The following is a 57,671-nucleotide window of genomic DNA, read 5'->3' as shown; positions in this document are numbered from 1 at the left end:
GAAGGTCGGGTCCTCCTCCGCCAGCTTCTGGATCGCCGTGCCGAGCTTCTCCTGGTCACCCTTGGTCTTCGGCTCGATGGCCACCGAGATCACGGGGTCCGGGAAGGTCATCGACTCGAGCACGATCGGGTTGGCAGCGTCGCACAGCGTCTCGCCGGTCGTCGTGTCCTTGAGACCGATGACCGCGTAGATGTGTCCGGCCGACGCCCGGTCGACGGGGTTCTCCTTGTTGGAGTGCATCTGGAAGATCTTGCCGATGCGCTCCTTCTTGCCCTTGGTCGAGTTGACGACCGCGGCCCCGGAGGACACCTCGCCCGAGTAGACCCGGATGTAGGTGAGCTTGCCGAAGAACGGGTGCGACGCGATCTTGAACGCCAGCGCCGAGAACGGCTCCGTCGTGGACGGCGCTCGGGTGATCTCGGTCTCCTCGTCGCCCGGCTTGTGGCCGATCATCGGGGGGACGTCGAGCGGGGACGGCAGGTAGGCGATCACGGCGTCGAGCATCGGCTGGACACCCTTGTTCTTGAACGCGGTCCCGCAGAACACCGGGTTGACCTCGCCGGCGATCGTGATGGCGCGCACGCCGGCCTGGAGCTCGGCAACGGTGAGCTCCTCGCCCTCGAGGTACTTCTCCATGAGGTGGTCGTCGCTCTCGGCGACCCGCTCGACGAGCTCGTGGCGGTACTGCTCCGCCTTCGCCTGCAGGTCGGCCGGGATGTCCTCGATGGTGTAGTCCTCACCGAGCTTGGTCTCCCCGCGCCAGACGAAGGCCTTCATCGTCAGCAGGTCGACGACACCGATGAACTCGCTCTCGGAGCCGATCGGCAGCTGCATGACCAGCGGCGACGCGCCGAGGCGGTCGACGATCGTCTGCACGGTGAAGTAGAAGTCCGCGCCGAGCTTGTCCATCTTGTTGACGAAGCAGATGCGCGGGACGACGTACTTGTCGGCCTGACGCCACACCGTCTCGGACTGGGGCTCCACGCCCTCCTTGCCGTCGAAGACGGCGACCGCGCCGTCGAGGACGCGCAGGTTGCGCTCCACCTCGACGGTGAAGTCGACGTGACCCGGGGTGTCGATGAGGTTGATCTGGTGGTTCTTCCAGAAGGTCGTCGTCGCGGCGGACGTGATGGTGATGCCGCGCTCCTGCTCCTGCTCCATCCAGTCCATCGTGGCCGCGCCGTCGTGGACCTCGCCGATCTTGTAGTTGATCCCGGTGTAGAAGAGGATCCGCTCGGTCGTCGTGGTCTTGCCGGCGTCGATGTGCGCCATGATGCCGATGTTGCGGACCATGGTGAGGTCCGTGAGGACGTCGAGTGCCACTCGTTGCTCATTCCCAAAGGTTGTAGGCGTGCACGTCTCCGCGGTTGGTTACCGCCGGGTAGGTCAACGCTGGGAGGCCGGCCGGTATGCCTGGTCGCACGGGGTGCGGACCGGCATACCCGCCGGTGGGGTCACCAGCGGTAGTGCGCGAAGGCCTTGTTGGACTCGGCCATCTTGTGCGTGTCCTCGCGACGCTTCACCGCGGCGCCGAGACCGTTGCTGGCGTCGAGGATCTCGTTCATGAGGCGCTCGGTCATGGTCTTCTCACGGCGCTGCCGCGAGTAGCCGACGAGCCAGCGCAGCGCGAGAGTCGTGGACCGGTTGGGCTTGACCTCGATCGGCACCTGGTAGGTCGCACCGCCGACGCGGCGGGACTTGACCTCGATGGAGGGCTTGATGTTGTCCAGAGCGCGCTTCAGGGTGGCGACCGGGTCGGTACCGGTCTTCTGGCGGGCACCCTCGAGGGCGCCGTAGACGATGGTCTCCGCGATCGACTTCTTGCCGTCGAGGAGGATCTTGTTGACCAGCTGGGTGACCAGGGGGCTGTTGTGCACCGGGTCGACGACCAGCGGGCGCTTCGGAGCGGGTCCCTTGCGAGGCATCAGCTCTTCTCCTTCTTCGCGCCGTAACGGGAACGGGCCTGCTTGCGGTTGCGGACGCCCTGGGCGTCCAGCGAGCCGCGGACGATCTTGTAACGGACCCCCGGGAGGTCCTTCACCCGGCCGCCACGCACGAGCACGATCGAGTGCTCCTGCAGGTTGTGGCCGACACCGGGGATGTACGCCGTGACCTCGATGCCCGAGGTCAGCTTCACGCGCGCGACCTTGCGCAGCGCCGAGTTCGGCTTCTTGGGGGTGGTCGTGTAGACGCGCGTGCACACGCCGCGTCGCTGGGGCGAGCCCTTCAGAGCCGGGGTCTTGGTCTTGCTGACCTTGTCCTGGCGACCCTTGCGGACCAGCTGGTTGATCGTGGGCAACCTGTTCTCCGTACGTCGTTAGTCGGTCTGTCCCGCCGGCCGCAGCCGGTCCGGGACTCCTTGGTGGTGTCCACCACCGTCGGCCGTCGACCCCCGCGTTCGGGTGTGTCGGTGGCTCTCGGTCGTGGCGCTCTCCCCTGCACTTCCCACCCGTGATCGGCGCGGACTTGCGTCCGTCCCGAGCCTCGGGTGGACTGCCCGGCGAGAGAAGGTGAGCCGGTGCCGGTTCGCCTCGCGATCCCGTTCCGGATCCTCGAGGCGGCCCACGCCTGCTCGGGTGCCTGGACGAGTCCAGACACAGCGTCCGAGTTTACCGCCTGTCGGGAGGGCGGCCAAATTGCTGAGCGAGGGCGCGGCTCAGCCGGATCCGCTGGCTGACCTCCGCGGGCTCTTCCGGGCCTCGCTCGTGTCCTCGCTCGTCTCCTCAGGGCCCGTCGGTCAGCCGAGGCGCCAGTCCCCCGTGTAGACGTGCAGGACCGGAACCCCGAGCCGTTCGCGCGCCTCGCTGGCCCAGTCGGTGTGGAAGGTGTCCTGCACCGCGTGCGGTTCGGTGACGATGATGACCTCGCCGGCCCGGATCCGCGCGACCTCGGCCTCGAGGGTCGGCAGCGGGTCGTCGTCGGTGATCGCGCCGGTCGCCCGGACACCGGCCGCATCCAGCACCCGAAGGCTCTCGGCCAGGGTCTCCTCGGCGTCGGTGTGCGCCGAGTTGCGGTTGATCGGCTTCAGCGACTCCATCGCCTCGCGCATCTCGAACAGGCTCAGGTGGTTGAGGACGGACACGAGCACGTTGCGCTTCGTGTCGGCCGGGACGAGCACCCGGTATGCGGGTTCGTCGCCCTCGTGCAACGCGGTGATCCGCGTGACGTCCAGGTCCTTGAGGGGCACCTCGGTGAGAACGATGGTGGGCCCGGGGACGTCGGACGTCTCGGTGGGCTCGGGCGCGGGGTCGGGCTCGGTCACGTCAGTCAGCCTAGGGCTCGCGCCGCACCGACCGGGCCCGCACGCGGCTGCGCACGACGTGACCGACCATCTGTGACCCCAGGACGAGGGTCTGCCGACGGTCACCGGTCACCGAGGACACCCCCACCCGCGGGCGGTAGTTCACCGGGACCTGGACCATCCGGAACCTGAGGATGGCCGCGAGCAGCATCATCTCCAGCCCGTAGGCGGACCCGCTCACCGTGGAGCGCGGGAGCACCTGCTGAGCCACCTCGCGGGTCATCACCCGGAACGTGCAGCCCACGTCGCTGAGCGAGGTGGTGTTGTGCAGGACCTCCACCGACTTGGCGACCCCCCAGTTGCCCCACCGGAGGAACCAGCCCATGTTGGCGCCGTCCCAGATGAACGTCGCCACCGTCCGGGACCCGACGACGAAGTCGCACTCGGGCATGAAGGCCAGCAGCTTGCGCAGGTCCTCGGGGTCGAACGTCCCATCCGGCTCGCACAGGCAGACGAGGTCGGCGTCGGACTCCATCAACCCGCGCTGGATCGCGGCGCCGTAGCCCTGGCGGGTCTCCAGCACCTCGCGGGCGCCCGTGGTGGCGACCTCCTCGGAGGTTCCCGGCGCGGCGTTGTTGTTGACCACCAACACCTCGTCCACCTCGGGCAGCGCCTCGAACCGGCGGATGCAGTCGGCGATGGAGTCCCGCTCGTTGTAGGTCGGCAGCACCACGCACAGGGTCTGGCCGCGCCAGGTCATCGACTGGCGACCACGAGCATCTGGCCGGCCAGCGGCTTGACCGGGGACCGGAGGTACCACGGGACCAGGAAGGTCAGCCCGGCACCGCGCGACTTCAGCGTGAGCGGCAGGAACCGCGGGAAGACCGCCTCGAGCGCCCACCCCCGGGAGCGCAGGAAGTCGCCCAGCGACTGGTCGGTCCAGATCGACACGTGGGTGTAGTCGTCGAAGTAGCGGCCCGGAGCCAACCGGAAGTTGGGCTGGAGCAAAATCAGCCGGCCGCCCGGAGCGAGCACGCGGTGGCTCTCGTCGACCAGCCGGTCGACGGCGTCGCGCTCGAGGTGCTCGACGAGGTTCGAGGCGAAGACGACGTCGAACCGGCCGTCCGGGAACTGCGACAGGTCGGTGCAGTCGCCGACCACTGCGGTGACCCCGGGACCTGCGGCGCGCTCGACGGTTGTGTCCGCGTCCAGCGCCACCACCTCGCCGGCCCGAACCTGGTTGGCGAAGTCGCACCAGCCGGCGCCCAGCTCGAGGACCCGCGCGTCGGGCGCGATCCACCGGGCCAGGTATGCGGTCAGGTGCTCCCACACCTTGACCCGGTTGGGGTCGTGGGCCAGGCGGGTCCCGAAGTACCCCGGAGTCGGCGCGCCCGCGCCGGGATCGTCGGGCTCCACGGGCACTCCTCGCAACGGTCCTCGGGCATCCTCGGGCACTGACGGCGGGGAGCCTAACAGCCGCGAGCAGCCCGCCGACCAGGGGCGTTCCGAATCGGATGGGCGGCCGGACACGTGGTCGGATGGGATGCTGGCGCGGGTGACCGGACCCGCGCGCGAGCCCGAACAGCCGGTCCTCACGACCGGTGGTCCGACGTCGGCCGGCACGACCCGGCGCGTGGTCGCGCTGTTCGTCCTGCCCTACCTGCTCCTCGGAATCTGGTGGGCGCTCGCCAACCCGGCGATGGCCGCCCCGGACGAGGACGCCCACCTCGTCAAGGCCCTGGGCATGGCGCGGTTCGACGCCGGCGTGCCCGGTCCTGCCGCGGCCGATCCCGCCGACCTTAGTGCGGTCCGCAACGCCTCGATCACCCGCGTCGTGGAGATTCCGGGCCGCCTCGACCCGGCCGGGTACGCCTGCTTCACCTTCCACGCGGAGGCCACCGCCGCGTGCCAGCCGACGACGCCCCACGCCACGGAGGGCGACGTCGCGGCGGCGACGACGCTCGGCGCATACCCCCCGTTCCTCTACCCCGTCGCGGGCTGGGCCGCGAGCCTCGGCAGCGACCCCGTGAGCGCCACCCGGCTGGGCCGCCTGGTGGTCCTGGCCGCCTCGGCCGTGCTGCTGTGGCTCGCGTGCGCTCACCTGGTGCGGTGGCTCGGCCGGCGCAGCCTTGTCGGGGTCGCCGCCCTGCTGACCCCGATGGCGGTGTTCTGCCTGGGCATGCTCAACACCAGTGCGGTCGAGATCCTGGGGGCCACCGGGATGGCGGCGGTCGTGGCGGTCTACGGACGGCGTCCCGAGTCGCTAGCCCGGTCGGGCACCCAGGCGATGGTGCTGGTCAGCGGGACGGCGCTGGTGCTCAGCCGGCAGCTGGGCATCGTGACGATGGCGGTCCTCACCGTGCTGCTCCTGGTCCTCGGCGGCTGGCGAGAGGTGTGGGCCGGGCTGCGCGGACGCCGGGCGGTCACCTGGGCGGCGGTCCTCGTGCCGGCGGTCTCGACCGTCGCGGTAGCGGTGTGGGAGCTGCGCTACGACCATCCCGTGCTGCTCGGCCCGTGGGTCTCAGCCGACAGCTTCCGAGGCTTCGGTGAGCAGTGGATGCAGCTCATCCAGGAGAGCGTCGGCTGGTTCGGCTGGCTCGACGTGCGGCCGCCCTACGCGGTCAACCTCGTCTGGTTGGCCGCGGCGGTGGCGCTGGTCGTCACGGCGCTCGTTCTCGGCGACCGGCGCGACCGAATGGTCCTCTTCGGTGTGCTCCTGGTCGCGCTGGTGGTGAGCTACGTGACGTACTCACGAGTCTTCTTCGGCATCAACGCAGGGCTGCAGGGCCGGCACGTCCTGCCGATCTTCGCGCTGGTCCCGATCTGGTCCGGCGTGGTCGCCGCCGAGCGCCTCCGCCCCCGACTCTTCGCCGTCGGAGTCCGGGTGGCCGCGGTCGCGCTGCCCCTCGTCGTCGTCATCGGGCTCTACCTCAACGCCAAGCGGTATGCGGTTGGCCTCGGCCCCGACTCGGGCCCTCGCTGGTTCGTCCCGGCCGCCGAGTGGTCGCCGCCGCTGGGGTGGTACCCGTGGCTGGTTCTCGGGGTCCTCGGAACGGTGGCCCTCGGGGTCGCGTGGGTCCGGACCATGGGGGAAGTCGGGGTCCGGTCAGGGGCGACCCGGTGACGTCACCGATGTGCACCGCTCGGCCGCGCTGCGAACCTCGGAGACGTGTCCACGACCGTCTCCACCACCGCTGAGACCGCCCCCGTCCGCACCGGCCGCCGCTGGCCGTGGTCGGTGCTGCGGGTCGTCACCGTCCTCACCACGCTGAGCGCCTTCACCCAAGCCGTCCTGGCCGGAGGTGTCGTCGCCGGCCGGATCGAGGCGCTGCCGCTGCACTCGACCAACGGGCTGCTGCTCGGGGTCGGCACTCTCGCGCTGCTGCTCGCCCTCGTGCTGGCCTGGCGACCCGGCGGTGGCCCGGTGTGGACCCCGCTCGCCGGTCTGCTGCTGACCGTCGCCACCGTGGTCCAGCTCGGACTGGGTTTCTCCCGGTCCCTCGCGGTGCACGTCCCGCTCGGCACCACGGTCATCATCGCCCAGGTGATGCTGCTGGTCTGGGTCTGGCACCGACCCCTCCCCGCACAGCGGTCATGACGTCAACGGTCACCCGCCGGCAGCTCGGTGGCATCGTCGGCCTGGCCGGGATCGCCGGCACCGGCCTCTGGCTGGGCGGCTTCCCCGGCGTGCTCTCCAGGACCGGCAACGGCGCGCTGCTGCGCAGCTCGGCCCGGCTGCCCGAGGCGTACACGCTGCCGTTCCGCACTCCTCCGGTAGCGACGGGCACGGTCGGAACGGACGGCGTGCTGCGGTTCCAGCTCGAGCAGCGCACCGCCGACCTCGAGATCCTGCCGGGGCTGCGGACGCGAGCCGTGACCTTCGCCGGCTCGCTCCCGGGGCCGACTCTCGTCTCGCGGTCCGGGCGGCCCACCGAGGTCACCGTGAGGAACGATCTGACCATCCCGACCGTCACCCACCTCCACGGCGGCCACACTCCGGCGGAGAGCGACGGCTACCCGACCGACCTGCTGCTGCCCGTGGGAGTCACGGCCGCACCGGTGCTGCCTGGGATGCCGGCCGACCCGGCGGCTCGGGTGGCCTCGGGGAGTCGGGTCCACGCCTACCCGATGCAGCAGCGGGCCGCGACGCTCTGGTACCACGACCACACGATGGCGGCGACCGCCCAGAACGTCTGGCGGGGCCTGTTCGGGATGCACCTCGTCCACGACGACGAGGAGGACGCGCTCGGCCTGCCGAGCGGCGACCGGGACCTGCCGGTGGCCATCAGCGACCGGTCGTTCGCCGCGGACGGTTCCCTGCTCTACCCGCCGGTGACGCTCGAGCACGGCATGGCCATGGTCCCGCCGGAGTTCCAGGACGGGGTTCTCGGCGACGTGACCCTCGTCAATGGCGTGCCGTGGCCGGTCCTCGAGGCGCCCGCGGTGCGGCATCGTCTGCGGCTGCTCAACGCCTCCAACGCACGCGCCTACCGGCTGTCCCTCTGGCCGCCGCCAGCGGGCGGCGGCGGCCTGGTCCAGGTGGGCTCGGACGGTGGCCTGCTCGAGGCACCGGTGGTGCACGACGCCGTCGACATCTCGCCGGGCGAGCGCTACGACCTCGTCGTCGACCTCGGTCGCTACCAGCCCGGCACCGTCGTCGACCTCGTCAACGAGCTCGAGCCCGGTATGCGGGCGGTCATGCGATTCCGGGTCGGCCAGCGGCTGCCCGACGACTCCCACGTCCCCGATCGGCTGTCGACGGTGGGCCGTCTCGACCCGGGAGCGGCCGTGATCCGGCGCAGCTTCGACTTCCGCACCCGTGGCCAGCGCGGGCCGTGGACCATCAACGCCGGCACCTTCGACCCGGGTCGCGTCGACGCCGCTCCGACCCTCGGGGCCGTCGAAGTGTGGAGCTTCACCAGCGACGTCGCCCATCCGGTGCACGTGCACCTCGACCCGTTCCAGGTCGTGGCGCGTGGTGGTCCGGGCCGGCTCTCAGCGCAGGACGTCGGCTGGAAGGACACCGTGGCGGTGCGCCCCTCGGAGACCGTCGAGGTGGCGGTCCGGTTCACCGACTACGCGGGCCGGTACGTCGTCCACTGCCACAACCTCGAGCACGAGGACATGGCGATGATGGCCAACGTCGTCACCCGCTGACTCCAGGCCCCCAACGCGCTGCCGCCCGGCTTGACGCTGAGTCGACCGACTTGACGCACCGTGCATGGGGCGTCAGGCCGGTCGACGCTGCGTCGAGCCGAGGGGAGAACGGCAGCGGCCCCGGCGTTTGTCGGGAGAACGCGACGGGCGGGTATGCGCCGGGTCTCCCCGGGCATACCCGCCTGTCGTGTCGAGCGCTTCTGACGTCAGCTGTCGGTGAACCCGAGGCTGACGTCGTCCAGCCGGACCGGCTCGCCCGACGCGGCACCGAAGGTGCTGTAGTCGTACGCGTCGTAGTTCGGCAGCGCGTACATGGCGGCCTTGGCCTCCTCGGTCGGCTCCACCGTGATGTTCCGGTAGCGGGGCAGGCCCGTCCCGGCCGGGATGAGCTTGCCGAGGATGACGTTCTCCTTGAGGCCGAGCAGCGGGTCGGACTTGGCCTCCATGGCGGCCTGGGTGAGCACCCGGGTCGTCTCCTGGAAGGACGCCGCCGACAGCCACGACTCGGTCGCGAGCGAGGCCTTGGTGATGCCCATGAGCTCCGGTCGACCCGACGCGGTCTTGCCACCCTCGCGGGACACCCGGTCGTTCTCCGCCGCGAAGCGCGTGCGCTCCGCGAGGTCGCCCGGGATGAGGTTGGCGTCGCCGGCCTCGATGACCGTCACCCGCCGCAGCATCTGCCGGACGATGACCTCGATGTGCTTGTCGTGGATCGACACACCCTGCTGGCGGTAGACGTGCTGCACCTCGTCGACGAGGTGCGTCTGGACCGCACGGGGGCCGAGGATCCGCAGCACCTGCTTCGGGTCGATGGCGCCCTGGATCAGCTGGTGACCGACCTCGACGTGCTCACCGTCCGTGACGAGCAGGCGGGACCGCTTGCTCACCGGGTAGGCGTGCTCGTCGCTGCCGTCGTCCGGCACCAGGACGATCCGACGGGTCTTGTCGGTGTCCTCGACCTTGACGCGACCGGTCGTCTCGGCGATCGGGGCGACCCCCTTGGGGGTACGCGCCTCGAACAGCTCGACGACTCGGGGCAGACCCTGCGTGATGTCGTCACCAGCCACACCACCGGTGTGGAAGGTCCGCATCGTCAGCTGGGTGCCGGGCTCACCGATCGACTGCGCCGCGATGATGCCGACGGCCTCGCCGATGTCGACGAGCTTGCCCGTCGCCAGCGACCGGCTGTAGCACATCGCGCACGTGCCGACCTTGCTCTCGCAGGTGAGGACCGAGCGGACCTTCACCTGGTCGATGCCCGCCGCGAACAGCGCGTCGATGACGACGTCACCGAGGTCGATGCCGGCGTTGGCGAGCACCGTGCCGTCGGCGTCGGCCACGTCCTGCGCGAGGGTCCGCGCGTAGACGCTGGTCTCGACGTCCTCGTGCGGGACGCGCTTGCCACTGTGCGAGTCGGCGATCGGCATGGTCAGGCCACGCTCGGTGCCACAGTCCTGCTCACGGATGATGACGTCCTGCGACACGTCCACGAGACGACGGGTGAGGTAGCCCGAGTCCGCGGTCCGCAGAGCGGTGTCCGCGAGACCCTTACGGGAACCGTGGGTCGAGATGAAGAACTCGAGCACCGACAGACCCTCGCGGAAGTTCGCGCGGATCGGACGGGGGATGATCTCGCCCTTCGGGTTCGACACCAGGCCACGCATACCGGCGATCTGGCGCAGCTGCATCCAGTTGCCACGGGCCCCGGAGTTCACCATCTTGTAGATGGTGTTGGTGACCGGGATGTTGGCCCGCATCTCGTCCGCGACCTTGTTGGTGGCCTCGTTCCAGATCTCGATGAGGTCCTCGCGACGCTCGTTGTCCGTCATCGCTCCACGGTCGTAGAGCTTCTGGACCTTGGTCGCGCGGGCTTCGTACTCCTCGAGGATCTCCTTCTTGCGCGGCGGCGTGACCACGTCGGAGATGGCGACGGTCGCACCGGACCGGGTGGCCCAGTAGAAGCCGGCGTCCTTGAGAGCGTCCAGCGACGCCGCGACCTGCACCTTGGTGTAGCGCTCCGCCAGGTCGTTGACGATCGACGAGAGCCGCTTCTTGTCGACGACCTCCTCGACGAACGCGTAGTTCACCGGGAGGGCCTCGTTGAAGAGCACGCGGCCCAGCGTCGTCTCGAGGATGAGCTGCGGGACGATGCCGTGCTCGCCCGCCTCGACACCCTCGGGCAGCTCGTAGCCGACCGGGGGCACGACGTCCGTGAGACGGACCCGAACGCGGGAGCCGAGCAGGATCTCGTGCTTGTCGAACGCCATCCGCGCCTCGGCCGGCGTCCCGAAGACGCGACCGGCACCCGGGCCGTCCTCCACCTCGGAGGTGAGGTGGAACAGGCCGATGATCATGTCCTGGGTGGGCATGGTCACGGGGCGGCCGTCGGCCGGCTTGAGGATGTTGTTGCTCGACAGCATGAGGATGCGGGCCTCGGCCTGCGCCTCGGCGGACAGCGGCACGTGGACGGCCATCTGGTCACCGTCGAAGTCGGCGTTGAACGCCGTGCAGACGAGCGGGTGGATCTGGATGGCCTTGCCCTCGACCAGCTGCGGCTCGAAGGCCTGGATGCCCAGGCGGTGCAACGTGGGCGCCCGGTTCAACAGGACCGGGTGCTCCGTGATGACCTCCTCGAGCACGTCCCAGACGACCGGACGCGCGCGCTCGACCATCCGCTTGGCGGACTTGATGTTCTGCGCGTGGTCGAGGTCGACGAGCCGCTTCATGACGAACGGCTTGAACAGCTCGAGCGCCATCTGCTTGGGCAGGCCGCACTGGTGCAGCTTCAGCTGCGGGCCGACGACGATGACCGAACGGCCGGAGTAGTCGACGCGCTTGCCGAGCAGGTTCTGGCGGAACCGGCCCTGCTTGCCCTTGAGCATGTCGGACAGCGACTTGAGCGGCCGGTTGCCCGGGCCGGTCACCGGACGGCCACGACGACCGTTGTCGAACAGCGAGTCGACGGCCTCCTGGAGCATCCGCTTCTCGTTGTTGACGATGATCTCCGGCGCGCCGAGGTCCAGGAGCCGCTTCAGGCGGTTGTTCCGGTTGATGACGCGGCGGTAGAGGTCGTTGAGGTCGGACGTGGCGAACCGGCCACCGTCGAGCTGCACCATCGGGCGCAGGTCCGGCGGGATGACCGGGACGCAGTCGAGGACCATGCCCGTCGGGCTGTTGGTCGTCGTCGTGAACGCGGTGACGACCTTGAGCCGCTTGAGGGCCCGGGTCTTCTTCTGGCCGCGGCCGGTCGCGATGATCTCGCGCAGCTCGGCGATCTCCGACTCGAGGTCGAAGGTCTCCAGCCGCTTCTGGATCGCCGCCGCGCCCATGCCGCCCTCGAAGTAGAGGCCGAACCGGTCACGCATCTCGCGGTAGAGCACCTCATCGCCCTCGAGGTCCTGGACCTTGAGGTTCTTGAAGCGGTCCCAGACCTGCTCGAGCCGCTCGACCTGCTGGTCGGCGCGCTTGCGGATGTTGTTCATCTCGCGCTCGGCCGACTCGCGGACCTTGCGCTTGGCGTCGGACTTGGCGCCCTCGGCCTCGAGCTCGGCGAGGTCCTTCTCGAGGATCTTCGCGCGCGCCTCGATGTCGGCGTCGCGACGGTTCTCGATCTCCTTCTTCTCCACCTGGATCTGCGCCTCCAGCGAGGGCAGGTCCTGGTGGCGCTGGTCCACGTCGACGGACGTGATCATGTAGGCCGCGAAGTAGATGACCTTCTCGAGGTCCTTCGGGGCCAGGTCGAGGAGGTACCCGAGCCGGCTCGGGACGCCCTTGAAGTACCAGATGTGGGTGACGGGGGCGGCGAGCTCGATGTGGCCCATCCGCTCACGCCGCACCTTGGCCCGGGTCACCTCGACGCCGCAGCGCTCGCAGATGATGCCCTTGAAGCGGACCCGCTTGTACTTGCCGCAGTTGCACTCCCAGTCCCGGGTGGGCCCGAAGATGCGCTCGCAGAACAGACCCTCCTTCTCGGGCTTGAGGGTGCGGTAGTTGATGGTCTCCGGCTTCTTCACCTCGCCGTGGCTCCACTGGCGGATGTCGTCAGCGGTGGCCAGGCCGATACGCAGCTCGTCAAAGAAGTTGACGTCGAGCACGTGGTTCCTTCTCTCGTTAACTCTGGTGAGTCGTCTTCAAGCAGTGGTGGTGCGGGTATGCGTGCCGGCTGCGGCACGCACACCCCACCGGTGTCAGACCTCTTCGACCGAGCTCGGCTCGCGCCGGGACAGGTCGATGCCGAGCTCCTCCGCCGCGCGGAACACGTCCTCGTCGGCTTCCTTCATCTCAATGGTCTGGCCATCGGTCGACAGGACCTCGACGTTGAGACACAGCGACTGCATCTCCTTGAGGAGGACCTTGAAGGACTCGGGGATGCCGGAGTCGGGGATGTTCTCGCCCTTGACGATCGCCTCGTAGACCTTCACGCGGCCCGGGACGTCGTCGGACTTGATGGTGAGCAGCTCCTGCAGCGTGTAGGCCGCGCCGTAGGCCTCGAGGGCCCAGACCTCCATCTCACCGAAGCGCTGGCCACCGAACTGGGCCTTACCGCCGAGCGGCTGCTGGGTGATCATCGAGTAGGGGCCGGTCGACCGTGCGTGGATCTTGTCGTCGACGAGGTGGTGGAGCTTGAGGATGTACATGTAGCCCACCGACACCGCCTCCGGGAACGGCTCGCCGGAGCGGCCGTCGAAGAGCAGCGCCTTGCCGGACCCGTCGATGAGCCGCACACCGTCGCGCGTCTCGTTGGTCGAGTCGAGCAGCCCGGTGATGACGTTCTCGCCGGCGCCGTCGAAGACGGGGCTGGCGACCCGGGTGCCCGGGGACGCCTCATACGCGTCCTGCGGGATCGGCTTGGCCCAGTCGGGCTGCCCGACGACCTTCCAGCCGCGCGAGGCGGCCCAGCCGAGGTGCAGCTCGAGGATCTGGCCGACGTTCATCCGGCCGGGCACGCCGAGGGGGTTGAGCACGACGTCCACGGGCGTCCCGTCCTCGAGGAACGGCATGTCCTCGACGGGCAGGATCTTGGAGATGACGCCCTTGTTGCCGTGGCGGCCGGCCAGCTTGTCGCCGTCGGTGATCTTCCGCTTGTTCGCGACGTAGACGCGGACCAGCTGGTTCACGCCCGGGGGCAGGTCGTCGCCCTCGTCCTTGTCGAAGACCTTGACGCCGATGACCGTGCCGGTCTCGCCGTGGGGGACCTTCAGGGACGTGTCGCGGACCTCGCGCGCCTTCTCACCGAAGATCGCGCGGAGCAGCCGCTCCTCGGGGGTGAGCTCGGTCTCGCCCTTGGGCGTGACCTTGCCGACCAGCAGGTCGCCGTCGCGGACCTCGGCACCGATCCGGATGATCCCGCGCTCGTCGAGGTCCGCCAGGACCTCCTCGGAGACGTTGGGGATGTCCCGGGTGATCTCCTCCGGGCCCAGCTTGGTGTCGCGGGCGTCGACCTCGTGCTCCTCGATGTGGATCGAGGAGAGGACGTCGTCCTGCACCAGACGCTGGCTGAGGATGATGGCGTCCTCGTAGTTGTGGCCCTCCCACGGCATGAACGCCACGAGGAGGTTCCGGCCGAGTGCCATCTCGCCGTTCTCCGTCGCCGGGCCGTCCGCGATGACCGTCCCGACCTCGACCCGCTGACCGTCGTCCACGCGGACGATCTGGTTGTAGCAGTTGCCCTGGTTGGACCGGTCGAACTTGGCGATCCGGTAGGTGAGGTTGGTGCCGTCGTCGTTGGCCACGGTGACCAGGTCGGCGCTCACCTCGGTGACGACACCGGCCTTGGACGCGATGACGACGTCACCGGAGTCGACCGCCGCGCGGAACTCCATGCCGGTGCCCACGAGCGGGGCCTCGGACCGGACCAGCGGGACCGCCTGACGCTGCATGTTCGAGCCCATCAGGGCACGGTTGGCGTCGTCGTGCTCGAGGAACGGGATGAGCGCGGTGGCCGCCGAGACCATCTGCCGCGGCGAGACGTCCATGTAGTCGACGTCGGCGCCCGGGATGTACTCGACCTCGCCGCCCTTGGTACGGACGAGGACGCGCTCCTCGGCGAAGTGGCTGTCCGCGGTGAGCGGCTCGTTCGCCTGCGCGATGACGTGCTCGTCCTCCTCGTCGGCCGTGAGGTAGTCGACCTCGTCGCTGACCTTGCCCTTGGTCACCTTGCGGTAGGGGGTCTCGACGAAGCCGAACGCGTTGATCCGCCCGTAGGACGCGAGCGAGCCGATGAGGCCGATGTTCGGGCCCTCAGGGGTCTCGATCGGGCACATCCGGCCGTAGTGCGACGAGTGGACGTCGCGGACCTCCATACCGGCACGGTCACGGGACAGACCACCCGGGCCGAGCGCGGAGAGACGCCGCTTGTGCGTCAGACCCGACAGCGGGTTGTTCTGGTCCATGAACTGGCTGAGCTGCGACGTCCCGAAGAACTCGCGGATGCTCGCCACGACCGGGCGGATGTTGATCAGGGTCTGCGGCGTGATCGCCTCGACGTCCTGGGTCGTCATCCGCTCGCGGACGACGCGCTCCATCCGGGACAGGCCCGTGCGGACCTGGTTCTGGATGAGCTCGCCGACGCTACGGAGGCGACGGTTGCCGAAGTGGTCGATGTCGTCGACCTCGACGCGCAGGTCGATGTCGTGGCCGTCGCGACGGCCCTTCATCGACGACTCGCCGGCGTGCAGCACGACGAGGTACTTGATCGTCGCGACGATGTCCTCGATGGACAGCGTCGACGAAGACAGCGGTGCCTCGAGCCCCAGCTTCTTGTTCAGCTTGTAGCGGCCGACCTTCGCGAGGTCGTAGCGCTTGCCGTTGAAGTAGAGGTTGTCGAGCAGCGTCTGCGCGGCCTCCTTGGTCGGCGGCTCGCCCGGACGCAGCTTGCGGTAGATGTCGAGGAGCGCGTCGTCCTGACCCTGGGTGTGGTCCTTCTCCAGGGTGAGCCGCATCGACTCGTAGTCGCCGAACTCCTCGAGGATCTGCGCCTCGGTCCAGCCCAGCGCCTTGAGCAGCACCGTCACGGACTGCTTGCGCTTGCGGTCGACGCGGACGCCGACCATGTCGCGCTTGTCGATCTCGAACTCCAGCCAGGCACCCCGGCTGGGGATGACCTTGGTGGTGTAGATGTCCTTGTCCGAGGTCTTGTCGGCGGTCCGCTCGAAGTAGACGCCCGGGCTGCGGACGAGCTGCGAGACGACGACCCGCTCGGTGCCGTTGATGATGAAGGTGCCGCGCTCGGTCATGAGCGGGAAGTCGCCCATGAACACGGTCTGGCTCTTGATCTCGCCGGTGTTCGTGTTCATGAACTCGGCGGTCACGAAGAGGGGCGCGTCGTAGGTCTGGTCACGCTCCTTGCAGGACTCGATCGTCTTGCGAGTCTCCTCGAAGCGGTGGTCGCGGAACGAGAGCGACATGGAGCCGGAGAAGTCCTCGATCGGGGAGATTTCCTCGAAGATCTCCTCGAGGCCGGAGCGGTCGGGCACGTCGGTGCGGCCCGCCTCCTTGGCGAGGGCCACTCGGGCCTGCCAGCGCTCGTTGCCGAGCAACCAGTCGAAGCTCTCCGTCTGGAGAGCCAGGAGGTCTGGAACCTCCAGGGGTTCGCGAATCTGGGCGAACGACAGACGGCCTGAGGCCGTCCGTGCGGTGGACACATTCTGGGACGCGGTGCGCGAGGCAGCCAAGGAGGGTCCTTCCACGGGCCTTACTGAACTTGAGTTGTCAGCGCGACCTGCTCCCGTGGCCTTGCGCACCGGGCTCGAAACGGCATCGTGGTGGATTCACGGATCTCACCGTGAGGGCTCGCCCCGGACAGCCGGTAGGGGACCGGATCGGGACACCACGAAGCGCTTGAGTGGACGAAGGTTGCGGGCAGAGGCAGCGCAAAGCGACAGCATACTCACACAGGGCATGCTTGTCCAGTCGAGTCAAGTCCCCGTCCGCGGACGCCCGCCCGGTCACCGTGAAGATCGGGGCTGCGCTCCAGGCAGGACGGACCTGTCGAGAACGGCACGACTATGGACCCTTGCCGCTCGCGCGTCAAGCAGGGCGGCGCAGTTCGGTGTGTCTTCGCAGGTCACAGCGCCGCGAAGCGGTCGGTCGCGGCCACCATCAGGGCGTTCATCCGGTCAGAGCCCAGGTGCCCGACACCGTCGACGATGTGCAGCTCCGCGCCCGGCCAGCGACCCGCAAGGTCCCACGCCACGTCCGCCGGGCCGGCCAGGTCGAGCCGCCCGTGGCACAGCACGGCGGGGACGCTGGCGAGGAGGTACAGCCGGCTGAGGATGGCGTCGTCGGGCTGGAAGGCGGCGTTCCCGAAGTAGTGGGTCACGGTCCGGGCGAAGCCGTACCGGAAGTTGGGGTCCGCATACCTCGGGCTGCTCCAGACCCCGGGCACGGCGGCCGACTCGAGGCTCGCGATGGCCTCCTCCCACTCGCACCAGGCGACCGCGGCGTCGAACCGCACCTGCGGGTCCGGCGACGCCAGCAGCCGCGCGTATGCGGCGGCGAGGTTGTCGTCGCGGTCCGGCTCGGGCAGGGCGGCAAGGAAGCGCTGGTGGGCCTCCGGGAAGTACCGGCCCACGCCTCGCGTCAGCCACTCCACGTCGACCGTGCGGGTGAGTGTGACCGCCCCGAGGACCACCGCCCGGACCCGCTCGGGGTGGGTCACCGCATACGTCAGGCCGAGGGTCGCCCCCCAGGAGCCACCGAGGAGGAGCCACCGGTCGACCCCGAGGTGGTCACGCAGCCGCTCCAGGTCGGCCACGAGATGGGTCGTCGTGTTCACCGACAGGTCGGTGGCGGGCTCCTGCGTCGACGGAGTGCTCCGGCCGGCGCCGCGCTGGTCGAGCAGGACGACGCGGTAGCGCTCCGGGTCGAAGAACCCCGCCCACCAGGCGCTGGCGCCCGAGCCCGGGCCGCCGTGGAGGACGACGGCGGGCACGCCGTCGGGGTTTCCGCGCACCTCGACGTGGAGCCGCTGCCCGTCGCCGACGTCGAGGAGGCCCTCGTCGTGGGGCGGGGTCGGCTCGTACATCCGGCCGACTCTAGACACACACCCGCCGCGCTCGACTGGCAGCCAAGGCCCTGGGCTGCCCCTGGAGCACCAGTCGAGGACCTCGACTGGCAGTCGAGCCGGATCCACGACAACAGGACGGGCCCGACCGCGTGTGCGGTCGAGCCCGTCCGGAGTGTGCGCTTACGCGCGCGGGGTCACTTGAGGGTGACGGTCGCGCCCGCAGCCTCGAGCTGGTCCTTGGCCTTCTCGGCGGCGGCCTTGTCGACCTTCTCGAGGACCGGCTTGGGAGCGCCGTCGACGAGGTCCTTGGCCTCCTTGAGGCCGAGGCTGGTGAGCGCGCGGACCTCCTTGATGACCTGGATCTTCTTGTCGCCGGCCGCCTCGAGGACGACGTCGAACTCGTCCTGCTCCTCGACGGCAGCGGCCTCGCCGCCGCCTGCGGCCGCGCCCGGGGCGGCAACGGCGACCGGAGCCGCCGCGGTGACCCCGAAGGTGTCCTCGAACTGCTTCACGAACTCGGAGAGCTCGATGAGGGTCATCTCCTTGAAGGCGTCAAGGAGCTCGTCGGTGCTGAGCTTCGCCATGGTGGCGTTCCTTCCTGTTCTTGCCTGAGTGGCGTGGTGGATGAGCTGAGCCGTGACGGCTCAGGCGGTGTCGCCACTCGTGGCGACGTCCTGGGGGGTGGATTCGTCGGCTGGAGCCGCCGCGTCCTGGGGGGTGCTGTCGTCGACAGCGTCCTGCGGGGTGACGACGTCCTGCGGCGTCGCGTCCTGTGGAGTTGCGGCGTCCTGCGGCGTCGCGTCCTGCGGGCCGCCCTCGGCCTCGACCTTGGCCCGGAGCGCCTCGATGAGTCGGGCGCTCTGGGTCAGCGGTGCGGCGAAGAGGTAGACCGCCTTGGTCAGCGACGCGTTCATGGCGCCGGCGAGCTTGGCGAGCAGGACCTCACGGGACTCGAGGTCCGCGAGCTTGGTGATCTCGGCGGCCGACATGGCCTTGCCGTCGAGGACGCCGCCCTTGATGACGAGCAGCGGGTGGGCCTTGGCGAAGTCGCGCAGGCCCTTCGCCGCCTCGACGGGGTCGCCGGTGACGAAGGCGATGGCCGTCGGCCCGACGAGCTGGCCGTCGAACGCGGTGACCCCGGCCTCCTGGGCCGCGAGCTGGGTGAGGGTGTTCTTCACCACGGCGTAGGTGGCGTGGCCGCGCAGCGTGCCGCGCAGCTCGGACAGCTGCTTGACGGTCAGGCCGCGGTACTCGGTGAGCACCGCCGCGTTCGAACCGCGGAAGCTGTCCGCGAGCTCGGCGATCGCCGCCTGCTTCTCGGCGGTGGCCATGGGGCCTCCTTCTGCGTTGCGGGGGGTGACCGCGCGGCGGGTTCGAAGGCCCTCACGAGAAGGCCCCGGCGCGAGGCGCACGGGGCGGAGCCGCATCCGGATCGAGTCCGGGTATGCGAGTCGGTTCGTGGCCTGCGCAGGTCGCCCGCACTCGGTGCGGACCTTCGGTCTGTCTCCCTGGGGACCAGGGCGGCAGACGACCGGCGGTCAGTGGTCGTCGTCCAGAGTACGGGCCGGACGGCGCCGGGGTCAAAACGGCGCGTCAGCCCGTCGGCAGCGAGAGCGCTCCGACCTCGTCGGCGCTCGGGACGGTCACCTTGACCGGGGCTCCCCAGTCGCGGTAGACGACGGTGACCGTCTGCCCGGCGAGGGTCACGGTCATCCGGGTCGGCCGGTCCTGGTCGTCGACCGACAGGTCCAGTGGGACGGGTCCGGCGGCCTGCCCGCTCGCGGCCGTGACCGCATACCGCGTGGTTCCGCCCTGCCGCTCGACGACGGCCGCCTGGCCACCCGGGAACGCTGAGAGGGCAGCCCTCGGGTCGCTGGCCGCACCGCCGATCTCGCGAACGGCGCGGCTGACGACATCGGTCTCGTTCGGCTCGACGCGCGCCCAGGTCTTCCCGGTCGCGAGTGCGGGCGGGAGTCCCTTGACGAAGGTCCCGTTGTCGGCGTAGACGGCGTCGATCTGGGAGCCGACCATGGCGAACGTCGCCTGCGACACCTGGTTCTGGCCGTTCGGGTAGGCGAACTTCAGGGACGCCGTCACCGGTTGGCTGCCGGTCATCGTCACCGTCCCCGTACCGCTGCCGGCCTTGACCATGGCGGCGTGGACCCGGCCACCGAGGACGGCCGGGTCGACCGGACCGGTGCTCGTGGCCGAGGGCGAGGCCGGTGCGGAGGTCGGTGCCGAGGCGGTCGTCGCGGTCGTGCACGCACCGGCCGCGAGGAGGGTGAGCGCCAGGGCGACGCCGATCAGCGCGCGGTCGGGCACCGGGGAACGGTACCGCGACCCTGCTCTCGCGACACCGTCACCCCGGCTGGCGGGTCACGGCGAGGGTCGCACCACCATCGCCGAGCCTCCGCCACGCCGCGTCGTCTCCGCGGCTGCCTCGAACCGGTTGCCACCGAGCGGGTGGATCGCGGTGACCGCCCCGATCTCGTTGGGCGTACCGGCGGACACGAGGTTGTGACCGAGGGCCCGGAGTGCGTCGCCGTCAGGACCGGTCAGGATCGGTGGTTCCGCACCCTCGGCCCCGTTCCGGGAGGAGAGTCGCGCGGCGGCGATGGCGTCCACGAGGGACAGGTTGCGGTCGAGGTAGCCGAGGATGGTCTGGCTGACCGAGGTGATGATCGTCGCGCCACCCGGGGAGCCGACGGTGAGGTACGGCTTGCCGTCCTTGAGCAGGATGGTCGGGCTCATCGAGGAACGCGGGCGCTTGCCCGAGCCCGGCAGGTTGGGGTCCGGCACCCCAGGAGTGAGCGGCGTGAAGTTGAAGTCGGTCAGCTCGTTGTTGAGCAGGAAGCCGTAGCCCGGCACGGTGATGGCGGAGCCGCCGGTCTGCTCGATGGTCAGGGTGTAGGAGGCCACGTTGCCCCACTTGTCGGCGGTGACGAGGTGGGTCGTCGACTCGCCCTCGTAGGGCTCGCCCTGCCGACTGCCGGACGTGGGGCACGAGGTGTACGAGCCGTCCGGGCTGCCGAACGGTATCGGCCGCGGTTGCGCGGTCGCGGTACTGAAGAGGCAGGCCCGCTCGGCGGCGAACGCGTCGCTCGTCAGCTCCTTGACCGGGACGACGGTCTGGTCGCCGACGTAGCGGTTCCGGTCGGCGAAGGCCGTCGCGGAGGCCTCCGAGAACCAGTGCAGATAGTTGGCGTTGTCCAGGCTGGAGAGCCTGGTGCCGGTCCTGGCCTCGTACGCCTCGATGAGGTTGAGAATCTCGGCGACGGCGATGCCGCCGGAGCTCGGCACCGGCATACCGTAGACGTCGAATCCCTTGTACTGCGAAGTGATCGGGGCCTTGGTGAGCGCCTCATAGGCCCGCAGATCCGCCTTGGTCAGCTGCCCCTTGAGGACGCTGACCCCCGGTGCGGTCGTCGGGTTCTGCGCCTGCGCGACGATCGCGTCACCCATCCGGCCCCGGTAGAGCCAGTCGGTGCCGAAGGCGGCGAGCTCGAGGTAGGACCGGGCCAGTTCCGGGTTGCGGAAGGTCGAACCGACGGCCGGCGGGTTGCCGCCGGGCAGGAAGACCTGCTTGGTCGCGGGGAACTTGGCGAAGCGGGTGGCGTTGGCCGCCGTCTGGTCGTAGAAGGTCTGGTCGACCGTGAACCCCTTGTAGGCCAGCGCCGCAGCGGGTAGGAGCAGCTGCGAGAGGCGCATGGTGCCGAGATTGCGGGCGGCCTTGTCCCACAGGGCCGGCGTGCCGGGAGTTCCGACGGACAAACCTGAGGTGACCACCGTGTTGAAGTCGAGGGCCTTGCCGGCCGAGTCCTGGAACACCGCCGGGGTGAACGACTTGGGGGCGGTCTCTCGGCCGTCCAGCGTGGTGACCTTCTTGGTCTTCGCGTCGTAGTAGACGAGGAAGCCGCCGCCGCCGATGCCGGCGCTGTAGGGCTCGGTGACCCCGAGAGCCGCCGCTGTGGCCACGGCCGCGTCGGCGGCGTTGCCGCCCCTGGCCAGCACGTCGATGCCGACCTGGCTGGCGTCGCGGTCGACCGAGGAGACCGCCCCGCCCGAGCCCACCATGAGCGGCGCCTTGGGCAGGTCGCTCGGTGGTCTACCGTGCCAGCCCTTGTCGGCGAGGGCCGGCGTGGCGGTGGCGACGGTGAGGACGGTGACGGCGCTGAGGCCCAGGACGACGCGACGGCGGAGGCGGCTCATCGCTCGACCGTAGCCCTGGGTAACGGCTGTGCGCGCGTTGAGAGTGTCGGGTTTTGACCAGTTCTCGGTATGCGGCTGACCACGTCACCCTGGGACGGCGAAGGGCCCGGAGCCGGTCGGCTCCGGGCCCTTCGTCGGGCACCGTCAGGCGTTCACGGACTCCGCGTTGTCCTCGGCGAGGAGGTTGCGGGTACGCCGGAAGTCCAGCGGGATACCCGGGCCCATCGTCGTGGTCAGGGTCGCCTTCTCGATGTAGTGGCCCTTGGAGGACGACGGCTTGAGCCGGAGGATCTCCTCCAGCGCCGCCGCGTAGTTCTCCACGAGCGACGTCACGTCGAACGACGCCTTGCCGATGATGAAGTGGAGGTTCGCGTGCTTGTCGACGCGGAACTCGATCTTGCCGCCCTTGATGTCGGTCACGGCCTTGGCGACGTCCATGGTCACGGTGCCGGTCTTCGGGTTCGGCATCAGGCCACGAGGGCCGAGGACCTTGCCCAGCCGGCCGACCTTGCCCATCATGTCCGGCGTCGCGACGACGGCGTCGAAGTCGAGCCAGCCACCCTGCACCTTCTCGAGCATGTCGTCGGAACCGACGAAGTCGGCTCCGGCCTCACGCGCCGCCTCGGCCTTGTCGCCGTTGGCGAAGACCAGCACGCGGGCGGTCTTGCCGGTGCCGTGCGGGAGGTTGACGGTGCCACGCACCATCTGGTCCGCCTTGCGCGGGTCGACGCCGAGACGCATCGCGACCTCGACCGTCGAGTCGTACCTGGTGGTGCTGGTGTCCTTCGCGAGGCGGATGGCCTCGAGCGGGCTGTAGACCTTGCCGTCCTCGATCTTGTCGGTCGCGGCGCGGTATGCCTTGCTGCGCTTCATGTTCTGCTCCTTCGTTGCTTCAGGGAGTCGTGGTTCGCGGACCAGCGCTGGTCCTGCCACTACGCCGGGAGTTTCCCGGCGGGTCTTCGGGGGTGCTCGGGGGCCGTGCCCCCGAGGGCGTCAGTAGCCGGGGGTGTTGATGCCCATCGACCGGGCGGTGCCGGCGATGATCTTGGCGGCGGCCTCGACGTCGTTGGCGTTGAGGTCCTCCATCTTCTGCTCCGCGATGGCGCGGACCTGGTCGGGCGACAGGGTCGCGACCTTGGTCTTGTGCGGCTCGCCGGAGCCCTTGGGGACGCCTGCGGCCTTCTTGATCAGCTCGGCGGCCGGCGGCGTCTTCGTGACGAACGTGAACGACCGGTCCTCGTAGACGGTGATCTCGACCGGGATGACGTTGCCGCGCTGGGACTCCGTCGCAGCGTTGTACGCCTTGACGAACTCCATGATGTTGACGCCGTGCTGGCCGAGGGCCGGACCGACCGGCGGCGCGGGCGTGGCCGCACCGGCGTTGATCTGCAGCTTGATGAAGCCGGAGATCCGCTTCTTCTTGGGAGGCATGCTGTGGTGTCGCTTTCGTTAGTGGGCCTACGCCGTGGGCGATGACCCGGTTGCAGTTCCCGCCCGGAGTGCCGTGCGGGGGACGTCCCTCGGTCAGATCTTGGCGACCTGCGAGAAGGACAGCTCGACCGGGGTCTCCCGGCCGAAGATCGAGACCAGAACCTTGAGCTTCTGGGTGTCGGGGTTGATCTCCGAGATCGTCGCGGGGAGGGTCTCGAACGGGCCCTCCATGACGGTGACGGACTCGCCGACCTGGAAGTCGACGACCTGGGTCTCCTTGGCCTTGCCGCCGCCGCCCGAGGTCCCGGAGCCACCGGCGGAGGCCGGGGTCTCCAGGTCGGGGGCGAGCATGGTGAAGACCTCGTCGAGGCTCAGCGGAACCGGCTGGTGCGCGTTGCCGACGAAGCCGGTCACACCCGGGGTGTGCCGCACGGCGCCCCAGCTCTCGTCGGTGAGGTCCATCCGGACCAGGACGTAGCCGGGCATGCGGACGCGGGAGACGAGCTTCTTCTGCCCGTTCTTGATCTCGGTGACCTCTTCCATCGGCACCTCGATCTCGAAGATGAAGTCCTCCATGTTGAGGGACTGGATCCGCGTCTCGAGGTTGGTCTTGACCCGCTTCTCGTAGCCCGCGTACGAGTGCACGACGTACCAGTCGCCGTCCTTGAGCCGCAGCTGCCGCTTGTACTCCTCCACGGGATCGGCTGGCGCCTCATCCGTGGGGCTCCCCTCCGCCAAGGAATCGCCCGGGTCCAGGTCCGAGGGCTCGACGTCTGCGAACTCGTCATTCTCTGCGTTGTAGTCCGCGATGTCCTGGGCGGCGTCGCTGTCGACGGTGTGCACCGTCTCGGCCGCGTCGAGCGCGCCGAAGTCCTGGTAGGGCTCGGACTGGGTGGGGGTGTCGAGCTGGGTGTCGTTGTCGGACACGCTGCTGCCTGCTTCCTGTCTGAAGAATCGGTGGTTCGGGCCGTCTCGCTGCGCGGCTCAGCCCGCGAGGAGGAGCAGCATCAGCCGGTGGAAGACGAAGTCGAGGCCCGCGACGATCGCCATGATGACCAGGACGAAGACGATGACGACGATCGTGTAGTTGAGCAGCTCCGAACCGGTCGGCCGCACCACCTTGCGCAGCTCGTCGATGATCTGGCTGATGAAGAGGCCGAGGGACTGGAACAGCCGGCTGACCGGGTTGCCCTGACGGGGTCGCCGCTGGGCGGCGCGGCCGGACCCACGGTTGCCCGCGCGTGCTTCGGTCATTCGCTCCTCCTCTCCCTCTGGTGGTGATCTGTGCCTGCATCGCAGGGCAGGAGGGACTCGAACCCCCAACCGCCGGTTTTGGAGACCGGTGCTCTACCAATTGAGCCACTGCCCTACGTGGACCCAGGCTGGGCGGGTCCACGGGCGGCCGACCTGACCCACCCCGACGCATACCGTTTCACGGGCATGCCGGAGCAGGGCGGCAGGCCACCACCGAACGGACAGCATACGGGACCGCGCCACGTGCTCGCGAACCCGTGAGAGGCCTCGACCTCGGCCCGGAGCGGGGGCTGAGCGGTGGAAGGATGATCACCGTGAGCATCCCGCCCGCCATCACCCGGACCCCGCTGGCCGACCTGAGCGAGACCGACCTCACCGCGTTCCTGGACGAGAGACGGGCGGAGTATGCCGCGCTCAAGGCCCGGGGCCTCGCGCTCGACCTGACGCGCGGCAAGCCGTCCAGCGCCCAGCTCGACCTCGCCGACCGCCTGCTCGAGCTCCCGACGACGACCCGGGACCGGGCCGGGGCGGACGTGCGCAACTACGGCGGGCTCGACGGGCTGGCCGAACTGCGGGAGATCTTCGCCGAGCTGCTCGGGGTGGAGCCCCAGCAGGTGGTCTGCGGCGGGAACTCCAGCCTCACGCTGATGTGGGACGTCCTCGCCTACCTGCTCCTCTTCGGGGCTCCCGAGTCCACCCAGGGGTGGTCGCAGGACGAGAAGGTCACCTTCGTCTGCCCCGTCCCGGGGTACGACCGGCACTTCTCGATGCTCGCCGACTTCGGCATCGAGATGGTGACCGTGCCGATGCACGCCGACGGCCCGGACGTCCCCGCGGTCGAGGCGCTGGTTCGCGACGACCCGAGCGTCAAGGGCATGTGGGTCGTCCCGACCTACGCGAACCCGTCGGGCGCCGTCTGCTCGCAGGAGGTCGCCGCCGCGCTCGCATCGATGCCCACGGCAGCGCCGGACTTCCGGATCTTTTGGGACAACGCCTACGCCTTCCACCACCTCACCGAGGAGGAGGCCAAGAGCGCGGACATCCTCACCCTGTCCGCCGCCTCGGGGAACCCGAACCGGCCGCTGATGTTCGCGTCCACCTCGAAGATCACGTATGCGGGCGCCGGGGTCTCGGTGTTCGCGGCGTCCACGGAGAACAGGACGTGGTACCTCAAGCACCTCGCCATGGCGGCGATCGGCCCGGACAAGGTGAACCACCTGCGGCACGTCGAGTTCTTCGGCTCGGCGGACGGCGTGCGCGACCACATGCGCCGGCACCGCGAGATCATCGCGCCCAAGTTCGCCGCGGTGGACGTCGCCCTGACCTCGGCGCTGGAGGGTCTCGGGGTGGCCGAGTGGACCCGACCCACCGGCGGGTACTTCGTCAACCTGGACGTCCTCGACGGCACCGCCTCGCGGGTGGTCCAGCTGGCCAAGGAGGCCGGCATCGCCCTCACCCCGGCCGGGGCGTCGTTCCCCTACGGCCAGGACCCGCGCGACCGGAACATCCGGCTGGCGCCGACGTTCCCGTCGCTGGAGCAGGTGGAGACGGCGATGGCCGGCGTCGGCACCTGCGTGGCGCTGGCCGCTGCGGAGAAGCTGGCCGTCGGCGTCTGACCCTTCCGCGTCGCCGCGGACAACTGGACGGGAACGAACCGCCGTTTCGGCTGAAACCACCGGACAAACCGGACTCGTTCCAGTCCCGCAGGACCAGGCCACCGCCTCCTCGCGACCCCATTCGGCACGGGTGGCAGAGTGGCCGGTATGAGCGACGACCAGCTCCAGCCGGACGACACCCTGGACGACAAGTACGACGAGCCGGGACACGAGGACACGCTCGACGGCGGCTACGACCCGCCGGACCGGCCGCGGGGGTCGATGGCCTGGGGCGTCACCGCCTGGGAGGAGTCCCAGGAGGAGACCATCGAGCAGCGGATCAAGCAGGAGATCCCCGACCCGGACTCGGCCTACGGCGCGCCCGACAACGAAAGCGGCCTGGACGACGACACCGACATGCTCGGCGGTGACGACCCCGACGCCATCCCGGCGGACGACGACTTCGTCGGGGACGGCGGCCGTCAGGTCGGCCGGCTCGTCGCGCCCGACGAAGGGTTCGGGGAGGACCGGGAGAAGGACGAAGTGGCCGAGGACGTGGGCTTCGACGGCGGGGTCGCCTCCCCCGAGGAGTCGGCCATGCACATCGCCACCGACGAGCCCGGCGACTACGCGTCCAGTTTCGGGACCGACGATGACGGGGACGATGAGGGGCTGACCGAGGCGACCGCATACCGGATCGAGAACGAGGACCCGACGAACGAGCTGGACTCGCTCGCGCCGACCGACGAGTGAGCGAGCCCGACCCTCCGCGCCGCGACGTCGCGGCGCTCCCCAAGGCGCACCTGCACCTGCACTTCACCGGGTCGATGCGGATCGGCACGCTTTTCGACCTGGCGCAGGAGCGCGGCATACCCCTGCCCGAGGCGTTCACCGACGAGTGGCCGCCGCGGCTGCACGCCACGGACGAGCGCGGCTGGTTCCGGTTCCAGCGGCTCTACGACCTGGCCCGGTCCTGCGTCCGCGGGGAGGCCGACCTGCGCCGGATCGTGCGTGAGGCGGCCGAGGACGACGCCACCGAGGGCTCGCGGTGGCTCGAGCTGCAGGTCGAGCCGTCGTCGTACGCCCCGCACGTCGGTGGCATCACCCCCGCCCTCGAGATCATCCTCGACGAGGCGGCGCAGGCCACCCGGGCGACCGGGACGGGGGTCGGTGTCGTTGTCGCGGCCAGCCGGATCCGGCACCCCCTCGACGCCCGCACCCTCGCGCGCCTCGCCGTACGATATGCCGGTGACGGCCCGGGCACCGTGGTGGGGTTCGGCCTGTCGAACGACGAACGCCGAGGGTCGTTGCCGGACTTCGCGCCGGCGTTCGAGATCGCCCGGCACGGCGGACTCGCGCTGGTCCCCCACGGCGGCGAGCTGCTCGGGCCGGCGTCGGTGGTCGACACGCTCACCGTGTTCCGGCCGGACCGGGTCGGCCACGGGGTGCGGGCGAGCGAGGACCCGGCCGCGCTGGACCGGGTGGCCGAGTCGGGGGTGACCCTCGAGGTCTGCCCGGGCAGCAACGTCGCGCTGGGGGTCTACGCCGACCCGGCGCAGGTCCCGCTCCGGGCCATCGTCGACGCCGGGATCCCCGTCGCGCTCGGGGCCGATGACCCCCTCCTGTTCGGCACCCGGCTCGCCGCGCAGTACGTGCTGGCCCGCGACGAGCTCGGTTTCAGCGACGTCGAGCTGGCGGCTCTCGCCCGGCAGAGCATCGAGGGCAGCCGGGCACCGGCTGCCGTCCGGAAGTCCGCATCGGCCGACGTCGACGCCTGGCTGGCGGGCTGACCAGACCGACGTTCCGGTCGACGTCGATTTGGCGACCGCCCGACGCGCAAGGCACGCTGATCGCCATGAAGACTGCCTTGGCCGTCGTGCCCGCAGCCGTCATCCTCCTGGCCGGCTGCGCTTCTGGCAGCGGCGGCGCCGACACCCCGTCGCCGAGTGGGACGGTGGCCGCCGTCGACGCCGTGACCGCTCCCGGGACCACCTCGAGCAGCACGACCGCGCCGGCCCCGACGTCCGCGAGCGCCACCGCCGCCGACGTGCCGACAGCCTTCCCGACGACGTTCAACGACGTGAACCAGACCATCTCGGACCCGGACCTCAAGGACTCGATCACGGTCAAGCGCCTCGCCCGGGCCCTGCCCTGGCCGGCCGGCTACAAGGCGTCGGCCCAGGCGTACGAGCTCGTCGCGCTGGAGCTGACCTGGACGCCGTCCAAGGACTACACGATCCCGATCCGCAAGCAGGACTTCGCCATCAACACCGGCAGCCAGTTCCCCAACACCCCGGACCCGATGGTCGACGACGCGATCAAGACGGCCGGGTTCGTGCTGCTGCCGGACCAGGTCGACAAGGGCGACCCGGTCACCGGATGGCTGGTGTTCAAGGTCGACCCACGCAACGCAGCGAAGCTGACGCTGGACTACACCCGGCCCGCCGTGCAGATCAGCGGAACCCGAACCTCGTTCCCCGCCAAGACGTTCAGTGTCGGGATCGTCGGCTGAGCCGTCGGTCTAGACGGGTCCCCGTGAAGGATCGGAGCGAAGCGTGGGCCCTCGCAAGGTTCGGAGCGAAGCGAAGAGCATTGCCGGGAGAACTTCGTGGGGTGACTAGAGGCTGACGCCGACGAGCACCGGCTCGTTGACCAGCCGGATCCCGAACGCCGTCTCGACGCCTGCTCGGACCTCGCCCGCGAGTGCGAGGACGTCGGCCGTGCGGGCGCTCCCGCGGTTGGTCACCGCCAGGGTGTGCTTGTCGGAGAGGGCGGCTGGGCCGGGGGTTCCGAAGCCCTTCTCGAACCCCGCCCGCTCGATGAGCCAGGCGGCGCTGGTCTTACGGCGGCCGTCGGGTTCGGGCCAGACCGGAAGCTCGGGAGCGCTGTCGCCGAGCCGGTGGCGGACGCGGTCGGCCAGCGCCTCCATGTCCCCGGCCGAGAGGATCGGGTTGGTGAAGAACGAGCCGCAGCTCCACGTGTCGTGGTCGGCGGCGTCCAGCACCATCCCGCGCCGGCGCCGCTGCTCCAGGACGGCCGCGCGGGCGTCGGCGAGCGGAACCCGGGTGCCGAGCTCGACCCCGAGCGACCGGGCCAGATCCGCATACCGGACCGGTTCGGAGAGGTCGGCGACCCGCAGCTGGAAGAGCACGTCGAGCACCACGAACCGCGTCGGGTCGCGCTTGAACCCCGAGTCCCGGTAGGTGAAACCGCAGTCGGACCCGAAGAGCGTGCGCACCTCGCCGGCGCGCCGGTCCCAGACGCGTACCTGGGCGACCGTCTCCGCGACCTCCTGGCCGTATGCGCCGACGTTCTGGATCGGCGTCGCACCGGTCGAGCCGGGGATCCCCGAGAGCGCCTCGATCCCCGCCCACCCCTGGTCGACAGCGTGGGCGACCACGTCGTCCCACGGCTCGCCGGCCGCAACGCGGACGTTGGCGCCGCCGCAGCGGTCGTCGGACTCCACCTGTATGCCGGTCGTCTCCACCCGCACCACGGTGCCGGGGAAGCCCTCGTCGGCGACCACGAGGTTGGACCCGCCGCCGAGGACGAGCAGCGGCTCCCCCACTTCGTGGGGGGGCCCCCAGTCGGCGTCGTCGACCTCGTGGACCGCGTCGACCAGCTCGTCGGTCGTGTCGACCCGGACCAGCCGGGCGGCCGGCCCGCCGACCCGCATCGTCGTCAGCGTCGCGAGGTCGACTCCGTGCTCTTCACGCATCCGGGGCGGGTCCGCGGCCGGTCAGTCGAGCTGGACGACCGCGAGCGCGCGGCCGAGCACCTTGTCGCCACTGCTGATGGCGGTCAGCTCGACGGTGGCGCGCTTCGCCTCGGCGTCGACGGCCTTGACGACCCCCTCGACCGCCACGTCGGCGCCGCCCTCGTAGGGCACGACGACCGGCTTGGTGAACCGCACCGAGTACTCCACGACGCGTCCGGCGTCCCCCACCCACTCGGAGACGACGGTCACCGCCGACCCCATGGTGAACATCCCGTGGGCGATCACGTCGGGCAGGCCGACCTTCTTGGCGAACCGTTCGTCCCAGTGGATCGGGTTGCGGTCCAACGACGCTCCCGCGTACTGCACCAGCGTGGCCCGCTCGATGTGTACGGTCCGACCCGGGATGCTCTGGCCGGCCTCCACGTCGGCCAGGCTGAGAATCTCGCCCATCACTCGCCTCCTCGGATCACCAGGGTGGACACAGCGGTGCAGACCGGCTCGCCCTCGACGCTGAGCTCGGTGCGCGTGGTGACCATGGCGTGGCCGCCGGCGGCGCGGACGGCGTCGACGTGGAGCACCCCGACGACGTCGTCACCGGCGGTCAGCGGCCGGTGGTGGACGAACTTCTGCTCGCCGTGGACGACCCGGCTGTAGTCGATCCCGGCCTCGGGGTCGCGAACCAGCTGGCCGTCGCACTGCATCGAGATGAGAACCGCGAACGTCGGCGGCGCGATGACGTCGCGGTACCCACGCGCCTGGGCCACGGCCCGGTCGACGTGCACGGGGTCGGTCGAGCCGACCGCCTCGGCGAACTCCCGGATCTTGGCGGAACCGACCGCATACGGCTGGGTGGGCGGGTACTCACGCCCGACGAAGTCCTCGTTGACCGGCATACGAATGACCCTAGTGGGGTGGCCTAGTGCGCAGTGGAGGGCAGGTCGCGTGCGGTGTCGTAGCGCCAGAACGGGCGGACCATGAGGCCCGCGACGATGACGACGGCCATGCAGGCGACGCCGCCGGCGACCCACGAGAAGGTGGGGTTGGTGACGGCCGCAGTGGCGCCGGCCCGTACGTCGCCGAGGCGGGGGCCACCCGCGACCACGGCGATGAACACGCCCTGCATCCGGCCGCGCATCTCGTCGGGGGCGTAGGTCTGGAGGATGGTCTGCCGGTAGACCGCGCTGACCAGGTCGAACGCGCCGGCCAGGGCGAGCAGGGCGACGACGAGCCACAGCTGCCCGACCAGCCCGGACACCGCGACGGCGGCGCCCCACCCGACGATCGCGAGGGTGAGCGCCCGACCCTGGCGCCGGACCCGACCGATCCACCCGCTGGAGAGACCGGCGATGACCGCGCCGATGGCGATCGCGGCGTAGAGCGGCCCGACCTGCCCGCCGAACCGGGCGTCCGCGACCGCGGGGAAGAGCGACCGTGGCATGGCGAGAACCATGGCGGCGATGTCGACGGCGAAGCTCATGACGAGCACGGGGCGCACCGCGATGAACCGAAGCCCGTCCGCGACCGCCCGCCAGTCCGGCCGCTGGACCTCGCCCTGCGGCGGGATGGCGGGCAGCTTCAGCACCGAGTACAGCGCTGCAGTGAAGAGCAGCGCGTCGGCGGCGTACGCGAGGGCGAACCCGTTGGGCAGGACGAGCAGCAGTCCCGCGAGCAGCGGTCCGACCACCTGGCCGACGTTGCCGACGGTGAAGTTGAGCGTGTTGGCCGCCGGAACCAGCTCGGTCGGGACGATGCGCGGGATGATCGCGCCGCGGGCCGAGGACGCCACCGCGAACATCCCGGACTGGACGAAGACCAGCGCGAGGATCAGCCAGATGTTCTGCAGGTCGAGCAGGGTCTGGACCAGCAGTGCCAGGGTCACGACCCAGCCGCCGATCGACGACCACAGGTAGAGGACGCGGCGGTCGACGGCGTCGGCGATCGCGCCGCCGTAGAGCCCGAAGACCACGATGGGGACGAGGCCGGCCAGTCCGACGAACCCGACGTACAGCGGCGACGCGGTCAGCGCCCAGATCTGCACCGGGACGGCGACCTGGGTGAGCATCGAGCCGATGAACGAGGTGCCCTGGCCGATGAGGATGCGCCGGTACTCGGGGATCCGCAGCGGCCGGGTGTCGACCGCGTGTCGACCCAGCAGGTCGCGCAGGCCCCGGGCCTCTTCCGCCGGGTTCTCGGCGGCCACCGGCGCGTCGAACGGGTCCTCCGGCCGGTCACTCATTCGGGGGATCCTCCCACGGTGGTTGCACACGCAAACGACCGCCCCCGGGTGTCGGGAGCGGTCGGTGTGCGACGAGAGCAGCCTGGTGGCCGCGGGAGATCGGCTGGGGTCAGCGGGTCTCGCGGTGCTCCGTGTGCTTGCCGCAGTTGGGGCAGAACTTCGTCAGACCCAGGCGGTCGGGGTCGTTGCGACGGTTCTTCTTGGTGATGTAGTTGCGGTGCTTGCACTCCGCGCACGCCATGGTGATCTTGGGGCGGACGTCGACAGACTTGCTGGCCACGGGTGACAACCTGCTCTCGGGTACGGGGTTGAGCGCGTCAGGCGCGCAAAGTCAACGCACAAGGGTAGGCCGACATTCCGGCATACCCCTAATCGAGTAGCGGGAGCGGGGCTCGATCCCGCGACCTCACGATTATGAGTCGTGCGCTCTAACCAGCTGAGCTACCCCGCCATGCGTGATGCAGAGCCCCCAAACGGAATCGAACCGTTGACCTTCTCCTTACCATGGAGACGCTCTACCGACTGAGCTATAGGGGCCGGTGGTGCCTGTATCGCGACGGCGAGACTACACGGTGCCGGAGGGCCTCCGGAAATCGAAAGGCGTGTCTCAGGGCGCCAGCCGGACGGCCCCGTCGACGAAGGACGAGACCTCGCCGAGCCGCGGCAGGAGCATCGCCTGGTAGGCGTGGTAGACGTCCGGCTTGCCCTCCCAGACGTGGCTGGACGGACGGTTCTGCGGGTCCAGCTCGTGCCGCCAGGATCCGTGCGCCTCGTCGACGAAGTACTCGCGGGCATGCTCGACCCACCGGTCGAACCACTGCCGGTATGCCTGTGCCTGCTCCTCGTCGTCGGCGAGCAGCGCGAGGGTCCAGGCGGTGGCGATCGCCTCGGTGACCACCCAGTGGAGGCGGTCGGCGACGACGGGCTTCGCGTCGAAGTCGGTCGTGTAGACGAACCCGTCGGTCTGGTCGCGCTCGGCGTCGGCCTGCTGCCACCCGTCCTCGACGGCGCGGTCGAAGAGGGATCGGGCGTCGTCGAGCAGCCAGGCCGGCGGCTCGACTCCCTCGCGGATCAGCGCGGTCCGGACGTGGAGGGCGAGCCGGGCCCACTCCATGAGGTGGCCGATCGTCACGCCGTAGGGACGGAACCGGTCGCCGGGCTGGTCCAGGTTGTAGTCGAGCACCGGCCGCCACTGCTCGTCGTAGTGCTCCGGGAGGCGGAAGGCGTTCCCGCGGGCGAACTCGTGGACGACGTGGCTGACGATGCTGAGCGCCCGCTGCAGGTGCACCTCGTCGCCGGTCAGGTCGTGGGCCGCGAGGAGCGCCTCGACGGTGTGCATGTTGGCGTTGACGCCGCGGTAGGGGTCGGCGCGCAAGAAGGGGCGGTCGTAGACGTCGACGGCCAGGCCGTCGGCGTCACGCCAGAAGTAACGGTCGAAGACGCCGAGCGCGTCCTCGAGGATCGGCCGGGCCTCGTCGTGGCCGGCGGCGACCGCCGAGGCGCTGGCCAGGACGACGAAGGCGTGAGCGTAGGCCGGCTTGGTGTCGTCGTCCGCGACAGAGGTCCCGTCCGGGCCGGCCGTCACCGACGCGTACCAGCCGCCGTACTCGGCGTCGTGCAGACGGCTACGCAATGCCGCCAGTCCGTCGGCGACGAGAGGGCGGCACGTCGTGTCACCGAGGATCTCGGCGAGCGCCAGGACGTGGAGCATCCGACAGGAGATCCAGAGCTCCACCGGACGGTCGAGGAGCGGGTTGCCGTCGTCGTCGAGCCAGGCGAACCCGCCGTCCGGATGCGGGCTCCGCTTGGCGAACGCGACCAGGGACGTGGTCTGCCCGACGAGGAACTCGAGGTCGGCCTCCGAGAGGCGGGTCGCCGATGTCGCCGAGGGGGGCATGTCGGTGAACCTACTCGCCCGGCTCGGCTCCCAGCCAAGCGTCTCGGCTCCCTGGATGTGAGGAGTCAAGCCGCCCGGCTCCCAGCCAAGCCAGGCGGTTCTGGCGGCCTCCGTTCACGCCGTCAGTCGACGGGACCGCTCGACGGCCCGTCGGATCCGCGTGGCCAGCTCTTGCGGCGAGTCGAGGTCGCTCCAGACCACCCGGACGACCTCGTAACCCAGCTCCCGCAGCCGGTCCTCGCGGCGCTTCTCCTGCCAGAGCACCTCCCGTCCGGCGAGTCGGCGCCCGAACGGGTCCACCTCATCGACGGAGCGGCCGTACTTGACCTGCCCGTCGAACTCGATGACGACGGGAGCACCCTCGACCAGGAAGTCGACGACGGCGTTGCTGCCGGGGATGCGCACCTGAGGCGTCGCAGTGATCCCGAGCAACCTCAGCGCGTGGGCCAGCCGAGTCTCGCCGGGCGACTCGTGACGACCGTCCGCGTGACGCAGCATGTCCGCTATGCCCTGCGAGTAGGGATCGCCATGGACTTGTTGGACGGCCGCCTCGAGATCGGTGCGCGCAGCCATCCCCAGACGAAGGGCGCCGTCGGCGGCGACCAGCGCGGACAACGGTCCTGCCGAGAGCCCGTGCTGGACGGCGGCGAACGCAGGAATGACGGTCTCCGTGCTCTGGAAGGTGGTGGGAACAGCACGGCCGATACGGACCGACCGCTTGACCCGCGTTGGTCCGGCCGTGCGCCTCGACAGCCGGACGACGCCGAGGTCGGCCCCCAACGACGGCAAGCCGAGGAGCAGCAGAGCGCTGTGATGACCGGCGACGACACGGCCACCATGGGCCCGAAGCATGGCTCGGGTGGTCAGGATGTGACGCTCGGCGTCGTCAAGGACGGGGCCGGATGCGTACCAGCCGAACGCCAACGGGGTCAGGACGTCGGCCTTGACGAGGGCCGTCACGGTGCGCCGGCCCAGACCGGCACCGCGCAGGTCGGCCACGCTGGCGATCCCGTGCCGGTCGGTGGCGTGCATCCAGTCGTCCATGGTTTCGAGCCTGGCGGATCGGTGCCGCCGCCGGGTTGACTCGAGCCTCGCCTGTGGAAAACCGTGGTGACCTTCGGGCTCGGCTCTCCGCCAGGCGACTCGGCTCGCGACATTCCGACAGCCGAGCCGCTTGACTCATAGCCGAGCCGGGCGGGAGGGGGTCAGGCGAGGTCCACGACGATGACGTGGAGGTTTCTGGGGCCGTGGACGCCCTCGACGCGGTCGAGCTCGATGTCGCTGGTGGCGCTGGGACCGCTGATCCACGTGAGCGGACGCACCGGGTCGAGGCGACGGACCGCGTCCGGTACGTCGACGACGACCTGGTCGGCGCTGACGACGCAGACGTGCCGGTCCGGGACCAGGCTGAGGGCGCGCCGGCCCTGGCCCGCGCCGTGGTCGAGGACGATCGTGCCGGTCACGGCGATCCCGAGAGCGGCGGTGGTGACGACGGCGTCGGTCTCGTCGAGGTCGTAGGCGGTGAGGGGCGGGTCGTCGCCGACGCGGTCGATGCCGTCCGGCAGCCACGCGTCGGGGAAGCCGGCCGGGACGACCACTCGTGCGGCGTCCGCCAGCCCTTCGCGGACGCGGTCCGCCACCTCGTCGGGGCGGCACCGCACCACGACCGCGCGGTAGTCCTCGACCCGCTCGACGAAGAGCCCGACGACGTCCTCCACCTCCACCGGAACGGTTTCGAGAGGGGCCGACGTCTCGGTATGCGCCCCGGTCGGCTTCTGCCGCAATGCCGAGCGGACCCGAGCCAGGACGTCGTCACGGGCGGTCACGTCGGTCCCGCCTCGTTGCGGCCACCGTCGGTCTTGGCCCACCACGACCGGAACGACTCGCGCGGCGGAGCCGGCAGGTCGCGGGCGCCGGTCCACGCCGAGGCGCCAGGCCCCGGTATGCGGCCGATCGCCGTCCGCCCGCCGGGCAGGGTCCGGCGGCTGACCATCGTGACGAACCGGTTCGCGACCGAGCCGGCCTTCACCGCATACCCGAGACGATGGCCGTCGGCGAAGAGGAGGGCAGCGCCCTTCATCGCCAGGTCCTGGCCCGTCGGCCGGTCGTCGCGGTGGGCGTCGACGACCTTGGCGCGCAGGTGGACGAGGACCGTCGGGATGTCGATCTGGACGGGGCACACCTCGTAACAGCGGCCGCAGAGGCTCGACGCGTACGGGAGCGAGTCCACCTGGGCGTCATGCCCCACTCCGCGCAGCAGAGGGGTGAGGATCGCGCCGATCGGCCCGGGGTAGACCGATCCGTAGGCGTGGCCGCCCGTCCGCTCGTAGACCGGGCAGGCGTTGAGGCAGGCCGAGCACCGGATGCAGCGCAGCGCCTGGCGGCCGACCTCGTCGGCAAGGACGTTGGTGCGGCCGTTGTCGAGGAGGACGACGTGCACCTCCTGCGGGCCGTCGCCGGGGTGAACGCCGGTCCACATCGAGGTGTACGGGTTCATCCGCTCCCCCGTGCTCGAGCGCGGGAGCAGCTGGAGGAACACGTCGAGGTCCTCGAACGTCGGCACGAGCTTCTCGATGCCGACCAGGCTGACCAGGACCTCGGGCAGGGTGAGGCACATCCGGCCGTTGCCCTCGGACTCCAGCACGACGAGGGTGCCGGTCTCGGCGACGGCGAAGTTGGCGCCGGAGACCGCGACCCGGGCCCGCAGGAACTTCTCGCGGAGGTGCTGCCGGGCCGCTGCCGCGAGCGCCGCCGGCTCGTCGGTCAGGTCGTCCGGCGCCGGCCGCCCGGCCGCCGCCATCCGGGTGCGGAAGATCTCGCGGATCTCGGCCCGGTTCCTGTGGATCGCCGGCACGAGGATGTGCGACGGCAGGTCGTCGCCGAGCTGGACGATCAGCTCGGCCAGATCGGTCTCCCAAGCGGAGATCCCTTGAGCGGCAAGGGCTTCGTTGAGCTCGACCTCCTGGGTGGCCATCGACTTGACCTTGACGACCTCGGTCGCGTCGTGGTCCCTCGCGATCTGCGCGATGATCGCGCACGCCTCGTCGGCGTCCCGGGCCCAGTGCACCAAGGCGCCCCGCGCGGTAAGTGACTCCTCCAGCCGCACCAGGTGCACGTCGAGGCGGGCCAGCGTCTCGTCCTTGATCCGAGCGGCCTTGCTACGCAGCGCCTCCCAGTCGTCGACCTCGCCCACGACGTGCGCCCGCTTGTCGCGGATGGTGCTGGTCGCATGGGCGAGGTTCGCGCGGAGCTGGGTGTCGGCGAGCGCGGTGTGCGCCGCCTGGGGGAACGGCGGCATCCCGACGAACGTCGCGCCCATCAGGAGGCCTCCGTCGAGGCGAGGACCTCGGCGAGGTGCATGACCCGCATACCGGCATGCTCCCTCGACAGGAGGCCGCCCAGGTGCATGAGACATGAGTTGTCGCCGGCGACAAGCACTTCCGCGCCGGTGTCGCGAGCGTGGCGCACCTTGTCCGACCCCATCGACACCGAGGTCTCGGCGTTCTTCACCGCGAACGTCCCGCCGAACCCGCAGCACTCCTCGGCCGCCGGAAGCTCGACGAGCCGGATCCCGCGCACGTGGCTCAGCAGCCGAGCCGGTCGGTCGCCGACGCCCAGCATGCGCAGCGAGTGGCAGGTCGGGTGGTAGGTCACGCGGTGCGGGAAGTAGGCGCCTACGTCCTCCACGCCCAGCACGTCGACGAGGAACTCGGTGAGCTCGTACGCGCGTGGCCCGGTCTCGGTGACCGCTCGCTCCAGTGCCGGGTCCCCCGCCCGCCGGGCGACGAGCCCGTGCTGGTGCCGCACCGCGCCGGCGCAGGATCCCGAGGGAACGACGATCGCGTCGTACCCCTCGAACGCCGAAACCCACTGCCGCACAACGGGAACGGCCTCGTCGAGATACCCCGTGTTGATCATCGGCTGGCCACAGCAGGTCTGGGCGGTCGGAAAGTCGACGTCCACCCCGAGCCGGCGCAGCAGCCGGACCACGGCCTTGCCGGTGTCGGGGAAGAGGGCGTCGTTGATGCAGGTGAGCATCAGCGCGACCTTCATGGCCCGACCCTAGTCGGGGCCCCCGCGAAGTACCGGAGCAGAGCAGAGGACTTCATGGGGTGACTCAGGGGACCATCCAGGACAGCACCGGAGTGGACTGGAGGTAGACGAGGATGCACATGAACGCCAGGAAGCCCAGGGACCAGCCCAGGACCTTCCGGAAGATGTGGCCCTCCTTGCCGGACATGCCGACGGCGGCCGCCGCGATGGCCAGGTTCTGCGGCGACACCATCTTGCCGAGCACCCCGCCGGACGAGTTCGCCGCCGCCATGAGCAGCTCCGACAAGCCGGTCTGCCGGGCGGCCGACACCTGCAGCGCACCGAACAGACTGTTGGCCGAGGTGTCTGAGCCGGTCACCGCGACCCCGAGCCAGCCGAGGATCGGCGAGAGGATGGCGAACAGCGCACCGGATGTCGCGAGCCAGCGACCCAGCGTCGCCGTCTGGCCGGAGGCGTTCATGACGTAGGCGAGAGCCAGCACGGCCATCACCGTGAGGATCGCGGCCGACAGCTGCCGGTAGGTCTGTCCGTAGACCCGAAGGGCCTTGCCCCAACGGATCCCGATGACGGGAATGGTGATCAGCCCGGCGATGACCAGGAGCGTCCCCGCGGCGCCGAACCAGTTGAACCGGAACGTCGGGAGGGTCGACGGCTTCCCGTCCGCGGACTGCAGGTCGAGCCCGGGCCAGGAGAACGAGGGGTTGGCCCACTTGGTCGCGAGGAGATCCTTGAGGCCGGGCAGCTGGGCGAGCACGAAGACCACGACGATGATGAGGTACGGCGCGTAGGCCTTGAGCACGTCCGACCTCGTGTCGTGAGCCTGCGCGTCCCGCTCGGCGAGATCCTCCCGAGTGGCGACCCCCTCGCCGACCGGGTGGTCCGAGCCGCTCTCGCCCCGGCGAGCGCGGACAGCGGTCGCTGCCCCACTGGTCGCGGTGGCCTGGGCCGCGATGGTGCCACCGCTTGCGGTCACGTTCTCGTCGGTGTCGACCTCGACATACTGTCCCGACGGCTGCCAGACGCGCAGCAGGAGGACGACCGCGAGCGCCCCGACGAGGGAGGCGACGATGTCGGTGAGCTGCGTGGAGATGTAGTTCGAGGTGACGAACTGCGCGATGGCGAAAGCGAAACCGCAGGTGAGCGTCGCGGGCAGCGTCTCCCGGACCCCCTTCCCGCGGTCGATGATGAACACGAGCGCCACCGGGACGAACATGCCGAGGATCGGGGTCTGGCGCCCGACCATCTGCGAGAGCGCGTGCTCGGGGAGGCCACTCACGGTGGCCAGGGTCGTGATCGGAGTGGCCAGGGCTCCGAAGGCCACCGGAGCGGTGTTCGCCACCAGCGCGACCACCGCGGCCTTGATCGGCCTGAACCCCAACGCCATCAACATCACTGTGGTGATCGCGACGGGTGTGCCGAACCCCGCCAACGCCTCGAGGAGCGCACCGAAGCAGAAGGCGATGATGACCGCCTGGATCCTCGCGTCGTCGCTGACCGTGGCGAACGAGCGGCGGAGCACGTCAAAGTGGCCGGTCACGACGGTCATGTTGTAGATCCAGATCGCGTTGATGACGATCCAGAGGATCGGGAAGAACCCGAAGGCGGCACCCTCGGTGCCGGCGATCAGGGCCTGACCGATCGGCATCGAGTAGGCGGCCACCGCCACGACGATCGCGACGGCGAGCGCGATCAGCGACGCCAGCCAGGCTCTCATGCGCAGCACCCCGAGCAGCACGAACAGCGTGACGAGGGGCAGCATCGCGACGAGGGCGGTGAGGAACAGCGAACCGGCGACAGCGTCGAGCACAGGCCTGAACATGAGCAGCACCTCGTTGTGTTGTGGGGGGGCCTCCGCTAGCGGACGCCGAGGTCTGCTGGGGACAGACCCCGGATCGAGGCGTCGAGCACCTCGACGGTGTGGGCGAGCGCCATCCGACCACCGGCGCGCTCGATCGACGAGGCCACCTGCATGAGGCAGCCGGGGTTGGCGGTGACGAGCATCTCGGCGCCGGTCGCCATGACGTTGCCGGCCTTGCGGTCGCCCAGCTCGCGCGCGGGCTCGGGGTTGAGGATGTTGTAGATGCCGGCCGAGCCGCAGCACAGCTCGCCCTCGGCGATCTCCTTCAGCTCCAGCCCGGGTATGCCGCGGAGCAGCTGCCGCGGCTGCTGCCGGATCTGCTGGGCGTGCGCCAGGTGGCAGGCGTCGTGGTACGCGATGGTGACGTCGAGCGGTTGACGATCGGCGACGGGCCCGACCTCGACGAGGAACTCGGCCACGTCGCGGACCTTTGCGCTCATGGCCTCGGCGCGCTCCACCCACTCCGGCTCGTCGGAGAACAGGTGGACGTAGTCCTTCATCGCCGACCCGCAGCCGGCGGAGTTGACGACGAGGGCGTCGATGCCGGCCGTCTCGAACTCCTCGATCAGCGCGCGGGCGAACCGCTTCGCCTCCTCCTCCCGGCCGTTGTGGGACGAGAGGGCGCCGCAGCATCCCTGCGACCGCGGGGCGATGACGTCGAAGCCCTCGGCGGCCAGGACGCGGGCCGTGGCCGCGTTGACGCCGGGGAAGAACTCCCGCTGCACGCAGCCGAGGAGCATCCCGACGACCCCTCGTCGGGTGCCGCGCGCCGACGTGCGCTCAAGGACCGGTTCGGGCCGGCCCAGGTTCGGGGCGAGGCCCTCCATCGCGGACAGGGTCGGCGACAGGCGGTCGAGCAGCCCGGACCGACGAAGGACCGACGGGAGCCCGGTCCTCTGGTAGAGGCGCAGCGGGCCGTGGGCCGCCTTGAGCCGCCTAGGGTAGGGAAAGAGCGCGAAGATGCCCTCCCGGAGGGCCTTGTCGGCGCGGGACCGCTCGTGACGTCGCTCGACCTGGGCGCGGGTGTCCTCGATGAGCCGGTCGTACTGCACCCCGGAGGGGCAGGCGGTTACACAGGCCATACAACCGAGGCAGGCGTCGAAGTGCCCGACCATCGAGTCGGTCAAGGGCTCGCCACCCAGACCTTCGTTCATGAGGTAGATCCGACCGCGCGGGGAGTCCATCTCCTCGCCCCACAGCACGTAGGTCGGGCAGGAGGGGAGGCAGAAGCCGCAGTGAACGCAGTCGGCGACGAGCTCGGCCGACGGGGGTTTGTGGTCGTCGAACGCCCCGGGCCCGCGGGGTGCGACGTCCTGATCGGTCGGGCCCGCGTCGCCGCTGGCGCCGGCCGGGGTGGTGACGGCTTCCGTCCCGGGCATCAGATCCCTCCCACGAAGCGACCGGGCGACAGCACCCGGTTCGGGTCGAACTGCTCCTTGACCCGGCGCATGAGGTCGAGCCCTCGAACCGGCCCCCAGACGTCAAGCTCCCGGTGGGTGTCGACCGGCGCGTCGAGGACGACGACGGCCCCGCCGAACCGGTTCGCATCGGCCCGCAGCCGTTCGACGAACCTCGGCGCCCCGGCGGCCGGGACACAGACGTAGACCGTTCCGACGACGACACTGCCCCGGGTATGTGCTGCGACCCCTTCGCTCGCCGCGGCCCGGTCGACGGCGTCGAGCAGCACACCCAGAGAAGCCGTCTCGTGGGTGACCTTGAGCAGGACGTCGCCACCGGCCGGTTCCGCACCCCACCAGTCCGGCGGTGTCACGGACGCCTCGGCGCCTGGTCCGAGTAGACCGACGGCCGGGGCGACGCGGTCCTCCACGCCGTTGACCGCGCCGTCCATCCGCACGCTCAGGCGACCCGAGCCGCCGAGCCAGTCCAGCTCGCAGCCCGACGGGACGAGCTGCGAGTGGGCCACCCGCAGCACGACGTCCTGCGCCTGGGACGCGGAGGCGACCGGCACGGTGACCCACTGGCTGGACTCCGTCACGGGATGCAGCCGCACGGCGACCTGGGTGAGGACGCCCAGGGTGCCGAAGGAGCCGGTCAGCAGCTTGCCCAGGTCGTAGCCGGCGACGTTCTTGACGACCTTGCCTCCGGACTTCGCCAGCACACCATCGGCCCGTACCACGGTGACGCCGATGACCAGGTCGCGCACCGGACCCGCGAACAACCGCGCCGGGCCGGTGGCGGCGGTGGCGACCAGGCCGCCCACGGTGCCGCGTCGCGGTGGGTCCACGGCCAGGCGCTGCCCGGCCGCAGCCAGGTCCTGCGCCAGGTCGTCGAGCCGGCGGCCGGCCTGGACGACGGCCACGAGGTCACCCGCGGTGTGCTCGACCAGCTGGTCCAGCCCGGTGAGGTCGAGCACCACGTCGCAGCGTTCCGGAGGGGCGCCCCACCCGATCTTGGTCCCCGTCCCGCGGGGGACGACCGCGAGACCGGTTTCGTCGGCGACAGCCAGCACGGCGCATACCTGCTCGGTACTCGTCGGAGAGACGATGAAGCGCGGGACGACCCCGGTGACTGCATCCTGCTCCCCGGCCTCGCGGAGCGCGCCGGCCACCGCCTCACTGAGCCTCGGCGCAACGTCGGACGCGATGACCGTCATCAGAACTGCTCCGCCAGGCCGGCCTCGACGAGTGGGTGCGCTCCCCGCTTGCGTCCCGGCACTTCTCCGCACAGGCGTGGCGTCGGGAAGATCTTGCCGGGGTTCGATATTCCCGAGGGGTCGAAGGCGCACCGCACCAGCTGCATCGTGTCGAGGTCGTCCGCCTCGAACATCTTCGGCATGTACCTGGCCTTGTCGGACCCGACCCCGTGCTCACCGGTGATGGAGCCACCGTGCTCGATACAGAGGTCGATGATGGCGCCTGACACCTCCTCGGCCCGCTCGGCCTGGCCGTCGACGGCGGCGTCGAAGAGCACCAGCGGATGGAGGTTGCCGTCACCTGCGTGGAAGACGTTGGCCACCCGGATGCCACTGTCCTGCGCGAGCTCGCCGATACGCCGCAGGACGTCGGGCAGCACGGTCCGCGGGATCACACCGTCCTGGACGATGTAGTCCGGGCTGATCCGGCCCACCGCCGCAAAGGCGGACTTGCGGCCCCTCCAGAACAGGGCCCGCTGTGTGTCGTCCTCGGCGATCCGCAGCTCGAACGCTCCCGCCTCCTCGCAGTGTGCTGTCACCTGTTCGAACTGACGGTCGACGGTGGCCTGCGCCCCGTCGAGCTCCACGATGAGCACCGCACCAGCGCCCTCGGGATAGCCGCACTGGACGGCCGCCTCGGCGGCCTCGATGGCCAGGGCGTCCATCATCTCGATGGCCGCGGGAATGACACCGGCGCCGATGATGGCCGAGACGGCCTGGCCCGCGGTGTCGGTGTCCTCGAACGCGGCGAGGACGGTCTGCACCGTCTCGGGGGTGCGGGTGAGGCGGACGGTGATCGTCGTGGCGATGCCGAGGGTGCCCTCCGAGCCGACGATGGCCCCGAGCAGGTCGTAGCCGGGGAAGTCCACCGCCTTGCCGCCGATCTCGACCAGCTCCCCGAGCGGCGTGACGAACTCGACGCCGGTGACGTGCCCGGCGGTGAAGCCGTACTTGAGGCAGTGCGCTCCTCCCGAGTTCTCGGCGAGGTTGCCCCCGATCGAGCAGACCTGCTGGCTCGAGGGGTCCGGAGCGAAGTAGTAGCCGCTCGGCTGGGCGGCCCTGGTCAGCTGGAGGTTGATGACGCCGGGTTCCACGACGGCGCGCTGGTTGTCGCGGTCGATCTCGAGGATGTCGCGCATCTTGGACATGACGATGAGGACGCCCTCTGCGTGGGGCAGCGCCCCTCCGGACAGCCCGGTTCCCGATCCCCGCGCGACGAACGGTATGCGCCTCGACGCGCAGGCCCGCACGACCGCGGCGACCTGCTCACCGGTCTCCGGAAGGACCACGAGGGCCGGGATGACGCGGTAGTGGGCCAGGCCGTCGCACTCGTAGGTGCGGAGCCGCTGCCGGTCGGTGATGACGGCGTCCCTCGGCAGCGCTGGAGCGAGCTCGGCGGCCAGACCAGCGACGTCCATGCCGCCCATCATGGCCCGACCGGCACCACTCGGCGCGCCAGGCGGCACCCCCATTTTCGGTCCCTACCGGTCATCGCTCGGCACCACGAGACTGCGGACCTGTCGCCGCTAGCTCGACACCGCGGAGGCCAGGTTGGCCAGCGAGTCCTCCAGCTGGTCCTGCGTCACCAGGGGGAACGGGACCTTCTCGAGGGTCGCCTTGTCGGTGACCTTGTCCCAGTCGTAGGTCAGGGTGACGTCGGTCGCGTCCGAGCCGTCGGCTTTGAGCTCCCACATCCACTCCCAGCCGGGTGGCTCGGTACCCGCGGGGGCCGTCCGCCACGCCAGCAACGAGTTCTTGTCGTACCCGGTCACGTGGTTCTCGGTCTGGTAGTCGCCACCCATGTGGTCCCCGGTCATGTTCATCCGGAAGACCTGACCGACACCGGTGATGCGGTCGGTCCGGTCGTCCGAGACGACGAACCCCGACCCGTCGATCTCCCGGTGCCGCGACGGCAGCGTGAGGACGTCGAAGATCTCCGGGGCCGGAGCGTCGATGGTCCGAGAGACGATGATCCTGTTGTCGTTGGCCATCGTTCGATCCTCGCCCGGTTCCCGGACATCGGCAACCGGAGGTGAGCCCGGCGGCCGACGGGGCCCAGGGTCCGCTCAGGGCAGAACCGGACCTTCGGCGGTATCGGGAACCGCGTAGATTGACGGTTCGTCTGCACAGCGGGGGTATGCCGCGACGCGCCGCACGCGCCGGAGTACCCGCATACCCCGTGTCCAGCCCAGCGAAGGGGAGACCAGCACATGTCGGACCAGCCTTCCTCAGGCGCTGCCGCCGCAGCTCCGCCGCCGGCCGCGGAGGCCGTGCAGCCCCTGACGCCACCGGCCAGCACGTCGTCGGTCCTGACTCTCGAGCCTCCGGCGGCGGTCGGCGTCGTCAACGAGACCGCCGCGCCGAAGATGGCGCCGCAGGTCCCCGCCGCAGCCGTTCCCGGACTGGACGCCAAGGTCGAGAGCTACATGACCGCGCTGCTCACGGCGCAGGCCAAGTCACCCACGTTCGACGCCAAGGCGACCGATGTGCGGACGATGGGCGACGACGACATCCGCCGCGCCGCCGAGTCGAGCAACCGGCTGCTCCGGACGCCGGTCAAGGCGCTCAAGGAGGGCGGCCTCAGCGAGACCGGCAAGGTCGGCAAGACCTTGCTCGACCTGCGCCGGACCGTCGAGGACCTCGACCCCTCCCAGGCGCGCGGGGGTAAGAAGGTCCTCGGGATGATCCCGTTCGGTGACCGGATCAACGACTACTTCCGCAAGTACCAGTCGGCGCAGAGCCACCTGGACGGCATCCTGCACTCGCTGCGCGACGGTCAGGACGAGCTCCAGAAGGACAACATCGCGCTCAACATGGAGAAGCAGAACCTCTGGGACTCCATGGGTCGGCTGAACCAGTACGTCTACATCGCCGAGCGGCTCGACGCGAGGCTGACCGCGGAGATCGCCACGCTGGAGGCCACCGACCCCGAGAAGGCGACCGCCCTCAAGCAGGACGTCCTCTTCTACGTTCGCCAGAAGCACCAGGACCTGCTCACCCAGCTAGCGGTGTCGATCCAGAACTACCTCGCCATCGACATCACCATCAAGAACAACATCGAGCTGATCAAGGGCGTCGACCGCGCGTCGACCACGACGATCTCCGCGCTGCGGACCGCCGTGATCGTCGCGCAGGCGCTGGGCAACCAGAAGATGGTCCTCGACCAGATCACCGCGCTCAACACGACGACCAGCAACCTCATCCAGTCGACGTCGGAGATGCTCCGCGACAACTCGGTGAGGATCCAGGAGCAGGCGGCGTCGGCGACGATCGGCCTGCCCCAGCTGCAGGCGGCGTTCGCGAACATCTACCAGACGATGGACGCGATCGACACCTACAAGGTCCAGGCCCTCGACTCCATGGCGGCGACCATCGGCACGCTCGAGACCGAGGTGGCCAAGTCACAGGCCTACCTCGACCGGGCCAACCGCCAGAACCCGCAGGTCATGGCGGGGTCGCTCGACATCGGTCGCTGACCGCCCGAAACGCGCAGCACCGCAGGCGACCAGTCAGCGACAATGGGGAGATGGGTATCGGCTCGTGGTTCGGCTTCGGCGACAAGAGCGCCCGAGCGTCCGAACCACAGCCCGAACCCGCTCACACGGTGCCGACGAGCCAGGACCTGCTGGACGCCGTCGACCGCGTCGAGCAGCAGGCCAAGGACGGCAAGGCCCCCGGCATGGTCCAGTCGCGGCTGGGCCGGGTGGCCAGGACGGTCCGCGACACGGTCCCCCGGCTCGACACCCTCGGGTCCGGCAGCCCGCAGGCCTACAACGTCATGGCGACCGCCACCAACTACCTCCCTGACGCGATCGGCGGGTACCTTCGCCTGCCGCGCCAGTGGGCCGACAGCCGTCCCGTCGACCGCGGCAAGACCCCGCTGATGATCCTCATCGACCAGCTCGACCTGCTCGGAGCGACGATGGACAAGGTGTTCGACGCGGTATGCCGGGCCGACGCCGAGGCGCTCGTCGTCCACGGCCGGTTCCTCGAGGAGAAGTTCGGCGCGGCCGCGGGTGGCGGCGACCTCATCATCGGGTCCACGCCAGTGCCCCCGATGCCGGCGACCGACCCCAGCGGCCCGTCGCCGCTCACTCCCCCACCCGGACGGACCGCCTGATGCCCGACCAGCCGGCCCCACTCCGGGTCGCCCTCGACGAGCTCGCAGCCGTCGCCCGCCGCCTCGGCGTGGATGCCCACGACGCCCGCCGCGAGGGGGTTGCGTTGGCCGCGACGGTGGCCTCGGCCGCCCAGCCCATGTACCGCGCCGCCCAGGACTGGGCCCGCGCCACCGGCATGGCCGACCCGGACAACCTCAAGGCGGCCAACGAGGCGTTCGTCGAGTCCGCGTCGTCGGGTCGCAAGTGGCGCGGCAGCCCCACCACCCTGGTCGCGCACCTCCGCGCCACCGGGACGGGGGCGGCCGAGTACGCGGACGCGCTCGCCGACGTGGTCGAGGCCGCCGCGACGCTCGGTGGGGGCAACGCCGCGGTGGCCGAGAACGTCGTCCAGACCGCGCAGGCACAGCGGCTGGGAGCGACCCAGGTCCTCACGTCGCCCGGTCTGGGTGTCACGCCGGGCGCATTGTCGTACGACCCGTCGCTGAGCCCGCTGCAGGACCCGCGGATCCAGGAGTCGCTGCGCCTCATCGGTGCCCTGGGCAACCCGCTGGCCCCGACGCCCACGATCCCCAGCCCCCAGCCGCTCGGGCCGGGCACCGCCGGAAACCCCGTGGGCAGTCCGCAAGCGGGCGACCCGCATACCGGAGCCGTCGCCACCGCCGACCCGCCCGCGGCCGTACCGGCCGAACCCGAAGAGCCGGCGGAGCCGGAGAAGTCGGTCGAGGAGCTGCTCGCCGAGCTGGACGCCATGATCGGGCTGGACCGCGTCAAGCGCGAGGTCCACCAGCAGGTGGCCATGCTCAAGGTCGAGCAGAAGCGGGTCGCCGCGGGGATGAAGAACCCCGACGTCACGCGTCACCTCGTCTTCGTCGGCAACCCGGGTACCGGCAAGACGACCGTCGCGCGGATGGTCTCGGGCATCTACCACGCTCTCGGGCTCTTGGAGAAGGGCCACCTCGTCGAGGTCGACCGGTCGGAGCTCGTGGCCGGGTACCTCGGCCAGACGGCGATGAAGACCGCCGAGGTGTGCGACAAGGCCACCGGCGGCGTCCTGTTCATCGACGAGGCCTACGCGCTGGGCGGCGACGACTACGGCAAGGAGTCGATCAACACGCTGGTCAAGGAGATGGAGGACGGGCGCGACAAGCTCGTCGTCATCGTCGCGGGCTACACCCACCCGATGGTCGTCTTCATGGCCCAGAACCCGGGTCTGTCGAGCCGGTTCAAGACCGTCATCGAGTTCGACGACTACACCGACGACGAGCTGGTCCTCATCCTGCGGAAGCTCGCCTCGGCGGCCGACTACGACATCAGCCGCGAGGCGGAGATGACCTTCCGCGGGATCCTCGCGGGCACGGCTCGGACCCAGGCCTTCGGCAACGGGCGGTTCGCCCGCAACCTCCTCGAGGAGGCGATCGGGCGGCACGCCTGGCGGCTTCAGGACGTCGAGGACCCCACCCACGCACAGCTGCGCGAGCTCAAGCCCGAGGACTTCCGGCAGCTGGCCGACCCTGAGCCGGTCGGTGGCACCCCTGATCCTGACGGGCCTCGGGAACCGGAGGGCAGGTCACAGACGTCGGAAGGTAACCCGGAGTCCACGCCGGGCAGCGCCGACGAGTCCGACAACCCCGACGAGCGCGACCGACCGGCTGGAGGAGCGACATGAGCAGGGCCACCGCGGCTCCGTCCGCAGCAGCCGGCGCGCTGGTCGTCGAGCTGACGCCCGTCCCGTCCCGGGCGGCGTCCAACCGGGCGGTCCCGCGCTCGCGCACTGCCATCAACAGCGCCTTCGAGGGCACCCCAGGGCGGATGCGCGTGCTCGCCTTCGTCGCGGCGGTCGTCGCCGCCGCGTTCGGCCTCGTCGGTGCCATGTCGCTCTGGTCCTCCGCGGGCGCGTTGGAACGGGCCGACCACAACACCGCGCAGGTGGTGCGGATCCAGGGCATCTACGCCGATCTCGTCCGCGCCGACGCCGACGCGACGAGCTCGTTCCTCGTCGGCGGCATCGAGGACCCGGTCCAACGCGCCGACTACGACGCCAGCCTCGACCGCGTTGCCACCGGTATCGCCGACGCGGCGGACGCCCAGCCGGCCGACAGCGAGGCGCTGGGCGCCCTCAATGCCAAGGTCCAAGACTACGCGGCGACCATCGAGGAGGCCCGGGCCTACAACCGTCAGGGCCTTCCGGTCGGTGCTCAGTACCTGAGTGGCGCGAGCGCCACGCTGCGCAGCGACATCCTGCCCATCGTCAGGGCGCTCGTGGACGCCAACAAGGCCCGGGCCGATGCCGAGTTCGACGCCAGCAGCCGGCTCCTGACGCTGATCCTCGCGGGCCTTGGCGCGCTGGCCGTGCTCGTGCTCGTCATGGTCTGGCTGGCCCGACGCACCCATCGCTACCTCAACCCGTCGATGTTCGTCGGGTCCCTGGTGGTGGTGCTGGCGCTGGGTATCGCGATCGTCACGCTTGCGGGCGTCGGTAGCCAGGTCCAGGCGGTCCGGAACTCCTCGTTCGCCTACACGGTCAAGCTGGCCGACGCTCGGACGGCGGCGTACGACGCCAAGTCGAACGAGAGCCTGACCCTCATCGCCCGCGGGTCCGGGACGGCCTACGAGAAGGAATGGCAGAGGCAGTCGGACAGCCTCCTGTCCTCCTTGGCGGCCCTCGACAGCACCACCCAGAGCAGACTGAAGAGCGAGTGGGACGCCTACAAGACCCAGCACGAAGCCATCCGGAAGGCCGACAACGGCGGCGGCTGGGAGGATGCCGTGGCGCTGGCGCTGAAGACCGGTCCCGGCACGGCCAACGCCGCGTTCTCCACCTTCACCGCCGATGCGGACCAGAGCCTGAAGGCCTTCGGTGACGACACCTCGAGATCGCTGTTGGGGCCGGTGACGTGGGTGACCATCCTCGGCTGGCTGCTGCTCGCGCTCTGCGCCGGAGCCGCGGTCCTCATGCTCCGGGGCATGGGCCAGCGGATCGAGGAGTACCGATGACGGCCCGCGTGCGCCCGGCGGCCGCCGTGGCAGCGGTGCTGATCGCTGCCCTGCTGGGTGCCTGCACCAGCGGGGTGTACGCGGAAACCCAGATCCCGACGCCAACTCCCACAGCCACCGCAGCACCGAGCCCGTCGCCCTCCGGAACCGCGACGACCACCCCGGCCGCGTGCGACAACGCCACGCAGTCCTACAACCCGCTGCCGTCCCTCACCGGGGACGCGGCGAACAACGCGGTCGCGGCCATCAAGGCCCGCGGCTACCTCATCGCGGGCGTGTCGGCCGACTCCCTCCGGCTGGGGGCGCGCGACCCCCTGTCCGGGCAGATCGAGGGCTTCGACATCGACATGGTGCACGCCGTCGCACAAGCGATATTCGGTGACCCCAACAAGGTTCAGTTCGTCGTCATCACCACCGCCCAGCGGACCGACGTGCTGCAGAGCAAGCAGGTCGACATCGTGGCCCGCGCCCTGACGATGAACTGCGACCGCTGGACGAAGATCGCCTTCTCCTCGGAGTACTACCAGTCGGGCCTGAAGATCCTCGTCAAAAAGGGCGACAAGACCACAAGCCTGACCGGGTTGGCGGGCAAGAAGGTCTGCGCCCCCACCGGCAGCACCTCACTGACGACGGTCCAGAGCACGCCCGGCGTGATCCCGGTCTTGGCCGCGACGCATACCGGCTGTCTCGTCCTCTTCCAGGAAGGCGAGGTCGACGCCATCGCCGGCGACGACACGGTCCTGGCCGGTCTCGCGGCCCAGGACCCCTATGCCGACGTCCCACCGATGCAGCCGCTCACCTCGGAGCCCTACGGCATCGGGGTCAACAAGGACCAGGTCGACTTCGTGCGTTACATCAACCGGGTCGTCGACACCGTCAAGAGCGACGGGCGCTGGAAGGCCAGCTACGACAAGTGGCTCGCGGTGCTCGGCCCGGCCCCCGCCCCGCCGCAGTCCCTGTACGGACGCGGGTGACGCCGGTGTCGCTCGAGCTGTCCCCGCCCACCCCACCGGCGACCGGAGGCGCCCCCGAGGCGCCCGGCCGGCTGGGGTCGTCGGTCACGCCGCAGGAGGCCTTCGTCTTCCTGCGCGACCTCGGCATGTGGCGGGACAAGCGCAAGGACGAGCTCGACGCGCTCGACTCGGCGGCGCTGGCGTCCAGCGAACGCGACGCGTTCAGCCGCGACATGCTCGTCTCGATGGCGCTGTGGAAGGCGATCTCCGACCGCTACGACCTGCTCGAGGTGACGTTCGACAACGGCCGGGTCGGCGCGAAGGAGGCCGAGCGCATCTCGGCTCTGATCTGGGGCCGGCTCGACGTCGCCCCGGGGTCCGCGGCGGGCTCTCTCGCACCCTCGGTGTCCGGTTCGCTGGCGCTGACGCTGCCCGAGGCCTGCCGTCTGTCCGACGCGATGACGTCGACGCTGCGGGCGCGCCTCTCGCTCGAGCCGTCCGGCGCCGAGGTCGGTACCCGGCTGAAGTCGGTGCGCGAGACCGTCGAGCGGATCCGGGACCAGGTCATGTACGTCCCGGCCGGCGTCGAGCGCGAGAACGCCCGAGGCTCGTTGCAGCGCCTCGACTCCCGCCTCGCCGACATCGTCGACAAGGCCAAGCGGGGAGCCGACGTCGGAGGCCTGCTCGCGCCGCTGGAGTACGACGCGTCCACCGCCGAGCGCGACCTCATCGTCGGCGCCGGCAAGCGCCTGGAGGCGGCCCGTGACGCCGAGCGCGCCACCGTCGAGCGCGGTGAGCTGGCCGCCCGCGGCGCCGCGATCCGGCTCCTTGAGGCCCAGTGCGTCAACGTCGTCGACCCGGCCCCACGTCTCGCCATCCCCGACGTCACCGCGCTCGGGGAGGTGCCGACCGACCCCAGCGGCGTCGACGCCTACCTCCGCCGGCTCGACGCGGTGTCGCGCGCGCTGACCGCCGCGCAGAACGCCTACGCCAACGCCCTCGCCGAGCGCGAGGAGCTGGTCGGCCTCTCCGGGGCCTACCAGGCGCAGGCGCGGGCCATGGGGGTCAGCTCCCCTGACCTCGCCGACCTGGCCGGGCGCCTCGACGACGTGGTCGCCGCGAAACCCACCGACATGCGCCGCGCGCGGGGCCTGCTCGCCGCGTACCAGGCCTATCTGCGCACTCTCACCACTCACGGGGGGACGCGATGACCACCATGACCACCACGCCGGCCTGCACCCAGCCCGGCTGTACCGGACACGTCGTCGACGGCTACTGCGACGTCTGCGGTATGCCGGGCAGCGTCGCCGCTGGGGGCCACGGCGCAGCCGGGGAGTCCGGCTCGGCGGCGACGGGCGCCTGCCAGCAGCCCGGGTGCTCGGGGACCATCGTCGACGGCTACTGCGACATCTGCGGGACGCCCGGTGAAGGCGGCATCCAGAGCGGCGTCTCCGTCCCGGCGTCAGCCCGCGGCGAAACCGCAGAGGACGACGGCAGCGGCCTGCCGCCCGCCGTCCAGCAGGTCATCTCGTCGAGCGTCCCCGACGGCACACCCTGCGCACAGCCCGGCTGCAAGGGGAGGATCCTCGACGGCTACTGCGACACCTGCGGCGCCTCCGGCGACTCCGAGCCGCTGGAAGCCGCGGGTCCGGCCGGCGTCTCGAGCTCGCCCTCGACGATGTCGCGAGCCAGCAACCGGCTCGCCTCGACCGCGCTCGGCTCCGCTCGGGCCGGCGTCGGCGGCAGCACCAAGACGCGCCGGGTGCGCTCGGAGTCGCAGCGGCTGCGGACCGCGCGGCTCGGGGCCGGGCTGACGACGATCCCGCCGGCTCCGGCCATCGACGCCAGCAAGGCGATCATGAAGGACCCGGTCGTCCCGGAGGACAAGCGGTTCTGCTCGAACTGCGGCAACCCGGTCGGTCGCGGCAAGGACGGTCACTCAGGTCGCACGACCGGGTTCTGCGCCAAGTGCCGGCAGGCCTTCTCCTTCGACCCCAAGCTCAAGCCCGGCGACCTCGTCGCGGGTCAGTACGAGGTGGCCGGCTGCCTCGCCCACGGCGGCCTCGGCTGGATCTATCTCGCCCGCGACAAGAACGTGTCGAACCGCTGGGTGGTCCTCAAGGGCCTGCTCAACTCCGGCGACCCGGACGCGCTGGCCGCGGCGATCGCCGAGCAACGGTTCCTCGCCCAGGTCTCGCACCCGCACATCGTCGAGATCTACAACTTCGTCACCCACGACGACGCCGGCTACATCGTCATGGAGTACGTCGGCGGCACCTCGCTGAAATCCATTCTGAAACAACGGATGCGCAGGTCCGGCCGCTACGACCCGATCCCCGCGGACCAGGCCCTCGCCTACATCATCGAGATCCTGCCGGCGTTCCAGTACCTCCACGACCTCGGGCTCGTCTACTGCGACTTCAAGCCGGACAACCTCATCCAGGTCGGCGACATGATCAAGCTCATCGACCTCGGTGGAGTGCGCCGGATCGACGACGAGGACTCCGCCATCTTCGGGACGGTGGGGTACCAGGCGCCCGAGGTCGCCGCACAGGGAACGACGGTCGCGTCGGACATCTACACGATCGGCCGGACCCTCGTCGTCCTGATGATGGAGTTCCGCGGCTACCAGTCGACCTACGTCGACTCGCTCCCGCCGGTCGAGTCGACGCCCCTGTTCCAGAAGTACGACTCGCTCTACCGGTTGCTGCTCAAGGCCTGCGCGACGTCGCCCGACGATCGGTTCGCCTCGGCCGACGAGCTGCGGGTGCAGATGCTCGGTGTGCTCCGCGAGATCGTCGCCCAGAACGAGCGACTGGGCCGCGCCACCAGCTCGTCGACCTCGCTGCTGTTCGAGGAGCCGGCCATCGAGACCGACCGGCTCGACTGGCATACCCTCCCCGGCCTGCGCATCGACCCCTCCGACCCCCAGGCCAGCTGGCTCCACGGGCTCACCACCCAAGGCACCCCGCCGGAGCGACTCGCGTTGCTGCACAAGGCTCCTGGGATGTCACCGGAGGTCCACCTGGCCATCTGCCGTGCGGCGCTGGCCGCCGGCCAGCCGGACCTCGTCGACTCCTCGGCCAACGCCATGCTGCGCGTCGACCCGTGGGAGTGGCGCGCCGTGTGGATGCAGGGCCTCTCGGCGCTCCAGCAGGGTGACCCGCGGGTGGCTCAGAGCGCCTTCAACGCGGTCTACGGCCAGGTCCCCGGTGAGCTGGCGCCGAAGCTCGCGCTGGCCAGCGCGTGCGAGGCCAGCGATGAGCTCACCATCGCCGAGAACCTCTACACGGCGTGCGCACGGACCGACGCGAACTACACCCCGGCGGCCGCCTTCGGGATGGCGCGGATCCGCACCAAGCGTCAGGACGTCGACGGTGCGGTCCAGGCCCTCGACCTCGTCCCCTCGACGTCCCGCGCCTACTCGCTGGCGCGTCAGGCCCGGGCGAACCTGCTCGCGGGCTCCGGCGCCGGCATACCCTCCCTGTCGCAGGCGTGGTCCAGCGTCGACCAGGTCCTCATGGACCCGCGCGAGCGAGCCGGCCTGGACGTGCGCATCTTCTCGATCGGCCTCGACGAGGTCGGTCGTCGCGGCGAGCAGCCCGCCCTGACCATCGGGTCACATCCGGCCACCGCACGGGGTATGCGTGAGGCTCTCGAGGGTGCCTTGCGCCGGCTCGCGCGGCTCACCCCTGACCGTGAGGAACGCGTGCAGCTCGTGGACCAGGCCAACGACGTCCGCCCCTGGACCCTCAGGTGACCGCAGGGCCGACCACGACGGCGACCTGTCCCCGCTGCGGCGCCGATCGGATCTCGGGCGCGACGTTCTGTGAGGCGTGCGCGTTCGAGTTCACCGACGTGGCGCCCGGCGGCGACCCCGCGGCCGCGACGGCCGGACCTCCGGACGGCGGTGTCCCACCCGCTCAGTCGTTCCCCGATGCAGTCGCCGGCGAGGCGGCTGCGACTCCGGTGACCGCGCCACGCGGCGAGGAGTCCCCGCTCGACGTCGGCTGGACCGGGCCCGTGACGAGCAACGCCTCGCGACGCCGCGAGCCGGACGGCCCGGACAGCCCGGCCACCGAGGGCGCCCCCTGCAAGCAGTGTTCCGACGGCCACTACCTCGAGGGCTACTGCGACACCTGCGGCACGAAGCAGCCCGACCCACGCGACCACTACGCCGAGGTACCGGCGCCCTGGGTAGCCGGCGTCTGCGACATCGGCAAGCGGCACCGCCGCAACGAGGACGCGCTGGCCCTGGCCGCGGGCTCGGCGACGGGGTCGTTCGCCGTGCTCGTGGTCTGTGACGGCGTCTCCAACTCGACGGACTCCCACATCGCCAGCCTGGCCGCGGTCCGCGCCGCCCGGGACGTGCTGCGCACCCCGCTGCCGCACGGCGTCGGCACGAAGGCGGCCCTCGTGGCTGCGGCCGAGCGGCGCCTCGCCGACGCGGTGGCGGCGGCCGACGACGCCGTCGAGACGGTCACGACCGCGGCCGGTGAGGCCGCCGTCGCGAACCCGCCCTCGTGCACGTTCGTCGCGGCCCTGGTCTCCGACGGGACGGCGGTCGTGGGCAACGTGGGTGACAGCCGTGCGTACTGGCTGCCCGACGCGGCCACGAGCCCGGCCCTTCAGCTGAGCGAGGACGACTCGTTCGCCGCTGCGCAGATGAGCGCCGGGATGCCCCGCAAGGAGGCCGAGACCAGCGCCGGCGCGCACGCGATCACCCGCTGGCTCGGCGTCGACTCACCCGACGACCTCACGCCGCACACCCAGGCGGTCGAGCTGTCCGAGGACGGCTGGCTGCTGGTGTGCAGCGACGGCCTCTGGAACTACCGCTCCGACGCCACCGACCTGCAGCGGCTGGTCCACGAGACGGTCGAGCGGCTCGGCGCCGACGGGCGCAACCCGCCGGCGCTCGCGCAGGCGTTGACCGACTTCGCCAACCAGGCGGGCGGGATCGACAACATCACCGTCGCGTTGGCGCGCGTCGGGGATGTGCATACGGTTGGGGCTCCCGCTCCGGCCCCCGAGACGAAGGACACCCCCTGATGGCTCAGTTCACCGCCGAGGTCTTCCAGAACGAGTTCCTGCCCGACGGCGGGACCGACGTGCACGCGATCGTTCGCGTGACGTGCCGAGGAGCGGGCCAGGCGGGGCAGACGAGCGTGGCCGACGCGGCGGAGATCATCATCATCGACACCTCGGGGTCGATGGGAGAGAGCGGGATCGCCCAGGGCCGCAACGCGGCGACGGCCGCTCTCAACGAGATCACCGACGGCACCTGGTTCGCCGTGATCGCGGGCAACCACGTGGGAACGTTGGTCTTCCCCTACCCGGGCGGCCCGCAGCAGATGGTCCGGATGGACCCGTCGACGCGGCAGGCGGCGATCGCGTCGATGCAGGCGTTCCGGGCCGACGGCGGCACGGCGATGGGGACGTGGCTGAGCAAGGCGCGCGACGTGTTCTCGACGGTGCCGCAGGCCAGCCAGCGCCACGCGATCCTGCTCACCGACGGCGCCAACGAGCACGAGACGCCCGACCAGCTCACCCGGGCGATCAACGAGGCGACCGGGATCTTCCAGTGCGACTGCCGCGGTCTCGGCGACCGGTGGCAGGTCGACGAGGTGCGCCGGATCGCGTCGGCGCTGCTCGGCACCGTCGACCTCATTCCCGCGCCGCAGGCGATGGCGGCCGAGTTCCAGAGCCTGGTGCGCAAGTCGATGGCGCGCGGCGTCGCCAACGTCGAGCTGCGCGTGTGGACCCCCCAGGGCGCGCAGACCCTGTTCGTCAAGCAGGTCGCGCCGAACCTCGAGGACCTCACGTCCCGTCGCACCCAGGTGAACGCGCTGACCGCGGGGTACCCGACGGGTGCGTGGGCGGACGAGAGCCGGGACTACCACGTGGCGGTACGCCTGTCGGCCAAGTCGGTCGGCCAGGAGCAGCTCGCCGCGCGGGTCCAGGTCGCGCTCGGCGAGGAGGTCCAGACGCAGGCGCTGGTCAAGGCGACGTGGACCAACGACGAGGCCCTGACCACGCGGATCGACGACCAGGTGGCGCGCTACACGGGAAAGGCCGAGCTGGCGCAGATGATCCAGGACGGCCTCGCCGCGAAGGCGGCCGGCCGGGACGACGACGCCACGTCGAAGCTGGGCCGGGCCGTCCAGCTCGCGAACGAGGCGGGCGACCAGGAGATGACGTCGCGGCTGCGCAAGGTCGTCGATATCGACAACGCCGAGACCGGTACGGTGCGGTTGAAGAAGGGTGTCGAGCGGCTGGACGAGATGGCCCTCGACACCGCCTCCACCAAGACGACCAGGGTTCGGAAGTGACTGCATGAGCGCTGTCTGCCCCAATGGACACACGTCCGGCGCGGAGGACTTCTGCGACACTTGCGGCGCCAAGATCGACCTCGAGAACCAGCCGGAGGCTGCGGCGGAGCCCGAGGCCGCTGTCGGGCCCGGGTCGGCAGCGGCGGGTGAGTCTGGTGCTGCGGCGGTGGCGGCGCCCGAGCAGCAGGTATGCCCCAACTGCGCTGCGCCCAACACCCCGGACGCGCTGTTCTGCGAGGCGTGCGGGTACGACTTCACGACCGGCGCCCTGCCGCGGGGCGCGTCCCCCAAGCCGGGTGAGGCGTCGTCCGACGGTGCGGCCGCTGCGGGGGGCACCCCGGGTTCGATCGCCCCGGCCATCCCGCTCGAGTGGGTCGCGGAGGTCTGGGTCGACCCGCAGTGGTACGCGGTCCAGGAGGCCGAGGAGCCGATGCCGTCACCCGGCCTGCCCGCCGTGGTGGGGCTGACGGCGCGCAGCCTGCTCATCGGCCGGGTCTCGCCGAGCCGCAACATCCACCCCGACATCGACTGCACGTCCGACACGGGGGTGAGCCGCCGGCACGCCCAGCTGACGACCGACGGCCAGCGCTGGTTCGTCGAGGACCTCGGCTCGTCGAACGGGACGTTCGTCGGGGCCGCCTCGGGACCGTTGCCGGAGGACCCGATCGCGGTGGGACCACGGACCGAGCTCGACGACGACGACCGGATCTACGTCGGCGCATGGACCCGGATCGTGGTCCGGGCCGCCACCGACGACGAGAAGATCGCCCCGACCGCCTGAACGCCCAGTAACCCCAGGGTCTGCGCAGACCTTGGTGTCGATGCGCACACCGTGCACCGTGCGCGCTGGGGCCACACGGTGTGCGCAGACCTTGTGGTCGGGCTAGGGACGAGATCCGCCGGCTGCAGCGCGATGGTTCGGTCGCCACGCTGAGGGTAAGCGGAGCTCCGACCCTCATCCTGCG

The 57,671-nt window shown here is 70.5% G+C and carries 49 protein-coding genes and 3 tRNA genes (1 of these 52 cut by a window edge); 17 read left to right on the top strand and 35 right to left on the bottom strand.

The features are described from left to right. The 6 genes from fusA to VIG79_RS02180 form a co-directional block, all read right to left on the bottom strand. Positions 1-1,323 carry the 5' portion of an elongation factor G gene (gene fusA / locus VIG79_RS02205; protein ID WP_331881554.1) on the bottom strand. The gene continues 780 nt to the left of window position 1, outside the view, so the window shows 1,323 of its 2,103 coding nt (coding positions 1-1,323); the start codon lies at positions 1,321-1,323; its stop codon lies beyond the left edge, outside the window. Between the two features lie 131 nt (positions 1,324-1,454). After that, on the bottom strand, positions 1,455-1,925 hold the full coding sequence (gene rpsG, locus VIG79_RS02200) for a 30S ribosomal protein S7 (RefSeq protein ID WP_331881551.1): 471 nt from the start codon (positions 1,923-1,925) through the stop codon (positions 1,455-1,457). Further along, on the bottom strand, positions 1,925-2,299 hold the full coding sequence (rpsL, locus tag VIG79_RS02195) for a 30S ribosomal protein S12 (protein ID WP_331881548.1): 375 nt from the start codon (positions 2,297-2,299) through the stop codon (positions 1,925-1,927). The genes rpsG and rpsL overlap by 1 nt, the downstream gene beginning before the upstream one ends. 438 nt (positions 2,300-2,737) lie before the next feature. Further along, complete coding sequence (locus VIG79_RS02190; RefSeq protein WP_331881546.1) at positions 2,738-3,262, bottom strand: hypothetical protein; 525 nt, start codon at positions 3,260-3,262, stop codon at positions 2,738-2,740. A gap of 10 nt (positions 3,263-3,272) precedes the next feature. Next, a complete protein-coding gene (locus tag VIG79_RS02185) occupies positions 3,273-4,001 on the bottom strand; it encodes a glycosyltransferase family 2 protein (RefSeq protein WP_331881544.1) in 729 nt (242 codons plus the stop codon). After that, positions 3,998-4,657, bottom strand: coding sequence for a class I SAM-dependent methyltransferase (locus tag VIG79_RS02180; RefSeq protein ID WP_331881541.1), 660 nt, complete (start codon positions 4,655-4,657; stop codon positions 3,998-4,000). Before VIG79_RS02180 ends, VIG79_RS02185 begins: the two co-directional genes overlap by 4 nt. 139 nt (positions 4,658-4,796) lie before the next feature. Between VIG79_RS02180 and VIG79_RS02175 the strand changes: the two genes are divergently transcribed. From VIG79_RS02175 to VIG79_RS02165, 3 genes are read left to right on the top strand one after another with little or no spacing between them, the layout of a single operon-like run. Beyond that, a complete protein-coding gene (locus VIG79_RS02175; protein WP_331881538.1) occupies positions 4,797-6,365 on the top strand; it encodes a DUF2142 domain-containing protein in 1,569 nt (522 codons plus the stop codon). A 45-nt stretch (positions 6,366-6,410) separates the two neighbouring features. Next, complete coding sequence (locus tag VIG79_RS02170) at positions 6,411-6,839, top strand: hypothetical protein (RefSeq protein WP_331881535.1); 429 nt, start codon at positions 6,411-6,413, stop codon at positions 6,837-6,839. Further along, complete coding sequence (locus VIG79_RS02165; RefSeq protein WP_331881533.1) at positions 6,836-8,398, top strand: multicopper oxidase family protein; 1,563 nt, start codon at positions 6,836-6,838, stop codon at positions 8,396-8,398. Before VIG79_RS02170 ends, VIG79_RS02165 begins: the two co-directional genes overlap by 4 nt. A 206-nt stretch (positions 8,399-8,604) precedes the next feature. Here the strand turns inward: VIG79_RS02165 and VIG79_RS02160 are convergent, their stop codons facing one another. The 12 genes from VIG79_RS02160 to VIG79_RS02105 all read right to left on the bottom strand — a co-directional run bounded on the left by VIG79_RS02160 (position 8,605) and on the right by VIG79_RS02105 (position 24,414). After that, a complete protein-coding gene (locus VIG79_RS02160; RefSeq protein WP_331881531.1) occupies positions 8,605-12,492 on the bottom strand; it encodes a DNA-directed RNA polymerase subunit beta' in 3,888 nt (1,295 codons plus the stop codon). A 93-nt stretch (positions 12,493-12,585) separates the two neighbouring features. After that, positions 12,586-16,071 (bottom strand): DNA-directed RNA polymerase subunit beta, encoded by a 3,486-nt coding sequence (rpoB, locus tag VIG79_RS02155; protein ID WP_331881528.1) that lies wholly within the window; start codon positions 16,069-16,071, stop codon positions 12,586-12,588. 392 nt (positions 16,072-16,463) lie between these two features. Then, positions 16,464-17,423, bottom strand: a complete 960-nt coding sequence (pip, locus tag VIG79_RS02150; protein ID WP_331881525.1) for a prolyl aminopeptidase — start codon at positions 17,421-17,423, stop codon at positions 16,464-16,466. A gap of 176 nt (positions 17,424-17,599) precedes the next feature. Then, positions 17,600-17,989, bottom strand: coding sequence for a 50S ribosomal protein L7/L12 (rplL, locus tag VIG79_RS02145; protein ID WP_331881522.1), 390 nt, complete (start codon positions 17,987-17,989; stop codon positions 17,600-17,602). A 60-nt stretch (positions 17,990-18,049) separates the two neighbouring features. Beyond that, entirely contained in the window at positions 18,050-18,736 is a 687-nt protein-coding gene (rplJ, locus tag VIG79_RS02140; RefSeq protein WP_331881519.1) for a 50S ribosomal protein L10, read from the bottom strand. A gap of 262 nt (positions 18,737-18,998) precedes the next feature. Beyond that, positions 18,999-19,727 (bottom strand): hypothetical protein, encoded by a 729-nt coding sequence (locus tag VIG79_RS02135; protein WP_331881516.1) that lies wholly within the window; start codon positions 19,725-19,727, stop codon positions 18,999-19,001. A gap of 54 nt (positions 19,728-19,781) precedes the next feature. After that, a complete protein-coding gene (gene ggt, locus VIG79_RS02130) occupies positions 19,782-21,614 on the bottom strand; it encodes a gamma-glutamyltransferase (RefSeq protein ID WP_331881514.1) in 1,833 nt (610 codons plus the stop codon). Positions 21,615-21,758: 144 nt separating this feature from the next. Further along, positions 21,759-22,487: a 50S ribosomal protein L1 gene (gene rplA, locus VIG79_RS02125; RefSeq protein ID WP_331881512.1), complete on the bottom strand. Its 729-nt coding sequence runs from the start codon at positions 22,485-22,487 to the stop codon at positions 21,759-21,761. A gap of 120 nt (positions 22,488-22,607) precedes the next feature. After that, positions 22,608-23,045: a 50S ribosomal protein L11 gene (rplK, locus tag VIG79_RS02120; protein ID WP_331881509.1), complete on the bottom strand. Its 438-nt coding sequence runs from the start codon at positions 23,043-23,045 to the stop codon at positions 22,608-22,610. 93 nt (positions 23,046-23,138) lie between these two features. Continuing rightward, positions 23,139-23,972 carry a transcription termination/antitermination protein NusG gene (nusG, locus tag VIG79_RS02115; protein ID WP_331881505.1) on the bottom strand — a complete coding sequence of 278 codons (834 nt, stop codon included), beginning with the start codon at positions 23,970-23,972 and terminating at the stop codon, positions 23,139-23,141. A 57-nt stretch (positions 23,973-24,029) separates the two neighbouring features. Further along, entirely contained in the window at positions 24,030-24,299 is a 270-nt protein-coding gene (gene secE, locus VIG79_RS02110) for a preprotein translocase subunit SecE (RefSeq protein ID WP_331881503.1), read from the bottom strand. Positions 24,300-24,341: 42 nt separating this feature from the next. Continuing rightward, a tRNA-Trp gene (locus tag VIG79_RS02105) sits at positions 24,342-24,414 on the bottom strand. A 199-nt stretch (positions 24,415-24,613) separates the two neighbouring features. Here VIG79_RS02105 and VIG79_RS02100 point away from each other — a divergent pair. From VIG79_RS02100 to VIG79_RS02085, 4 genes are all read left to right on the top strand, one after another. Next, positions 24,614-25,915 carry an aminotransferase class I/II-fold pyridoxal phosphate-dependent enzyme gene (locus VIG79_RS02100; RefSeq protein WP_331881500.1) on the top strand — a complete coding sequence of 434 codons (1,302 nt, stop codon included), beginning with the start codon at positions 24,614-24,616 and terminating at the stop codon, positions 25,913-25,915. A 147-nt stretch (positions 25,916-26,062) separates the two neighbouring features. Beyond that, complete coding sequence (locus VIG79_RS02095) at positions 26,063-26,647, top strand: DUF5709 domain-containing protein (protein WP_331881498.1); 585 nt, start codon at positions 26,063-26,065, stop codon at positions 26,645-26,647. Further along, positions 26,644-27,684: an adenosine deaminase gene (locus tag VIG79_RS02090; protein WP_331881496.1), complete on the top strand. Its 1,041-nt coding sequence runs from the start codon at positions 26,644-26,646 to the stop codon at positions 27,682-27,684. Before VIG79_RS02095 ends, VIG79_RS02090 begins: the two co-directional genes overlap by 4 nt. A 65-nt stretch (positions 27,685-27,749) precedes the next feature. Next, positions 27,750-28,406 (top strand): hypothetical protein, encoded by a 657-nt coding sequence (locus VIG79_RS02085; protein WP_331881493.1) that lies wholly within the window; start codon positions 27,750-27,752, stop codon positions 28,404-28,406. A 105-nt stretch (positions 28,407-28,511) separates the two neighbouring features. Here VIG79_RS02085 and VIG79_RS02080 read toward each other — a convergent pair whose 3' ends face one another. From VIG79_RS02080 to VIG79_RS02000, 17 genes are all read right to left on the bottom strand, one after another. Beyond that, positions 28,512-29,612: a UDP-N-acetylmuramate dehydrogenase gene (locus VIG79_RS02080; protein WP_331881490.1), complete on the bottom strand. Its 1,101-nt coding sequence runs from the start codon at positions 29,610-29,612 to the stop codon at positions 28,512-28,514. Positions 29,613-29,633: 21 nt separating this feature from the next. Next, positions 29,634-30,062 carry a MaoC family dehydratase gene (locus VIG79_RS02075; protein ID WP_331881487.1) on the bottom strand — a complete coding sequence of 143 codons (429 nt, stop codon included), beginning with the start codon at positions 30,060-30,062 and terminating at the stop codon, positions 29,634-29,636. Beyond that, positions 30,062-30,505, bottom strand: coding sequence for an FAS1-like dehydratase domain-containing protein (locus VIG79_RS02070; protein WP_331881484.1), 444 nt, complete (start codon positions 30,503-30,505; stop codon positions 30,062-30,064). Before VIG79_RS02070 ends, VIG79_RS02075 begins: the two co-directional genes overlap by 1 nt. A 23-nt stretch (positions 30,506-30,528) precedes the next feature. Then, on the bottom strand, positions 30,529-31,848 hold the full coding sequence (locus VIG79_RS02065; RefSeq protein ID WP_331881481.1) for an MFS transporter: 1,320 nt from the start codon (positions 31,846-31,848) through the stop codon (positions 30,529-30,531). Between the two features lie 109 nt (positions 31,849-31,957). Beyond that, positions 31,958-32,128, bottom strand: coding sequence for a 50S ribosomal protein L33 (gene rpmG, locus VIG79_RS02060; protein WP_331881479.1), 171 nt, complete (start codon positions 32,126-32,128; stop codon positions 31,958-31,960). Between the two features lie 97 nt (positions 32,129-32,225). Further along, positions 32,226-32,299, bottom strand: a tRNA-Met gene (locus tag VIG79_RS02055). Positions 32,300-32,312: 13 nt separating this feature from the next. Continuing rightward, positions 32,313-32,385: transfer RNA gene (locus VIG79_RS02050), tRNA-Thr, on the bottom strand. A gap of 70 nt (positions 32,386-32,455) precedes the next feature. Continuing rightward, positions 32,456-33,745 (bottom strand): AGE family epimerase/isomerase, encoded by a 1,290-nt coding sequence (locus tag VIG79_RS02045; RefSeq protein ID WP_331881476.1) that lies wholly within the window; start codon positions 33,743-33,745, stop codon positions 32,456-32,458. Positions 33,746-33,859: 114 nt separating this feature from the next. Continuing rightward, complete coding sequence (locus VIG79_RS02040) at positions 33,860-34,789, bottom strand: hypothetical protein (protein ID WP_331881473.1); 930 nt, start codon at positions 34,787-34,789, stop codon at positions 33,860-33,862. 161 nt (positions 34,790-34,950) lie between these two features. After that, complete coding sequence (locus VIG79_RS02035; RefSeq protein ID WP_331881471.1) at positions 34,951-35,571, bottom strand: lactate utilization protein C; 621 nt, start codon at positions 35,569-35,571, stop codon at positions 34,951-34,953. Next, positions 35,568-37,064, bottom strand: coding sequence for a LutB/LldF family L-lactate oxidation iron-sulfur protein (locus VIG79_RS02030; RefSeq protein ID WP_331881469.1), 1,497 nt, complete (start codon positions 37,062-37,064; stop codon positions 35,568-35,570). The genes VIG79_RS02035 and VIG79_RS02030 overlap by 4 nt, the downstream gene beginning before the upstream one ends. Next, positions 37,064-37,798: a (Fe-S)-binding protein gene (locus VIG79_RS02025; RefSeq protein ID WP_331881466.1), complete on the bottom strand. Its 735-nt coding sequence runs from the start codon at positions 37,796-37,798 to the stop codon at positions 37,064-37,066. Before VIG79_RS02025 ends, VIG79_RS02030 begins: the two co-directional genes overlap by 1 nt. Positions 37,799-37,862: 64 nt before the next feature. Beyond that, positions 37,863-39,617 (bottom strand): L-lactate permease, encoded by a 1,755-nt coding sequence (locus tag VIG79_RS02020; protein ID WP_331881463.1) that lies wholly within the window; start codon positions 39,615-39,617, stop codon positions 37,863-37,865. A 35-nt stretch (positions 39,618-39,652) separates the two neighbouring features. Continuing rightward, positions 39,653-41,035: a (Fe-S)-binding protein gene (locus VIG79_RS02015; protein ID WP_331881460.1), complete on the bottom strand. Its 1,383-nt coding sequence runs from the start codon at positions 41,033-41,035 to the stop codon at positions 39,653-39,655. Continuing rightward, positions 41,035-42,270, bottom strand: a complete 1,236-nt coding sequence (locus tag VIG79_RS02010) for an FAD-binding oxidoreductase (protein WP_331881458.1) — start codon at positions 42,268-42,270, stop codon at positions 41,035-41,037. The genes VIG79_RS02015 and VIG79_RS02010 overlap by 1 nt, the downstream gene beginning before the upstream one ends. Continuing rightward, positions 42,270-43,727: an FAD-linked oxidase C-terminal domain-containing protein gene (locus VIG79_RS02005; protein WP_331881455.1), complete on the bottom strand. Its 1,458-nt coding sequence runs from the start codon at positions 43,725-43,727 to the stop codon at positions 42,270-42,272. Before VIG79_RS02005 ends, VIG79_RS02010 begins: the two co-directional genes overlap by 1 nt. A gap of 108 nt (positions 43,728-43,835) precedes the next feature. Then, complete coding sequence (locus VIG79_RS02000) at positions 43,836-44,300, bottom strand: SRPBCC family protein (RefSeq protein ID WP_331881453.1); 465 nt, start codon at positions 44,298-44,300, stop codon at positions 43,836-43,838. Positions 44,301-44,519: 219 nt separating this feature from the next. Here VIG79_RS02000 and VIG79_RS01995 point away from each other — a divergent pair, with 219 nt between their 5' ends. From VIG79_RS01995 to VIG79_RS01950, 10 genes are read left to right on the top strand one after another with little or no spacing between them, the layout of a single operon-like run. Continuing rightward, entirely contained in the window at positions 44,520-45,785 is a 1,266-nt protein-coding gene (locus VIG79_RS01995) for a toxic anion resistance protein (protein WP_331881451.1), read from the top strand. A gap of 50 nt (positions 45,786-45,835) precedes the next feature. Further along, on the top strand, positions 45,836-46,429 hold the full coding sequence (locus tag VIG79_RS01990; protein WP_331881449.1) for a hypothetical protein: 594 nt from the start codon (positions 45,836-45,838) through the stop codon (positions 46,427-46,429). After that, positions 46,429-48,096 (top strand): AAA family ATPase, encoded by a 1,668-nt coding sequence (locus VIG79_RS01985; RefSeq protein WP_331881447.1) that lies wholly within the window; start codon positions 46,429-46,431, stop codon positions 48,094-48,096. Before VIG79_RS01990 ends, VIG79_RS01985 begins: the two co-directional genes overlap by 1 nt. Next, on the top strand, positions 48,093-49,424 hold the full coding sequence (locus VIG79_RS01980; protein WP_331881445.1) for a hypothetical protein: 1,332 nt from the start codon (positions 48,093-48,095) through the stop codon (positions 49,422-49,424). The genes VIG79_RS01985 and VIG79_RS01980 overlap by 4 nt, the downstream gene beginning before the upstream one ends. After that, positions 49,421-50,398 (top strand): glutamate ABC transporter substrate-binding protein, encoded by a 978-nt coding sequence (locus VIG79_RS01975; protein ID WP_331881443.1) that lies wholly within the window; start codon positions 49,421-49,423, stop codon positions 50,396-50,398. Before VIG79_RS01980 ends, VIG79_RS01975 begins: the two co-directional genes overlap by 4 nt. Next, a complete protein-coding gene (locus VIG79_RS01970) occupies positions 50,395-51,588 on the top strand; it encodes a hypothetical protein (RefSeq protein WP_331881441.1) in 1,194 nt (397 codons plus the stop codon). Before VIG79_RS01975 ends, VIG79_RS01970 begins: the two co-directional genes overlap by 4 nt. Next, entirely contained in the window at positions 51,585-54,137 is a 2,553-nt protein-coding gene (locus tag VIG79_RS01965; protein ID WP_331881438.1) for a serine/threonine-protein kinase, read from the top strand. Before VIG79_RS01970 ends, VIG79_RS01965 begins: the two co-directional genes overlap by 4 nt. Continuing rightward, a complete protein-coding gene (locus VIG79_RS01960) occupies positions 54,134-55,426 on the top strand; it encodes a PP2C family protein-serine/threonine phosphatase (RefSeq protein ID WP_331881435.1) in 1,293 nt (430 codons plus the stop codon). Before VIG79_RS01965 ends, VIG79_RS01960 begins: the two co-directional genes overlap by 4 nt. Beyond that, the gene (locus tag VIG79_RS01955) at positions 55,426-56,706 is read left to right on the top strand and encodes a VWA domain-containing protein (RefSeq protein WP_331881432.1); all 1,281 of its coding nucleotides are present in this window, start codon (positions 55,426-55,428) and stop codon (positions 56,704-56,706) included. The genes VIG79_RS01960 and VIG79_RS01955 overlap by 1 nt, the downstream gene beginning before the upstream one ends. 4 nt (positions 56,707-56,710) lie before the next feature. Then, entirely contained in the window at positions 56,711-57,487 is a 777-nt protein-coding gene (locus tag VIG79_RS01950; protein ID WP_331881430.1) for an FHA domain-containing protein, read from the top strand. Positions 57,488-57,671 lie beyond the last annotated feature (184 nt).

The sequence above is a fragment of the Lapillicoccus sp. genome (assembly GCF_036559105.1).
GTDB lineage: Bacteria > Actinomycetota > Actinomycetes > Actinomycetales > Dermatophilaceae > Lapillicoccus.
This window is presented reverse-complemented; position numbering and strand designations above follow the sequence as displayed.

Bases quoted from the DNA above. Each gene is read 5' to 3' on its own strand.
- VIG79_RS01955 (WP_331881432.1), top strand. From the start codon at position 55,426: ATGGCTCAGTTCACCGCCGAGGTCTTCCAGAACGAGTTCCTGCCCGAC.
- VIG79_RS02070 (WP_331881484.1), bottom strand. From the start codon at position 30,505: ATGCCGGTCAACGAGGACTTCGTCGGGCGTGAGTACCCGCCCACCCAG.
- rplJ (WP_331881519.1), bottom strand. From the start codon at position 18,736: ATGGCCACCGCCGAGAAGCAGGCGGCGATCGCCGAGCTCGCGGACAGC.
- VIG79_RS02080 (WP_331881490.1), bottom strand. From the start codon at position 29,612: ATGCGTGAAGAGCACGGAGTCGACCTCGCGACGCTGACGACGATGCGG.
- VIG79_RS02065 (WP_331881481.1), bottom strand. From the start codon at position 31,848: ATGAGTGACCGGCCGGAGGACCCGTTCGACGCGCCGGTGGCCGCCGAG.
- VIG79_RS02020 (WP_331881463.1), bottom strand. From the start codon at position 39,617: ATGTTCAGGCCTGTGCTCGACGCTGTCGCCGGTTCGCTGTTCCTCACC.
- VIG79_RS02165 (WP_331881533.1), top strand. From the start codon at position 6,836: ATGACGTCAACGGTCACCCGCCGGCAGCTCGGTGGCATCGTCGGCCTG.
- VIG79_RS02010 (WP_331881458.1), bottom strand. From the start codon at position 42,270: ATGACGGTCATCGCGTCCGACGTTGCGCCGAGGCTCAGTGAGGCGGTG.
- VIG79_RS02045 (WP_331881476.1), bottom strand. From the start codon at position 33,745: ATGCCCCCCTCGGCGACATCGGCGACCCGCCTCTCGGAGGCCGACCTC.
- rplK (WP_331881509.1), bottom strand. From the start codon at position 23,045: ATGCCTCCCAAGAAGAAGCGGATCTCCGGCTTCATCAAGCTGCAGATC.
- VIG79_RS01990 (WP_331881449.1), top strand. From the start codon at position 45,836: ATGGGTATCGGCTCGTGGTTCGGCTTCGGCGACAAGAGCGCCCGAGCG.
- rplA (WP_331881512.1), bottom strand. From the start codon at position 22,487: ATGAAGCGCAGCAAGGCATACCGCGCCGCGACCGACAAGATCGAGGAC.
- VIG79_RS01980 (WP_331881445.1), top strand. From the start codon at position 48,093: ATGAGCAGGGCCACCGCGGCTCCGTCCGCAGCAGCCGGCGCGCTGGTC.
- rpsG (WP_331881551.1), bottom strand. From the start codon at position 1,925: ATGCCTCGCAAGGGACCCGCTCCGAAGCGCCCGCTGGTCGTCGACCCG.
- VIG79_RS01975 (WP_331881443.1), top strand. From the start codon at position 49,421: ATGACGGCCCGCGTGCGCCCGGCGGCCGCCGTGGCAGCGGTGCTGATC.
- VIG79_RS02095 (WP_331881498.1), top strand. From the start codon at position 26,063: ATGAGCGACGACCAGCTCCAGCCGGACGACACCCTGGACGACAAGTAC.
- VIG79_RS02030 (WP_331881469.1), bottom strand. From the start codon at position 37,064: ATGGGCGCGACGTTCGTCGGGATGCCGCCGTTCCCCCAGGCGGCGCAC.
- VIG79_RS02025 (WP_331881466.1), bottom strand. From the start codon at position 37,798: ATGAAGGTCGCGCTGATGCTCACCTGCATCAACGACGCCCTCTTCCCC.
- VIG79_RS02185 (WP_331881544.1), bottom strand. From the start codon at position 4,001: ATGACCTGGCGCGGCCAGACCCTGTGCGTGGTGCTGCCGACCTACAAC.
- pip (WP_331881525.1), bottom strand. From the start codon at position 17,423: ATGTACGAGCCGACCCCGCCCCACGACGAGGGCCTCCTCGACGTCGGC.
- VIG79_RS01995 (WP_331881451.1), top strand. From the start codon at position 44,520: ATGTCGGACCAGCCTTCCTCAGGCGCTGCCGCCGCAGCTCCGCCGCCG.
- VIG79_RS02085 (WP_331881493.1), top strand. From the start codon at position 27,750: ATGAAGACTGCCTTGGCCGTCGTGCCCGCAGCCGTCATCCTCCTGGCC.
- VIG79_RS02005 (WP_331881455.1), bottom strand. From the start codon at position 43,727: ATGGACGTCGCTGGTCTGGCCGCCGAGCTCGCTCCAGCGCTGCCGAGG.
- VIG79_RS02075 (WP_331881487.1), bottom strand. From the start codon at position 30,062: ATGGGCGAGATTCTCAGCCTGGCCGACGTGGAGGCCGGCCAGAGCATC.
- rplL (WP_331881522.1), bottom strand. From the start codon at position 17,989: ATGGCGAAGCTCAGCACCGACGAGCTCCTTGACGCCTTCAAGGAGATG.
- VIG79_RS01965 (WP_331881438.1), top strand. From the start codon at position 51,585: ATGACCACCATGACCACCACGCCGGCCTGCACCCAGCCCGGCTGTACC.
- VIG79_RS01950 (WP_331881430.1), top strand. From the start codon at position 56,711: ATGAGCGCTGTCTGCCCCAATGGACACACGTCCGGCGCGGAGGACTTC.
- VIG79_RS01985 (WP_331881447.1), top strand. From the start codon at position 46,429: ATGCCCGACCAGCCGGCCCCACTCCGGGTCGCCCTCGACGAGCTCGCA.
- VIG79_RS02000 (WP_331881453.1), bottom strand. From the start codon at position 44,300: ATGGCCAACGACAACAGGATCATCGTCTCTCGGACCATCGACGCTCCG.
- secE (WP_331881503.1), bottom strand. From the start codon at position 24,299: ATGACCGAAGCACGCGCGGGCAACCGTGGGTCCGGCCGCGCCGCCCAG.
- ggt (WP_331881514.1), bottom strand. From the start codon at position 21,614: ATGAGCCGCCTCCGCCGTCGCGTCGTCCTGGGCCTCAGCGCCGTCACC.
- VIG79_RS02015 (WP_331881460.1), bottom strand. From the start codon at position 41,035: ATGCCCGGGACGGAAGCCGTCACCACCCCGGCCGGCGCCAGCGGCGAC.
- VIG79_RS02040 (WP_331881473.1), bottom strand. From the start codon at position 34,789: ATGGACGACTGGATGCACGCCACCGACCGGCACGGGATCGCCAGCGTG.